General features: G+C 45.4%; 42 protein-coding genes, 3 pseudogenes and 1 riboswitch (1 of these 46 only partly in view). Of the genes and pseudogenes, 24 read left to right on the plus strand and 21 right to left on the minus strand.

Annotation, left to right across the window (positions count from 1 at the left end; translation table 11 throughout):
- Window positions 1–67 precede the first annotated feature (67 nt).
- The 3 genes from AB6E54_RS08635 (at window position 68) to dnaJ (ending at window position 4,838) form a co-directional block, all read left to right on the plus strand.
- On the plus strand, window positions 68–1,105 hold the full coding sequence (locus AB6E54_RS08635) for a polysaccharide lyase family 7 protein (protein ID WP_372135091.1): 1,038 nt from the start codon (window positions 68–70) through the stop codon (window positions 1,103–1,105).
- Between the two features lie 386 nt (window positions 1,106–1,491).
- Entirely contained in the window at window positions 1,492–3,405 is a 1,914-nt protein-coding gene (dnaK, locus tag AB6E54_RS08640) for a molecular chaperone DnaK (protein ID WP_017067645.1), read from the plus strand.
- Between the two features lie 284 nt (window positions 3,406–3,689).
- Window positions 3,690–4,838 (plus strand): molecular chaperone DnaJ, encoded by a 1,149-nt coding sequence (gene dnaJ, locus AB6E54_RS08645; protein WP_102428275.1) that lies wholly within the window; start codon window positions 3,690–3,692, stop codon window positions 4,836–4,838.
- Between the two features lie 186 nt (window positions 4,839–5,024).
- Here dnaJ and AB6E54_RS08650 read toward each other — a convergent pair whose 3' ends face one another.
- Window positions 5,025–5,456 (minus strand): type IV pilin protein, encoded by a 432-nt coding sequence (locus AB6E54_RS08650; RefSeq protein ID WP_102320238.1) that lies wholly within the window; start codon window positions 5,454–5,456, stop codon window positions 5,025–5,027.
- Window positions 5,457–5,558: 102 nt separating this feature from the next.
- Between AB6E54_RS08650 and AB6E54_RS08655 the strand changes: the two genes are divergently transcribed.
- From AB6E54_RS08655 to tadA, 7 genes and pseudogenes are all read left to right on the plus strand, one after another.
- Window positions 5,559–6,065: a GspH/FimT family pseudopilin gene (locus AB6E54_RS08655; RefSeq protein WP_102333756.1), complete on the plus strand. Its 507-nt coding sequence runs from the start codon at window positions 5,559–5,561 to the stop codon at window positions 6,063–6,065.
- Window positions 6,046–6,678 (plus strand): PilW family protein, encoded by a 633-nt coding sequence (locus tag AB6E54_RS08660; RefSeq protein WP_102333757.1) that lies wholly within the window; start codon window positions 6,046–6,048, stop codon window positions 6,676–6,678. Before AB6E54_RS08655 ends, AB6E54_RS08660 begins: the two co-directional genes overlap by 20 nt.
- Window positions 6,675–7,979: a hypothetical protein gene (locus AB6E54_RS08665; RefSeq protein WP_017062784.1), complete on the plus strand. Its 1,305-nt coding sequence runs from the start codon at window positions 6,675–6,677 to the stop codon at window positions 7,977–7,979. The genes AB6E54_RS08660 and AB6E54_RS08665 overlap by 4 nt, the downstream gene beginning before the upstream one ends.
- On the plus strand, window positions 7,969–8,418 hold the full coding sequence (locus AB6E54_RS08670) for a prepilin-type N-terminal cleavage/methylation domain-containing protein (RefSeq protein ID WP_017062783.1): 450 nt from the start codon (window positions 7,969–7,971) through the stop codon (window positions 8,416–8,418). Before AB6E54_RS08665 ends, AB6E54_RS08670 begins: the two co-directional genes overlap by 11 nt.
- A gap of 298 nt (window positions 8,419–8,716) precedes the next feature.
- Complete coding sequence (locus AB6E54_RS08675) at window positions 8,717–10,279, plus strand: AbgT family transporter (RefSeq protein ID WP_017059875.1); 1,563 nt, start codon at window positions 8,717–8,719, stop codon at window positions 10,277–10,279.
- 230 nt (window positions 10,280–10,509) lie between these two features.
- Window positions 10,510–11,799: a hemolysin family protein gene (locus AB6E54_RS08680; protein ID WP_372105920.1), complete on the plus strand. Its 1,290-nt coding sequence runs from the start codon at window positions 10,510–10,512 to the stop codon at window positions 11,797–11,799.
- Between the two features lie 86 nt (window positions 11,800–11,885).
- Window positions 11,886–12,490: pseudogene (gene tadA / locus AB6E54_RS08685) on the plus strand (tRNA adenosine(34) deaminase TadA).
- Window positions 12,491–12,551: 61 nt separating this feature from the next.
- Here the strand turns inward: tadA and AB6E54_RS08690 are convergent.
- Both AB6E54_RS08690 and mltF read right to left on the minus strand, forming a co-directional pair.
- Entirely contained in the window at window positions 12,552–12,683 is a 132-nt protein-coding gene (locus tag AB6E54_RS08690) for a hypothetical protein (RefSeq protein WP_017059878.1), read from the minus strand.
- Between the two features lie 316 nt (window positions 12,684–12,999).
- On the minus strand, window positions 13,000–14,568 hold the full coding sequence (gene mltF, locus AB6E54_RS08695; protein WP_372105918.1) for a membrane-bound lytic murein transglycosylase MltF: 1,569 nt from the start codon (window positions 14,566–14,568) through the stop codon (window positions 13,000–13,002).
- A 329-nt stretch (window positions 14,569–14,897) separates the two neighbouring features.
- On the opposite strand from mltF, the gene purL reads away from it, so the two are divergent.
- Window positions 14,898–18,806, plus strand: coding sequence for a phosphoribosylformylglycinamidine synthase (purL, locus tag AB6E54_RS08700; protein WP_372105916.1), 3,909 nt, complete (start codon window positions 14,898–14,900; stop codon window positions 18,804–18,806).
- A gap of 372 nt (window positions 18,807–19,178) precedes the next feature.
- Here purL and AB6E54_RS08705 read toward each other — a convergent pair whose 3' ends face one another.
- The 9 genes and pseudogenes from AB6E54_RS08705 to AB6E54_RS08745 form a co-directional block, all read right to left on the minus strand.
- A complete protein-coding gene (locus AB6E54_RS08705) occupies window positions 19,179–22,283 on the minus strand; it encodes an efflux RND transporter permease subunit (RefSeq protein ID WP_372168853.1) in 3,105 nt (1,034 codons plus the stop codon).
- Window positions 22,280–23,602 carry an efflux RND transporter periplasmic adaptor subunit gene (locus tag AB6E54_RS08710; RefSeq protein WP_032545691.1) on the minus strand — a complete coding sequence of 441 codons (1,323 nt, stop codon included), beginning with the start codon at window positions 23,600–23,602 and terminating at the stop codon, window positions 22,280–22,282. The genes AB6E54_RS08705 and AB6E54_RS08710 overlap by 4 nt, the downstream gene beginning before the upstream one ends.
- 123 nt (window positions 23,603–23,725) lie before the next feature.
- Window positions 23,726–24,076: an EF-hand domain-containing protein gene (locus AB6E54_RS08715; protein WP_372105913.1), complete on the minus strand. Its 351-nt coding sequence runs from the start codon at window positions 24,074–24,076 to the stop codon at window positions 23,726–23,728.
- A 524-nt stretch (window positions 24,077–24,600) separates the two neighbouring features.
- Window positions 24,601–25,632 carry a 2,3,4,5-tetrahydropyridine-2,6-dicarboxylate N-succinyltransferase gene (gene dapD / locus AB6E54_RS08720; protein WP_017059885.1) on the minus strand — a complete coding sequence of 344 codons (1,032 nt, stop codon included), beginning with the start codon at window positions 25,630–25,632 and terminating at the stop codon, window positions 24,601–24,603.
- A 258-nt stretch (window positions 25,633–25,890) separates the two neighbouring features.
- Window positions 25,891–26,523: pseudogene (locus tag AB6E54_RS08725) on the minus strand (MarC family protein).
- Window positions 26,524–26,751: 228 nt separating this feature from the next.
- Entirely contained in the window at window positions 26,752–27,741 is a 990-nt protein-coding gene (locus AB6E54_RS08730; protein ID WP_065584394.1) for a GGGtGRT protein, read from the minus strand.
- Between the two features lie 25 nt (window positions 27,742–27,766).
- Window positions 27,767–28,459 carry an iron-sulfur cluster assembly scaffold protein gene (locus tag AB6E54_RS08735; protein WP_017068533.1) on the minus strand — a complete coding sequence of 231 codons (693 nt, stop codon included), beginning with the start codon at window positions 28,457–28,459 and terminating at the stop codon, window positions 27,767–27,769.
- 194 nt (window positions 28,460–28,653) lie between these two features.
- Window positions 28,654–28,738, minus strand: a riboswitch (Fluoride riboswitch).
- Window positions 28,739–28,893: 155 nt separating this feature from the next.
- The gene (locus tag AB6E54_RS08740; protein ID WP_008223840.1) at window positions 28,894–29,187 is read right to left on the minus strand and encodes a YebG family protein; all 294 of its coding nucleotides are present in this window, start codon (window positions 29,185–29,187) and stop codon (window positions 28,894–28,896) included.
- An 88-nt stretch (window positions 29,188–29,275) separates the two neighbouring features.
- Entirely contained in the window at window positions 29,276–30,172 is an 897-nt protein-coding gene (locus AB6E54_RS08745; RefSeq protein WP_017059889.1) for a LysR family transcriptional regulator, read from the minus strand.
- Window positions 30,173–30,380: 208 nt separating this feature from the next.
- Between AB6E54_RS08745 and AB6E54_RS08750 the strand changes: the two genes are divergently transcribed.
- From AB6E54_RS08750 to recD, 4 genes are all read left to right on the plus strand, one after another.
- Window positions 30,381–31,331 carry a TDT family transporter gene (locus tag AB6E54_RS08750; RefSeq protein WP_372105941.1) on the plus strand — a complete coding sequence of 317 codons (951 nt, stop codon included), beginning with the start codon at window positions 30,381–30,383 and terminating at the stop codon, window positions 31,329–31,331.
- 127 nt (window positions 31,332–31,458) lie between these two features.
- On the plus strand, window positions 31,459–34,935 hold the full coding sequence (recC, locus tag AB6E54_RS08755) for an exodeoxyribonuclease V subunit gamma (RefSeq protein ID WP_372105911.1): 3,477 nt from the start codon (window positions 31,459–31,461) through the stop codon (window positions 34,933–34,935).
- A 409-nt stretch (window positions 34,936–35,344) separates the two neighbouring features.
- On the plus strand, window positions 35,345–39,019 hold the full coding sequence (gene recB, locus AB6E54_RS08760) for an exodeoxyribonuclease V subunit beta (RefSeq protein ID WP_372105909.1): 3,675 nt from the start codon (window positions 35,345–35,347) through the stop codon (window positions 39,017–39,019).
- The gene (gene recD / locus AB6E54_RS08765; protein WP_372105907.1) at window positions 39,019–41,229 is read left to right on the plus strand and encodes an exodeoxyribonuclease V subunit alpha; all 2,211 of its coding nucleotides are present in this window, start codon (window positions 39,019–39,021) and stop codon (window positions 41,227–41,229) included. The genes recB and recD overlap by 1 nt, the downstream gene beginning before the upstream one ends.
- Before the next feature lie 81 nt (window positions 41,230–41,310).
- Here recD and AB6E54_RS08770 read toward each other — a convergent pair whose 3' ends face one another.
- Together AB6E54_RS08770 and argA are read right to left on the minus strand one after the other, a co-directional pair.
- Window positions 41,311–41,502 carry a hypothetical protein gene (locus AB6E54_RS08770; protein WP_046224581.1) on the minus strand — a complete coding sequence of 64 codons (192 nt, stop codon included), beginning with the start codon at window positions 41,500–41,502 and terminating at the stop codon, window positions 41,311–41,313.
- A 283-nt stretch (window positions 41,503–41,785) separates the two neighbouring features.
- A complete protein-coding gene (argA, locus tag AB6E54_RS08775; protein ID WP_017064194.1) occupies window positions 41,786–43,123 on the minus strand; it encodes an amino-acid N-acetyltransferase in 1,338 nt (445 codons plus the stop codon).
- 161 nt (window positions 43,124–43,284) lie between these two features.
- Between argA and AB6E54_RS08780 the strand changes: the two genes are divergently transcribed.
- From AB6E54_RS08780 to csdE, 4 genes are all read left to right on the plus strand, one after another.
- Window positions 43,285–43,758 carry a DUF2850 domain-containing protein gene (locus tag AB6E54_RS08780; protein ID WP_372105939.1) on the plus strand — a complete coding sequence of 158 codons (474 nt, stop codon included), beginning with the start codon at window positions 43,285–43,287 and terminating at the stop codon, window positions 43,756–43,758.
- Window positions 43,759–43,839: 81 nt separating this feature from the next.
- Window positions 43,840–44,952: a murein transglycosylase A gene (mltA, locus tag AB6E54_RS08785; protein ID WP_017064192.1), complete on the plus strand. Its 1,113-nt coding sequence runs from the start codon at window positions 43,840–43,842 to the stop codon at window positions 44,950–44,952.
- Window positions 44,953–45,065: 113 nt separating this feature from the next.
- Window positions 45,066–45,875: a tRNA cyclic N6-threonylcarbamoyladenosine(37) synthase TcdA gene (gene tcdA / locus AB6E54_RS08790; protein WP_016768337.1), complete on the plus strand. Its 810-nt coding sequence runs from the start codon at window positions 45,066–45,068 to the stop codon at window positions 45,873–45,875.
- A gap of 41 nt (window positions 45,876–45,916) precedes the next feature.
- Window positions 45,917–46,345 carry a cysteine desulfurase sulfur acceptor subunit CsdE gene (gene csdE, locus AB6E54_RS08795; protein WP_229647796.1) on the plus strand — a complete coding sequence of 143 codons (429 nt, stop codon included), beginning with the start codon at window positions 45,917–45,919 and terminating at the stop codon, window positions 46,343–46,345.
- 69 nt (window positions 46,346–46,414) lie between these two features.
- Here csdE and csdA read toward each other — a convergent pair whose 3' ends face one another.
- The 3 genes from csdA to AB6E54_RS08810 all read right to left on the minus strand — a co-directional run bounded on the left by csdA (window position 46,415) and on the right by AB6E54_RS08810 (window position 49,500).
- Window positions 46,415–47,626: a cysteine desulfurase CsdA gene (gene csdA, locus AB6E54_RS08800; protein WP_372105905.1), complete on the minus strand. Its 1,212-nt coding sequence runs from the start codon at window positions 47,624–47,626 to the stop codon at window positions 46,415–46,417.
- 87 nt (window positions 47,627–47,713) lie between these two features.
- Complete coding sequence (gene panE, locus AB6E54_RS08805; protein ID WP_229647798.1) at window positions 47,714–48,607, minus strand: 2-dehydropantoate 2-reductase; 894 nt, start codon at window positions 48,605–48,607, stop codon at window positions 47,714–47,716.
- A gap of 110 nt (window positions 48,608–48,717) precedes the next feature.
- Entirely contained in the window at window positions 48,718–49,500 is a 783-nt protein-coding gene (locus tag AB6E54_RS08810; RefSeq protein WP_017059903.1) for an outer membrane protein OmpK, read from the minus strand.
- A 373-nt stretch (window positions 49,501–49,873) separates the two neighbouring features.
- On the opposite strand from AB6E54_RS08810, the pseudogene AB6E54_RS08815 reads away from it, so the two are divergent.
- Window positions 49,874–50,135, plus strand: a pseudogene (locus AB6E54_RS08815) (2-dehydropantoate 2-reductase); the annotation flags it as partial.
- Between the two features lie 66 nt (window positions 50,136–50,201).
- Here the strand turns inward: AB6E54_RS08815 and AB6E54_RS08820 are convergent.
- The 4 genes from AB6E54_RS08820 to AB6E54_RS08835 all read right to left on the minus strand — a co-directional run bounded on the left by AB6E54_RS08820 (window position 50,202) and on the right by AB6E54_RS08835 (window position 53,949).
- Complete coding sequence (locus AB6E54_RS08820; protein ID WP_372105903.1) at window positions 50,202–51,560, minus strand: AmpG family muropeptide MFS transporter; 1,359 nt, start codon at window positions 51,558–51,560, stop codon at window positions 50,202–50,204.
- Window positions 51,561–51,613: 53 nt separating this feature from the next.
- Window positions 51,614–52,162 carry a peptidylprolyl isomerase gene (locus tag AB6E54_RS08825; RefSeq protein WP_017059906.1) on the minus strand — a complete coding sequence of 183 codons (549 nt, stop codon included), beginning with the start codon at window positions 52,160–52,162 and terminating at the stop codon, window positions 51,614–51,616.
- Window positions 52,162–52,731: a YajG family lipoprotein gene (locus AB6E54_RS08830; protein WP_017059907.1), complete on the minus strand. Its 570-nt coding sequence runs from the start codon at window positions 52,729–52,731 to the stop codon at window positions 52,162–52,164. The genes AB6E54_RS08825 and AB6E54_RS08830 overlap by 1 nt, the downstream gene beginning before the upstream one ends.
- 66 nt (window positions 52,732–52,797) lie before the next feature.
- Window positions 52,798–53,949: a methyltransferase gene (locus AB6E54_RS08835; RefSeq protein ID WP_017059908.1), complete on the minus strand. Its 1,152-nt coding sequence runs from the start codon at window positions 53,947–53,949 to the stop codon at window positions 52,798–52,800.
- Between the two features lie 174 nt (window positions 53,950–54,123).
- Between AB6E54_RS08835 and bolA the strand changes: the two genes are divergently transcribed.
- The 4 genes from bolA to AB6E54_RS08855 form a co-directional block, all read left to right on the plus strand.
- A complete protein-coding gene (bolA, locus tag AB6E54_RS08840) occupies window positions 54,124–54,432 on the plus strand; it encodes a transcriptional regulator BolA (protein ID WP_017059909.1) in 309 nt (102 codons plus the stop codon).
- 519 nt (window positions 54,433–54,951) lie between these two features.
- Window positions 54,952–56,292 carry a Na(+)-translocating NADH-quinone reductase subunit A gene (locus AB6E54_RS08845; protein WP_032547482.1) on the plus strand — a complete coding sequence of 447 codons (1,341 nt, stop codon included), beginning with the start codon at window positions 54,952–54,954 and terminating at the stop codon, window positions 56,290–56,292.
- A gap of 5 nt (window positions 56,293–56,297) precedes the next feature.
- Entirely contained in the window at window positions 56,298–57,542 is a 1,245-nt protein-coding gene (locus AB6E54_RS08850; protein ID WP_017067139.1) for an NADH:ubiquinone reductase (Na(+)-transporting) subunit B, read from the plus strand.
- A protein-coding gene (locus tag AB6E54_RS08855) for a Na(+)-translocating NADH-quinone reductase subunit C (RefSeq protein WP_017059911.1) crosses the window boundary here: on the plus strand, window positions 57,532–57,671 show its beginning. 628 nt of this gene lie beyond the right edge of the window; only the first 140 of its 768 coding nucleotides appear in the window; it begins with the start codon at window positions 57,532–57,534; the stop codon falls past the right edge of the window. The genes AB6E54_RS08850 and AB6E54_RS08855 overlap by 11 nt, the downstream gene beginning before the upstream one ends.

The raw sequence follows: 57,671 nt of genomic DNA on the forward strand, positions 1-57,671 counted from the left end.
ATAATAATACAATATTATTTTATTGTTCTGACAACCTACATTATGACGACATAAAGGAAACCCAATAATGAAGCTGTCTTACCTTAGCCTACTGACTGCCAGCCTTTTAGCCGCTCCCGCTCTTGCTTCTAATCACGATATTGGTCAACAGTTCAATCTTGACCCTGCAAAAGCGCCTGCACAAAACTTCGATTTATCTAAATGGAAAATTAACCTACCGGAGCTAACGACAGAAGGCTCTAGAAAAGGCAAAACATTGGAGATCGGTAAGCAAGAGTTGTCGAATGTAGACACACCTTACGTTCATCCTAAATGGTTCTACACTGATGCCGAATCTGGCGCGATGGTGTTTGTGGCTCCGAATACAGCACCAACGACACCAAACAGTAAGAATACGCGCAGTGAGCTAAGAGCGATGCTGGCAGACAGCTACTCGGCGCCGAGCAACAACTTCGCGATTTCAAGCCATAAGAACGCGGAAGAGTTTGGCTCTATCGGTGGCCAGATGACGGCAACACTTTCTGTTGATCAGGTGAGTACCAGTGGTAACTACAATAAAACAGGCGCATTTTCAGTCGTCATCGGGCAAATTCACGGCTCGGACAATGAACCTCTTAAAATTGTTTACCGTAAACTACCAGAGCATGAGCATGGTTCATTAACATGGAACTACGAGCTCAACCCGCCGAAAGAATTGAAAAACGCGAAAGATGAAAATGGAAAGAAACTTCGTAAAGACATTCGCCATGATGTATTTGGTCAATACAATCTGAAAAAAGGCAGCTCGGACCCTGCTGATGGCATCAAGCTAGGTGAAGTGTTCTCATACGATGTGAATATCAAAGATAACATCATGCACTTAACCTTTACTAAGAATCCAAACTCAGCCGATCCTATTGTGAAGACGTATGATGTTGATTTGGCCAAGGGTAAGTATCAGGGGCATGATATCGACCTTGGTTATGGACAGGACTGGATGTACTTCAAGGCGGGCGCATACAATCAATGCAACACTAAGAAGTCGAGCTCAGCCTGTGAATGGCGTGGTATGGAAGCGGGTGATTACACTCAAGCGAGCTTCTACCAGTTAGTGCTCAACCAATAATATGGCTGAATCAGTCACCATTTGAACAATATTTAACTGATTAATATCTATTTGAAAAAGACCTTCCACATGAAGGTCTTTTTTTATGGCATCTGGAATAGGGTTGAGGTTTCAATGTGGCGACAAATGCGAGAGTTTCTCAACATTGGAGCCTTAATTGGCAAGGGATCGGTCACTTTTTACCTTTATGTAAAAAGATACGGGAAAAAATAGATTTTTTTTACTTATTCCCTTGAAAACCAGTTTGCAGCCCTTATCTATGGTGCATACGAAAGCAAATTACATTTGCACTTTAATTTTGTGTATTAGGGTTGATTCCCTGATTACCACCCCCACATATGTGGGTATAGCAAAAACTTAATAGAAAATATTTCGGAGATGGCCTGATGGGTAAAATCATTGGTATTGATTTAGGTACTACTAACTCTTGTGTTGCTGTTCTTGACGGCGACAAACCACGCGTAATTGAAAATGCTGAAGGCGAACGCACAACAGCATCAGTAATCGCATACACAGAAGGCGAAACGCTAGTTGGTCAACCTGCAAAACGTCAAGCTGTTACTAACCCTCAAAACACACTGTTCGCTATCAAGCGTCTAATCGGTCGTCGTTTTGAAGATGAAGAAGTTCAACGCGATATCGAAATCATGCCTTTCAACATTGTTAAGGCTGACAACGGTGATGCATGGGTTGAAGCGCAAGGCCAAAAAATGGCTGCTCCTCAAGTATCTGCTGAAGTTCTTAAGAAAATGAAGAAAACAGCTGAAGACTTCCTAGGCGAAGAAGTAACTGGCGCAGTAGTAACTGTTCCTGCTTACTTCAACGATGCTCAACGTCAAGCAACGAAAGATGCTGGCCGTATCGCTGGTCTAGATGTTAAACGTATCATCAACGAACCAACTGCTGCTGCTCTAGCTTACGGCCTAGACAAGCAAGGTGGTGATCGCACTATCGCTGTATACGACCTTGGTGGTGGTACATTCGATATCTCTATCATCGAAATCGATGAAGTAGAAGGCGAGAAGACTTTCGAAGTTCTTTCAACTAACGGTGACACTCACCTTGGTGGTGAAGATTTCGATAACCGCATGATCAACTACCTAGTAGATGAGTTCAAGAAAGAGCAAGGTATCGACCTTAAAGCTGATCCACTAGCAATGCAGCGTGTTAAAGAAGCAGCAGAAAAAGCGAAAATCGAGCTTTCTTCTACTACTCAAACTGACGTAAACCTACCTTACGTTACTGCTGATGCGACTGGTCCTAAGCACATGAACATCAAAGTGACTCGTGCGAAGCTTGAGTCTCTAGTTGAAGACCTAGTTCAACGTTCTCTTGAGCCACTAAAAGTTGCTCTAGCGGATGCTGACCTATCTGTAGGCGAAATCACTGACGTTATCCTAGTTGGTGGTCAAACTCGTATGCCTATGGTTCAAGCTAAAGTAACTGAATTCTTCGGTAAAGAGCCACGTAAAGACGTGAACCCTGACGAAGCTGTTGCAATGGGTGCTGCTGTTCAAGGTGGTGTACTAGCGGGTGACGTTAAAGACGTTCTACTACTAGACGTTACTCCTCTATCTTTCGGTATCGAAACGATGGGCGGCGTGATGACTAAGCTTATCGAGAAAAACACAACTATCCCTACTAAAGCGGATCAAGTGTTCTCTACAGCTGAAGACAACCAAAACGCAGTAACTATCCACGTTCTTCAAGGTGAGCGTAAGCAAGCGACTTACAACAAGTCTCTTGGTCAGTTCAACCTAGAAGGTATCCAACCAGCACCACGTGGCATGCCACAAATCGAAGTAACATTCGACCTAGATGCTGATGGTATCCTGAACGTATCTGCTAAAGATAAAGCAACAGGTAAAGAGCAGAAGATCACTATCCAAGCATCAGGCGGCCTGTCTGAGGAAGAGATCGAAGCAATGGTACAAGAAGCAGAAGCTAACAAAGAAGCGGACAAAAAGTTCGAAGAGCTAGTAACTGCACGTAACCAAGCTGACCAAATGATTCACGGCACTAAGAAGCAAGTAGAAGAAGCTGGTGAAGCTTTACCTGCAGACGAGAAAGCTAAAATCGAAGCGGCTATCACTGCACTAGAAGAAGTTAAGTCTGGTAACGATAAAGAAGCTATCGACGCTAAAGTTCAAGAACTTATGCAAGCAGCTCAAAAGCTAATGGAAATTGCTCAACAGAAAGCTCAAGCTGAACAAGCTGGTGCTGACGCTGGTGAACAACCTAAGCAAGACGACGATGTTGTAGACGCTGAGTTTGAAGAAGTTAAAGAAGACAAAAAATAATTTCGTCGCAGAGTAGCCTGATTTCGTTATCGGAAGTGTCCACCTACTAACGTAGGCTCCGCGCTTCCACTTAGGACTCAAGCTATCTGCTTAGAAATTTGTCTCAAAGACTTATTATTGCGGGCGTCAGAGGTAACTCTCACGCCCGTAAATTTGTATTTAGACTTGTCGATCTAGATAATAGCTTTATTCGGCATTTCAGCCGGCAGAACTTTTATCTAGATTGATACACAGACTACTGAAGTGATCATTCGGTAGTAGCAATTATTTTGGTGACCTAGAACATGTCAAAACGTGATTTTTACGAAGTATTAGGCGTAAGCCGCGATGCATCAGAGCGCGATATTAAAAAAGCGTACAAACGCTTAGCGATGAAATTCCACCCGGACCGTAACCAGGGTGATGAGACCGCAGCAGATAAGTTTAAAGAAGTAAAAGTAGCGTACGAGATCCTAACCGATTCTCAAAAGAAAGCAGCTTACGACCAATACGGTCATGCAGCCTTTGAACAAGGTGGCATGGGCGGCGGCGGTGGTTTCGGCGGCGGTGGCCAAGGTGACTTCGGCGATATCTTCGGTGACGTATTTGGCGACATCTTCGGCGGCGGTCGTCGTGGTGGCGGTCAACAGCGTGCACAACGTGGTTCAGATCTACGTTACAACATGGAACTTTCTCTAGAAGAAGCGGTTCGTGGTGTTTCTAAAGAAATCGAAGTACCAACACTTGTAGAGTGTGATACGTGTGACGGCAGCGGCGCGAAAGCGGGTTCTTCTGCACAAACGTGTGGTACTTGTCATGGCCACGGCCAGGTACAAATGCGCCAAGGTTTCTTTGCGGTTCAACAGACTTGTCCTACTTGTAACGGTAAAGGCAAGATCATCAAAGACCCATGTAACTCATGTCATGGTCAAGGTCGCAAACAGAAGACGAAAACGCTTAACGTTAAGATCCCAGCAGGTGTTGATACTGGTGATCGCATTCGTCTATCTGGCGAAGGCGAAGCAGGGGAGCACGGCGCTCCAGCTGGCGACTTGTACGTACAAGTACACGTAAAAGAGCACAATATCTTTGAGCGTGACGGCAACAACCTTTACTGTGAAGTGCCAGTAAGCTTCTCTATGGCTGCTTTAGGCGGTGAAGTTGAAGTTCCAACACTGGATGGTCGTGTAAACCTTAAAGTGCCAGAAGAAACACAAACGGGCCGTATGTTCCGTATGCGTGGCAAAGGCGTGAAAGGCGTTCGTGGCGGCGGTGTGGGTGATCTAATCGTTAAGCTAGTGGTTGAGACTCCAGTTAAGCTAAGCGCTCGCCAGAAAGAATTACTGCGTGAATTCGAAGAAACCTGTTGTGGTGAAGCGGCAAGCAAGCATAAGCCAAAGTCTGAAGGTTTCTTTAGCGGCGTTAAAAACTTCTTCGATGACCTAACTAAGTAATCAATTTATTGATGTCTTAGGTTATTGATGCCTTGAGTTTTTAATGATTTAAGTTATTGATAAAGTTGGAAAAGCCTGCTCGTTTAGCAGGCTTTTTTGTATCTGTAGATCAGGGGAAAAGAAGCTCGAGAAGAAAGAGTCGAGATTTATCAGATAAATTCTAGAGCCCTTTGGTGGTTGCTCTTGTTACTTCCAACACGTTTCTGGCTCCGAAATGCCCGAGTGGTGCAATTCCAACTTATCGGTATTCGAGTCAAAACATTCATCATTTACTTGCTGCGAAAGCGGTTCCGCTTGAATTGAATAGGTGGTGCTACTCGCAGAGATCGCTAGCGTGTATCGGCTAGTATCGGTATCGCAAAACAAGCATGTCCCTCCTGAAATAATATTCTCCGCTGCCGACGCATAGTTCCCTGTGTATAGAGTTTCTATCTCCAGTTGCATCTTGGTTAAGTCGGCCATCGCTGTAACTCGATGTGCCTTGATAACATGGTTGGTATAACTTGGATACGCAATGGCGCCGAGTATCCCCACGATGGCGACAGCGATCAATAATTCGATCAATGTCATTCCTCTAATGCTTAAGTTGTTGTTGTTGCATATATTTCTTCGAATCATCGCGAGTAGTTTCCTTTCATATCTCTGTCCATTTTTCTCTGGTGGTAGCATCGGTGCAAGATTAAATGCAGTTGCGCATTGAGTTACATAGGAATTTGGGAAATGACTCGCGGGTTTACTTTATTAGAGCTGTTAGTAACGGTATCGGTACTGTCGATACTGATAGCGACGGCTGCCCCGAGTTTTAGTTCGGTTACTGAAACCGTCAAGATGCAGCGACTCGCCGGAGAGTTGAATGGTTTTCTCATTCAGGCCAAGTCTGAATCGGTCAAAAGGAATCAAGATCTGTGGGTACATTTCTCTATGGATAAAAATGAGGTGCAATCAACCGGAGAGTGGACTGTAAGGTTAAAGCCTACTGAAGACCTTTCTGGTGAAACGTTACTGATGTTGTCAGGCGAACCGTTTCGAGATGTCTCGTTTTCCCATAATTACACAGGTGCAAGAATCAGTTTTGAGAGTGTAAGGGGAAGGCCAGCCAGAGGGACGATTTATCTTTCTCCAAACACAGCGTCCACAGACAGATTGTTGGTTAAATTATCCAGCCCTCCTGGGCGAATTAAGGTGTGCGGTGAGTCGAGTGCGCAATATGGCTATGATGCGTGTTAGACCGATTGTGGTAGCGCCTACTAAACAGCAAGGCACATCATTAATTGAGTTAATGGTGGCGTCTGTGATTGGTGTGTTTGCGATTTCGATTATTGGCAGTGTCTTTATAACAGGGCAGAGAATTGCCAAAGACAAAGGCATTGAATTATTGCTGCTACAAAATCTAACCAGCACCATGCAGGTCATGAAAGAGGATATCCAACGAGCGGGTTACGATGGTTCAAACGGTTACTCAATCAAGTTGTCTGGCGCGAGTAACACCATCCAAGTGAGTGGCGGTGTGGCGGTGGGTTTTGTTTACTTCCGAGAGGGCTCAAGCGCAAGTAAAGAACATCGAAATATCGTTTACAGAAAAAATGGAACCAAACTGCAAATATGTGAGAAGGGCACCACTGTATCGGAGGCAATTCCTACATTTCATGAGGTTACTGGATGTTACTCACTGTTCGATGACAACCTCATTGATGTTGATGAGTTCAGCATTAATTCCCAAGTATTGGAGCAGAATTCTATCAAGAGCACGCTCACTGATATCAGTATTACAGCGTCAATCCCAACCGCAGGTGTTTCCAAATCTGTTTCGGTTTCCGTTAAGCAGAGGAACTGGCAATGATGATATTTAAAAAGCAGCGTGGTGTGGTGACGTTATTGATTACGTCAGTGCTTTTAATTGGTGCTTTAGTGGTGACATTAGGCACGTATCGCAGTGTATTCCATCAAATTAAAGTCGCACAGAATGAAGTGCAGGGCAGACAAGAACACTGGCGATCGGAAGGAGGCTTGGAGTGTGGCTTCACTTACATCGCTGAAAATGATCTGACAGCTATTCCCAATGATTTAATGGATTATTGTCAGCAGTCGAAAGTCGTTACGTTGGGATCAGAAGCACTCACGCCAAATATATTGGTGTCGAGTTCTGAGTCTTTATCGCTGAACAAAGAGATTAGTTTTGTAGACGCTTCGGGATTAGGAGTAATGCAAACCAATTCGAGTTTAGAATTTATTTCTGATCACAATATCGATATTAATCCTGATATTGCTCTTACTGCTGTTGATGGTATTAACGAGTGTGTATCGGTTCGATTTTTAGATAGTGTTATCTATAAGCAAAAGGGAGGAGGACGTTTGAAGACCATTACTCCAGAGTCACCTCCTTTTTCTACGTTTGAGTCTTGCCAACAAACCACCAATATTAGCAATGATGCAACCATCGACTCCGTTGGGGCGCTGCCTTCAAACTCTTTTCAATCAGATTTCAAATTCGATCCGGATATCGATACGTTCTCTAATTATTTTGGCGTGCCAAAGACGTCAGAGAACATTGACCAAATTAAGCTTGATTATCATGTTATAGACCTTATTGATCGGACAGTTGTCCCCCCTAAGCATATTGACTTGGTTGATGGTGAATATGAAGGAAATAAGTGTAGCAAAGCCATTAATGATGCCTTTTCAAGTGGGGAGAATAAGGTATGGGTTATAGGTGATTGCGTCGTTTATTCACCTGCGATTAATGTAGTTGAACCTATCCCAGGGGTTATTACGCCTCGCTCTTTAGTGATTCAGGACGGCATCGTTGCGAATGGTAACGCGAGCGTATTTGACGGGGCTTTTTATCATCTAAATGATATGACCGTATTCGATAACACTAACTCTCCCGATACTGATACCGACCTACTGAGTGGTTTGTGGGCTAAAGTTCCAGATACAATTCCTATTACTGATTTAGTACAGAGTAATTCGGTTTATATTGGATTTGCTTCTTTTTTCCCTAAAGGAGGGATGTTCTTTGATTCCGTTGGTGGGTTATCGACAATTCAGGGTTCAATCAATTTGGATTATACCGGTGAATACAACCCTCATAGCACTCCTTTAAAAGCGAAGTGGAAGCGAGGATCATGGAATGATTTCTAAGAACTCAGGTTTTAGCTTGATAGAGGTTCTTATCTCTTTTCTGTTGATTGGCGTTGCCTCACTAGGGCTGGTTAAATTACAGGTCTACGCTGAACAAAAATCGGATTTTGCGCTCCACAGCGTAGAGGCGCTGCATTTTGCTGAAAGGCAGATGGAGTATTATCGAACTCGGGCGTCTAATGCGAGTGGGGCGGTAGGTTTAATTCCTTTTTCAGAACTAAATCAGGCGAGTCATTGTCTCAACACAGCAAGTTCAGATCCTTTATCCGGTTTGTCGGGGTCTGCCTATGCCATGACTTGTGAAGTGACTAATGCAAACGGTGCTCTGTCTAGCGCATTAAAAAGCATTACTGTCACAATTGCATGGCAAGATCGTATGAACCACGCACAAAGTATTTACCTCGAAACTATGCTCTCCAAATACAGTGAATTTGATTGATCTATTAAGCAAACGTTTACTGCATGCCAAGGCCTACGCATCCCCTTTACTGATAGTTTTCACTCCTCGGACATTGTTTACGTGCCAGTTAAAACTCTGTATATGGAATGGTGTTTTTTGTGTTTTTATATTGTTGCTGTTGTACAGTATTTTTGCAAAATATGTCTCCATTTATGGAAAATGATGTGGAACCTTGTGCTTTTTAACAGCGACTTTAATAGAATATGTGCTGTACCAATAGGCCGTGGTCAAAACTTATATTAGGCCTAAACAAAACAACATCACATATGGAGTTACAATGAGTAACCAAGCCGTAAAAAAAGCACCATCGACTGAGAAGATCAGTGGTATGGACCGCTTTCTAAACTTCATTGAACGCGCCGGCAACAAAATTCCAGATCCAGCAATCCTGTTCTTCTGGGCTCTAGTTATTGTATGGGTAGCATCTGCACTTTTATCGAATCTTTCATTCGACTTAATCAACCCTCAAACGGGTGCTGCTCTTGAAGTAAACAACCTACTAACTGGTGAAGCGCTTGCTAGCTTCCTAGCGAATATGGTTACCACATTCACAGGCTTCGCACCTCTAGGCATCGTACTTGTTGCTATGCTAGGTGTTGGCGTTGCAGACTCTTCAGGCTTCATTACGACTGGCCTTAAGAAGATGCTTAACTTCACGCCAGCTAAGCTACTAACGCCGATGCTAATCTTGGTTGCTATCGTGTCTCACACAGCAGCTGATGCAGGTTACGTTCTAGTAATCCCTCTTGGCGGTATCATCTTCCACGCTGCGGGTCGTCACCCTCTAGCGGGTATTGCAGCAGCGTTTGCTGGTGTATCAGGTGGTTTCTCAGCGAACTTTATCCCTTCAGGTATTGATCCGCTACTAGCTGGTTTCACTCAAACAGCGGCAAACGTTCTTGACCCTGCATATGTGATCAACCCTCTAGCGAACATCTTCTTTACTGGTTTGTCTTCAATTCTAATTGTGGCAATTGGTTGGTACGTTACAGAGAAAATTATCGAGCCTCGTCTTGCTAATACGCCTGTAGATGAAGATGCAGAACAAGCACCTGATCTAGGTACGTTCACAGCCATTGAATCTAAAGCATTCAAATTCGCTGGTTGGGCAATGGTTGCCGGTATTGGTCTGCTTATCGCGGCTCTAATGCCTGAAAACTCAGCACTTCGTTCACCTGAAGGCGAATTAACGGCGTTCTCAGCACCAGTAATGAAGTCTATCGTTCCTCTGATCTTCATCCTGTTTATTATTCCGGGTATCGTCTACGGCCGTGTAGCGGGTACATTCAAGAATAGTAATGATGTTATCAAAGCAATGTCTGAGACGATGGCAACGATGGGCGCATACATTGTAATGTCGTTCTTCTGTGCTCAGTTCCTATCTGCATTCGCTCAATCAAACATCGGTACTATGCTGGCACTTTACGGTGCTGAAGGCTTGAAAGCGATGGACCTTCCAGGTGAAGCAACGGTTGTTGGTATGATTCTACTAACGGCTGCAGTTAACCTTCTTGTTGGTTCTGCTTCAGCTAAGTGGGCACTGATTGGTCCTATCCTAGTTCCAATGCTAATGGTTGTGGGTATCTCTCCTGAGCTATCTCAAGCGGCTTACCGTGTAGGTGACTCAGTGTCTAACATCATCTCTCCACTAATGGTGTTCTTCCCACTGGTTGTTGTTTACTGTCAGCGCTACGTTAAGTCGACAGGTATCGGTACTCTAGCTTCTCTAATGATGCCATTCTCGATTGCGATGTTAATCGGTTGGTCTATCTTCTTGCTAGCTTACTGGGCTCTTGGTATCCCACTAGGTATCCAAGCACCTTACACTTACACAATGTAAGATTGAACTAAGCAAAACTAAGCTTTATTCATTGCTAAGCCCGCACCGAAATGTGCGGGCTTTTTTTCGCTATTTTTTCCGTTTTTTATATCCAAGGTTTTTATATCCAAAACTTTCTATATCCAAAACTTTTTATATTCAAAACTTTCTATATCCCAAATAAACGCACTCAGCTTATACTCCGGATTACGGCTAATTGTTGGCCGGTAAATTTAGGAAATCCAAGCCACATGAAAATTCTGCTTTTAGTAGGGTTAATTGTTTTAAATGGTCTGTTTGCCATGTCTGAGATTGCATTGGTAGCAGCAAAAAATAGTCGGCTGAAACGCTTAGCCGAAAAACACCGCTCCGCTCAGGTTGCTCTTGATCTCAAAGAAAACCCAACCCGCTTCCTCTCTACAATCCAAATCGGTATCACGGTAATCGGCCTACTCAGCGGGATTGTGGGTGAGGCGACGCTATCGGCTCCACTAGCCGTTCAACTTGAACTGTGGGGACTAGACCCAACACAAGCGAACATCTTGTCTACTGCGGTTGTGGTGGTAGGTATTACTTATTTCGCTATCGTTGTCGGTGAGTTGGTACCAAAGCGTTTTGCTCAGTCTCAAGCTGAAAACATTGCTGTGTTAGTCGCGCTGCCAATCTTCTGGTTATCTAAAATCGCGACGCCGTTTGTGTTTGCGTTGTCGGCTTCAACGGAAGGTATTCTTAAGTTGATGGGCCGAGGCGGTGAAGAAGATAGCGTTACCGAAGATGATATCCATGCACTTGTGAAAGAGGGCTCAGAATCGGGTGTGATTGAACGCGGCGAACAAGAGATGATTCGTAATATCTTGCAGCTTGATGATCGTCTTGTGAGCTCATTGATGACTCCGCGTCGAGACATCGACTTTCTGGATGTCGACCAACCCGTTGAGCAGATATTAAAGAAACTGCGTTCATCAAAACACAGTGTGTTTCCATTGTGCCAAGATCACCTCAATAAAGTGGTGGGTACAGTGTCAGCCAAAGCCTTGCTGAATCAGGCGGGCAATCTAAGCATTCAAGTGATCATGGGGCTGTCTCGCTCGCCGATCTATGTTCCAGAATCGATGGAAGCTCTGCGTCTACTTGGCTACTTTAAAGAGTCGGGCACCGAGATGGCATTCATTGTCGACGAGTATGGCGATGTTCAAGGTCTTGTGACTCATTACGATATTCTTGAGGCGATTGCTGGCGAGCTATCGAATAATCCGAACGATCTTTGGACCGAGCAAGTGGAAGACGGTTTGTTGGTGGATGGATTGATTCCTATCAGTGAACTGAAAAACCGTTTAGAGCTATCGGATTTTGAGGGCGAAAGCGAGAGCTTCCAAACGCTGAATGGCCTTGTGACATGGTTAATAGGGCGCTTACCGGATGCAGGCGAAGTTGTTCAATACCAGCAGTGGCAGTTTGAAATTATCTCTGTTGAGAACAATCGCATTGTGAGTATCAAAGCGACGCCAATAGCCGATGACATAGAAGACGCTAATAGCTAACAGTTCGACCAACCAGCAAGCGGCAATGGTTCATTGTCTGTTGTTGTCTATTACCTCTTTATTGTTCATTATCTCTAAGATTAGGTATGCTTCACCGCATACCTATTTTCGTTTTTATCCTTTGTTTCTGGAGTTCCCTTTGTCAGACCATCAATTCACCCCTCAAGATGAAATCTTCATGCGACGCGCCATTGAGGTAGCTAAGCAAGCAGAGAGCGAGGGAGAGGTTCCTGTTGGTGCAGTATTAGTAAAAGGTGGGGAGATTATCTCTGAAGGATGGAACCGTTCGATTGGCAGCCACGATGCTACGGCACACGCAGAAATTGAAACCTTGCGTAAAGCCGGTCAAACCTTAGAAAACTATCGGCTACTCGATACCACTTTATACGTTACGCTAGAGCCTTGCCCAATGTGCGCAGGTGCCTTGCTACACAGCCGAGTAAAGCGCATTGTGTTTGGTGCTCCAGACTTAAAAGCAGGCGCTGCAGGTACAGTGTTGAATTTGTTTGAAAGCCAAGCCTCATACCACTATGCCGACGTTGAACATGGTTTGTTAGAGGAAGAGTGCCGTGAGCAATTACAAGCGTTTTTCAAGCGTCGTAGAAAAGAGATAAAAGAGAAGCGAAAGCAAGAACGTCTGTTGGAAGAGCAGCGTTTAGAAGCAGAGATGAAGGCTGGCAATAAGAAATAGCAGCGTACTTTCGGCACTCTCTATCGCAAGAGTGCCAAGCAAACTGACTGAGTAACTACATTTACTCAGCAATCATCTGCATGAAAGCGCGATTGCGCCAAATGATCTTCTTCTTATTATTTGAAAGCATACGCTTACGACGGTTTGCAGCAACGGTCTTATCAAGGCGTTTCGATTTCAGTTTCTTCATCATTTCAATGATTTCCTATTTGTCGTCTGACTTTTTAGTTTGGACTAACGATTTAATTATAGTGTTATTCGTTTGTTTGGCCTGTCGCACGCTTGGCTTAAATAGAAGAGCAGTTCTAGTCTAAAGCCAGCATTGCAGTGCAACAGAGCATAATCTTGATTGTGGTGTGCCGTTATAAGATTCGATTGTTACTGCAATATGACACTCTAGATCTCATCATCATTTTCTTGCCTGCTTCCCTTATCCCTTAGTGACGAAAGAAGAGTCGAAAAAAGACAATAAAAAAGAGCAATGCTAGATGGCATTGCTCTTTTAGTTTCTATTGCGAAGATTCTGAACTGCTTACTGTCGATTCAGCAGCGCTAATGCTTGATTCAGCACTAGAAGTCTCTAAAGGTGGGATGACAATCAAACCCTCAAGACTCTCTTCTTGTTCTTTATTACGCTTATTTACATGGCCGATGATGCTTTGGTAATAACGGCGAATGTTCTCAACGTAATTTCTAGCTTCATCACCACGCGCATAGCCGTAGCGAGTTTGGCTGTAGTACTTCTTCTGTCTTAACAGAGGCAGTCTGTCTTTCACATCGCCCCAAGCATCGGGATCGCCACCTTGTGCCTTCGTGAGGCGACGCGCGTCCATCATGTGCCCGTAACCGACATTGTATGAAGCAAGTGCAAACCAGATCTTTTCGTGTTGAGTGATTGAATCTGGTACTCGGTTCACGATACGACGCAGGTACTCAACACCGCCTTGTACCGACTGGTTCGGGTCGAGACGGTTGGTTACCCCAACACTCTTCGCGGTGGGCAGTGTCAACATCATCATGCCACGAACACCCGTTGGTGAGCGCGCAACAGGGTTCCAGTGTGATTCTTGGTAGGCCAAAGCGGCAATCAAGCGCCAATCAAATTCTTGAGAGTACCTTTGAAATAGCGGCGACCATTTTGGCAACTTGCTGTCCAGTGCGCGGATAAAGGCACGAGTATCAACGTAGTCAAAAGTGCCGATGTGGCCGATGTATTTCTCTTCTAGTGAAGCCAGTTCACCAGACTGTTTTAGGTTACCGAAGAACTCAATCAACAGAGCATAAAGGCTTTCATCTTCAGACTTCTGCAAATACCAAGAGATAGGTTGGTCTTCTGTCAGTTCAAAAGCCAAAGCTACGTCTGGGTATAAACGTTGTGCCAGTGACAGCTCAATTGAGTCCGCAACCGTAAATAAGCGCTCGCCAGTCGATACTTCTTTGAGCAGGTCATTGATATCAGCATTGCCGACCGCATCATAGATAAAGTCATCGTGTGTTTTCTGCAGCTGCTTTAGTGTTGGCTCAAAGTGCGAGTCTTTCACCACAACCAAAGAGGGCGTCAGCGTCTCGCTTGATACCGCAGCTTCTGATTCAGCTTGTGCTTTTACAAACTCAGCCTGACGCTCATTCTCAAAATTGATCAATTGCTCAAGGTTTCTTGGGCGCCATTGGCCCTTTTTGTACACGACCTGTTGGCTTACATAGTAATAAGCAGGTGCGGCGCGATAAGCTCGTGTCAGTTTGTTGTTTTGCGTTAAGCCGGTCGCGATAAGATCGATTTCGCCTTTCTGCAGTGCAGGGAACAAGCCAGACAAACGGTAAGCGGGTTTAACCTCAAGCTTTACACCAAGCTCCTGCGCAAATTCACGAGCTAATTCGTAATCCAAGCCAGCAGGACCATCAGGACCGATGTAATAAGAGAGTTGGTTATTTAGGGTGCCGACACGAAGAACACCGCGATCTCGTATTTGCTCAAGGACACTTTTAGGTTCAGATTCAATCTGGCATCCCGCGAGCCCAACCAGAGCGATAACGAGCAGAATGAATTTAGACGAAAAGATGAGCGTAAATTTAGGCATCAAAATGAAATCTCGAAAAGTGGAAGCCCCTTTATACCAAACCCCGCAAGGCTGGCAAAGCAGGTTTAATTAAACAGTTGTAAAAGTGGTGATAAATGCAGCAAAAGTACCATTTACGCAGAAAGATAAAAAAAATCACGCAAACGGTTGCTTTTGGTGTTACGTCACAAAAAGAAATGCTTTATAATGCGCTCGCATTGAAGAGGTGGGATCGGCATAGGTTTTTAAACCTTCGGGAATAGCTTCGAAGAAAACAGTTAGGTTTTTCCTTTAACCCACTGAATTTATTCCAATACTACCTTAATCAACTGCATAAGAGACGTAAGCACATGAGAATTTTGCGTGGCTCCCCAGCTCTATCTGAGTTTCGTGTTAACAAGCTTTTAGAGCTTTGTCGTGAATTAAGCTTACCTGTAACAGGTATTTACGCTGAGTTTGCCCACTTTGCTGATCTAACGGCAGACCTAGATGAGTCTGAAGTTGAGAAGCTAGAAAAGCTACTGACTTACGGTCCAACGATTGAAGAGCATGAACCTGAAGGTTTACTGCTGCTTGCAACGCCACGCCCAGGCACTATCTCGCCTTGGTCTTCAAAATCAACAGATATCGCACACAACTGCGGACTGGCTAAAGTGTCACGTCTAGAGCGCGGTACTGCTTTCTACATTGAAACCTCTGCTGAACTTTCTGAACTTCAACTTGTTGAGCTGAAAGCAATCCTGCACGACCGTATGATGGAAGTGGTTTTCACTGACTTCGAATCAGCGGCGGCACTATTTACCGTTGCTGAGCCTGCTCCTTATGCGGAAGTTGACCTACTAACTGGTGGACGTAAAGCGCTTGAAAAAGCAAACGTTACCCTAGGTCTTGCACTTGCAGAAGATGAGATTGATTACCTTCTTGAAAGCTTCACTGAGAAGCTAGGTCGTAACCCGACGGACATCGAGCTAATGATGTTTGCACAAGCGAACTCAGAGCACTGTCGTCATAAGATTTTTAACGCTGATTGGACTATCGATGGCGTTAAGCAAGAAAAATCATTGTTCAAGATGATTAAGAACACCTTTGAAACGACACCAGAACATGTTCTGTCTGCTTATAAAGATAACGCAGCGGTAATGACAGGTTCTGAAGTTGGTCGTTTCTTCCCAGATCCAGAAACTCGCCAGTACAGCTACCACCAAGAAAAAACACACATCTTGATGAAAGTTGAAACGCACAACCACCCAACGGCAATCTCACCGTGGCCAGGCGCATCGACAGGTTCAGGCGGTGAAATCCGTGATGAAGGCGCAACCGGTATTGGTGGTAAGCCAAAAGCGGGTCTTGTTGCTTTCTCTGTATCTAACCTTAAGATCCCGAATTTCGTTCAACCTTGGGAAACTGACTTTGGTAAGCCAAGCCGTATCGTTACTGCTCTGGATATCATGCTTGAAGGTCCTCTTGGTGGCGCGGCATTCAACAACGAATTTGGTCGTCCAAACCTACTTGGCTACTTCCGTACTTACGAAGAGAAAGTAAACTCTCACGCAGGTGAAGAAGTGCGTGGTTACCACAAACCAATCATGCTAGCTGGTGGTCTTGGCAACATCCGTGATGAGCACGTTCAGAAGAAAGAGATCCCGGTAGGTGCAAGCCTAATCGTTCTAGGTGGTCCTGCGATGAACATCGGCCTTGGCGGCGGTGCGGCATCTTCAATGGATTCTGGTTCTTCTTCTGAAGATCTTGATTTCGCTTCTGTACAACGTGAAAACCCAGAGATGGAGCGTCGTTGTCAGGAAGTTATCGACCGTTGTTGGCAGCTTGGTGATGCGAACCCAATCGCATTTATCCACGATGTGGGCGCGGGCGGTATCTCGAATGCTCTTCCTGAGCTAGTCGACGATGGCGAGCGTGGCGGTATCTTTAATCTACGTGACGTGCCAAACGATGAGCCGGGCATGAGCCCACTTGAGATCTGGTGTAACGAATCTCAAGAGCGTTATGTAATGGCGGTTGCTGATAAAGACATGGCAACGTTCGATGCGATTTGTAAGCGTGAACGTGCACCGTACGCAGTGGTTGGTAAAGCAACCGAAGAACGTGATCTGAAATTAGAAGATTCACACTTCGACAACACGCCAATCGACATGCCAATGGACATCCTATTAGGTAAAACACCTAAGATGCACCGTGACGCGAAAACGCTAAAAGCTAACAACCCTGCGATTGACCGTTCTGGCATCGAGATGAACGAAGCGGTTGACCGTGTTCTTCGCTTGCCAACAGTCGCTGAGAAAACATTCCTTATCACCATCGGTGACCGCTCGGTAACAGGCCTTGTAGCTCGTGACCAAATGGTTGGTCCATGGCAGGTTCCTGTTGCTAACTGCGCAGTAACAGCGGCAAGCTACGACTCTTACCACGGTGAGGCTATGTCTCTTGGTGAGCGTACGCCAGTGGCACTTCTAGACTTCGGCGCATCGGCTCGTCTAGCGGTTGGTGAAGCAATTACTAACATCGCAGCGACCAACATCGGCGATATCAAACACATTAAACTGTCGGCTAACTGGATGTCTCCAGCAGGTCACCCAGGTGAAGATGCAGGTCTTTACGAAGCGGTTAAAGCGGTTGGTGAAGAACTATGTCCAGCTCTGGGTCTAACTATCCCAGTGGGTAAAGACTCAATGTCGATGAAGACTAAGTGGGAAGAGAATGGCGAGCAGAAAGAAGTAACGTCTCCGCTATCTCTTGTTATCACTGCGTTTGCACGTGTTGAAGATGTTCGTAAGACGATTACTCCTCAGCTTCGCACTGACAAAGGTAATACAAGCCTAGTTCTTATCGACCTAGGTAACGGCAAAAACCGTATGGGTGCAACAGCACTTGCACAGGTTTACAAGCAGCTTGGTGACAAGCCAGCAGACGTAGACAACGCAGCGCAACTAAAAGGTTTCTACGAAGGCGTTCAAGCACTTGTAGCGAACGACCAAGTTGTCGCTTACCACGATAAAGGCGATGGTGGTCTATTCGTAACGCTAGCAGAAATGGCATTCGCAGGTCACTGTGGTGTTAATGCAAACATTGAAGCGTTAGGTGAAGACACGCTAGCAGCACTGTTCAACGAAGAGCTAGGTGCAGTAATCCAAGTCCGTAACGACGACCTAGACGCAGTACTTTCTACTCTTGCAGCTAACGGTCTAGAAGCATGTTCTCATGTGATTGGCAGCGTTGTTGGTGAAGGGGAAGCATCAGATGAACTAGTGATTAAGTCTGGCGAGTCTGTAGTGATTGAACGTAACCGTACTGAACTACGTACTATCTGGGCTGAGACAACGCACAAGATGCAAGGTCTGCGTGATAACCCAGTATGTGCTGACCAAGAACATGAAGCGAAGAAAGACAACTCGGACCCAGGTCTGAACGTGAAACTGAGCTTTGACGTAGACGAAGACATCGCAGCACCGTTCATCAACACAGGTGCTAAGCCTAAGATGGCGATTCTACGTGAGCAGGGTGTTAACTCTCACGTTGAAATGGCAGCAGCATTCGACCGTGCAGGCTTCGAAGCAACTGATATTCACATGAGCGACATCCTAACAGGTCAAGCGGTACTAGAAGAATACAACGGCCTTGTGGCATGTGGTGGCTTCTCTTACGGTGATGTACTAGGTGCTGGTGAAGGTTGGGCGAAGTCGGTTTTGTTTAATGACTCTACTCGTGACCAGTTTGAAAACTTCTTCAAGCGTGAAGATACCTTCTCTCTAGGTGTGTGTAACGGTTGTCAGATGCTGTCGAATCTACGTGAACTTATCCCTGGTGCAGAGTACTGGCCACGTTTCGTTCGCAACGAATCTGAGCGCTTTGAAGCACGTTTCAGCCTAGTAGAAGTTCAGAAGTCAGATTCTGTATTCTTCAACGGCATGGAAGGTTCTCGTATGCCAATCGCTGTTTCTCACGGTGAAGGCCGCGTAGAAGTACGTGATAACGACCACCTAAACGCGATTGAAAACTCAGGTACGGTTGCTCTACGTTACGTTGATAACAACGGTAACCAAACGCAGCAATACCCGAATAACCCGAATGGTTCGCCAAACGCTATCACAGGTTTAACAACGACTGACGGCCGCGTGACAATTATGATGCCTCACCCAGAGCGTGTATTCCGTACGGTTGCAAACTCTTGGTCTCCGGAAGGTTGGGGCGAGAATGGCGCTTGGATGCGTATGTTCCAAAACGCACGTAAGAACGTGGGTTAATTGAAAACGATTTAAACAGTGTTATCGGGACAATAACCACAAGCGCAGATCGAAAGGTCTGCGCTTTTTTTGGTGGTGAGTGTGGTGTAGGGATCACCGTATAGTGGATGTGTGTATAACAAACTTTTGGACAGAAATGAGTTTTGGAAAATCAAACATTAGCAAATGACTAATAACTTCAGGTATGACAAATAACTAAACCTGATAGAAAAACTGCCACCAAAGAGCAAAAGACAAGACCTGACCCTATTGTTTTTTGTACGCAAAAAAACAGCAGTCAGTGATAGGGTTTAATCGCCAAATAAATTCTACGCAAACTACCATTTTCATGCCGGGCTAAATGACATGGTTCAGCATGCACTCCCAAGGGCCTCAAAGGGAAGATTGAGCACCTTCTGCCCATTTGGTCAGCTTTAAATCGTCCAAAATAAGCAGCACGCAAGGCACAACAATTGACGCTAGTAACGTAGCCGAGACTAAGCCAAACGCAATACTGGCAATTAACGGGATCAGAAATTGCGCTTGCGTACTGGTTTTGGTTAACAGTGGAAGCAATCCTGCAAATGTGGTTAACGAGGTGATAAATATCGCTCTAAATCGGTCACGTACCGCCTCTCGACAAGCGTCTATCAAGCGCTCGCCTTGGGCGATATTCTTCTTAATAAAATTGACCAACAGAATGTTATCGTTAACGACGATACCCGCTAAGGTAGCAAAGCCAACCAAGCTTGGAATAGTCAAATCGAACCCCATGCCCAAGTGCCCCCATACCACACCAATCCAGCCCATAGGGATTGCCAGCAGCACAGCAATCGGTTGAGTGTAGCTTTGTAACAGGAACACTAAAATAAGATAAATCCCCACCACGCCAAGAGCAAAGAAGGTCGCCAGCGAGGAGCCCGTATCTGAGCTTTCTTTATCCTGACCTTGCGAGGTGAAGGTGATGTCTGGGAATTTGTGTTGAGTTTGCGAGACAAATTCGCTATTGAACTGCAGCATGATTTCACGCGCATTGGCAACCCGCGTATCGATATTGCCTTGCACAACCACAGTGTTCATCCCATTAATGCGGTGAATTCGCGAGAAGGCTTGTTTTCTGTCAAACGTCGCAACACTTGATAATGGAACTAGGGTTCCATTGCCTGCCGTCACCATCAAGTTATTCAACTCATACAGGCTAGCTTGGTGCGTAAACTCATCCAGTCTCACACTAATATCCACCAGCTCGCCTTGTTGGAAAACCGTCAGATCAGTACTGCCTTTTACCGCGCTGCGCAGCGTTTGAGCAATGTTGGAAGCATTAACTCCCATCACGCCAGCTTCATCTTTAAGGTTAACGTGAAATTCGGTTCTGCCCTCACGCAGATCGGTGGAGAGGTTATAGACACCGTCAAATCCCTTCAACCATTTCACCAGCGAGCGGCTGACTTGATTGAGCTCTTGTAACGACTCACCCTGAACCCGAATATCAATGCCATTGCCAGCAATGCCCCGTTCTTTATCGGTAAACTTGAGTGAAACCACATCCGCCGTAGGGCCTACTTTTTGTTTCCAATCTTGGATCAGATCTTTAATGCTCTGCTGCCTAAATTGCGCTGGCAATAGATCGGCACTGACGGTTGCCATATGCGGCCCCGACTCATTAGCATCAGCATTTGAGTTGAACATGATCGTGGTGCTCGCGACCAAAGGTTTTGAGCTTGGGTATTTCTCTGCGTATTCTTGGTTGAGTTCATCAAGCGCGTTTGAAACCTTCTCCACCACCGCCTCTGTCTGGCTCAGTAAACTGCCTTGAGGGAGCAAGATACGCGCCTGCAGCACATCACTTTCCAAGGCAGGCATGGCTTTGAATTTCAGCCAACCTGACGAAATGGAAGCGGTTGAAATCATCACCACCATCACCAATATCCCTACTGAAAGATAAGGTGCATTCATCGCCTTGACACTCACTGGCACAAAGAATCTGTCTCTGATGTTTTCAAAACCGGCAATGAACTTGTCCCGTATAGGATTAGAGCGAGATTCAGTATGGCTATGTGCCAAATGAGACGGCAAGATCAAGAAAGCTTCTATCAGACTAACAAGCAAGGTAATCAATAACACGATGGGAATATAGCGTAGTACTTCGCCCATCTTGCCTGTGAGAAACATCAGCGGCCCTATCACCATGATGGTGGTAGCAAACGATGCAATCACACCTGGGAAGACTTGTTTGGTACCTTCAACTGCAGCGTCAAACGCGGGTAGCCCTTGTTGCCTCTTGGCAGCGATGTTTTCTGCAATGATCAACGAGTCGTCCATTAGCAGACCAATCGCGACAATCAGCCCGACCAGCGTCATCATATTCAGGGTATAACCGAGAAGTTGTATCGCAAAAATGGCGCCAAGGAATGAAACCGGCAGCCCCATGGTGACCCAAAAGCTAAAGCGAATATTAAAAAACGCCCACAACATCAAAAATGCCAGTGCTAATCCCTGTGCGCCATTGCTGGTGAGGATTCTCAGACGCTCAATAATATTGGTGCTGGAATCTTGGGTGATGGTTAAAGCGACGCCTTCAGGGGCTCTCGCCTGTTCTTTTTCAACGATGCTGACGATCGCATCTTTGACCGTTAAGGTATCTTGAAATTGCGTTTTGGACACCTGAAGCAAAGCGGCACGCTGACCATTGAACAGGATTTGATTTTCATCGCTAGTGAACTTCTGCTGAATAACGGCAACATCACCGAGGCGAACCTGAGTCCCCGTCTCACTGGATTTAATCACGATATTTTCGAAGTCTCTGACGTTGCTGCCTAAGTGGTCGAAGCGGACGCTGATCTCTTCCAAGTCATTACTAAATACGCCAGCAGGAGTGCTGATACTTTGCTGTTGTACTAGATTGGACAAGTCGGACACACTCAGGCCGTACTGCTGCAACTTCCACTGCGATACGCGAATTTCTATTTCTTGATCCGCAAAACCGCTCACGGTCACCTGAGCGATCAATGGGCTCTCTTTTAACTTGTGCTTAATTTGTTGGGCATAGAGATATAAGTCCCTATCTGACATATTGCCGGTAATCGCGACACTGGCCACCGTTGCCACTCGGTCCAGTTTCGACACCGTGATCTGCTCAACTCGATCCGGAAAATCACTGATGGCGTTAACCTGCTGTTGAATATCGCTGGTTAAAGTGTCAATGTCTTCATCATCGCCGATTTCCACATTGGCGATGACCAAACTCTCTCGGGCATCACAGCTTAACTCTTTAATTCCACTCAGCTTATCGAGAGAATCTTCCAACGGGTAACACACTTCTTCCATCATCTCAAAAGGTGACGCGCCCGGATAAACGATCCGAACCTCAATATTTTTGGTCGGCGTCAACGGAAAAGTGTCTTTCTGCAGTTTGGGCAAGGCAAAAGCCCCTAACAGCAGTACCGCCATCATCAGGACATTGGCGCCAGTGGTGTGCCGAGCAAAAAAAGCGATCATAATTTGCCCTCTTTCTGAATCGCGTTTAGGGCTTTAAATCCGCTCTGCGTATCCAACCAAAGGCCGATTTTTTCATCCGGTTGCGGTTGTAAAGCCATCCCCTCAACGGCGGGTGAAAGTTTACTTAGCACAACCACATCACCGAATTCCACGCCAGATTTGATCACCGCAACCTGCCCTTGGACGAAATCTATCCTGACAGGTTTGCTTTTCAGTTTACCTTCAGAGACAGTGTAAACTTTACCATCATGGATGGCGTTTATCGGTAGCAAGACTTGTTGCTCCATCATTGGTGCTTTAATCGTGACTTTAACGAAAGTCCCACGAATAAGTGGTGGCTTCTCCCCGGGAATGGCTTGCTGATAGGGCTGATTTACTTGTGCAACCAGGCTTTGGCTTTGAGTCTGAGCATCGATTTCACCGCCGGAGCGGCTGATCTCGGCAGGCCAAGTAATTACTTTATCGCCTGCTTGGAGCTCGACTGTCGCGCTCAAGTTGCTATGAACATCTTCGTCAAGCGAGTCAAAGCGATTGGAATTTCTTAGCGGACGCATTTTACCAAGCGGAAACTGCGCGCGAACCTCAACGGCATCGATGTCATCCGCTTTGAGCAGCAATTCCCCCTTGTTGACATACTCGGCGAGTCCAACCAAGGTTTCGACAATGCGAATATCAAATGGGGCTTTAATTACGGTTTGTTCGAGATCTCGGTTTGCAAGTGCTAGTTCCGTTTGCAAAACCTTTTGCTGCGCTTGATTAATTGCCAGTTGGTTTTTCTGTGTCTGGAGCTGTTGCTGGCTGCTGAGCAAGTCTTTGGTCGCGCGGTCTTTCTCTGTTTTGGAGATATGCCCGGTTTCACTCAATTTGATTGAGCGGGCATATTCTGACTGTTGTACCTCAAACTCTTTCTCTGCAATCTTGAGCGAATCGATAATGGTCTGATTCGTTAGCATTAGCACTTCAAGCTCAGCTTGCAAACGGGCAATAGTAAGTTGATAAGCGGTGGGGTCAATTCTAAGGAGTTCGCTGTCTTTGCGGATAATAGCGCCCGTTTTGTATTGCTCAGAAACCCACACAACCGCGCCGTCAAGTTCAGACTGTGCCTGCCAGTCTTGAACAGACTCGGTATGTCCATATCCGATGGCAGAAGGTTGGATATTTCGCGGCTCGACTTTCAACACCCGAACCACCTTTTTAGCAGCCGTATTACTCGCATTAGGCGGTTCAGCCTTCATCCCTGGTGCGATCACCAATAACGCGATGCCCAACAAAACAGGAGGAACAAACAGAGCCCTTTGTAACCAGCTATACCTAGTCATAGCGATTCCCTTACTATATATTAGCTTTTCCTTAAGCAAAGGTAGCACACCAACATAAGCGGATTTGCTTCCTTGATCTCAAAATAAGTCAGGCCTCACAAATGGAGGCCTGATTGAATTGAGCTACTGATTGTTTTTGCCTTTGCCCATGGTATTTTTGGGGTTCACCATGCCTTGATGAGCATTAAACTCTTGTTGAGAGATAGCGCGATCCGCGTTGCTATCTAACGAAGCAAAACTGTGGCTTTGATTGATATTTTTCAACGTACGTCCCTCTTCTGCTCGCTGGGCAATACGTTCTGAGCGTGCTTGATTGAACTCGGCTTCGGTTATCTTGCCATCACCATCGAGATCAAACTGTGAAAATACTGGGCGTGACATATTGTTATTCATGCCTTTATTCATTCCACCAGCAATTGCTCCGAAGGCAATAACGATACCGAGTAACGCGATTATCGTGCTTTTGATTTTCATGACGTTTTCCTTCTCTTTGTTTCACTACTTAAGAATATACTAATGTAAGTAAGATAACGTCATGTGATGTAAAGGTATGTAAAGATGGCTAAGTAGATATCGATTTATGTTCTTATCGGTTTGTAAGCGCAGCGCAACAGAAATTATGAAACTTTTGCCGCTAGTACTCTGGTAAGAGTACAGGCATAGCTATGTCCAAATGGTTTTCAAATTATCCCAAACTTTCAGCCACCGAAACCGAAAAGCCAATGATATAAAATCCCTAGTTTCGAAAAATATGGCGATTTTTAGACATTCAGAGTGTTTTCGAACTTTTGCCCAGCAGTTTGCCTTGCAAATATCCAACAGACAAGGGATTACTTTTAGTAGGGTAAATACATGTTAACATTCTGTTAACTCTGACTGGTAATGGGGCAATAATGATTCCCAGAACATACAAAAAAGCCGCTGGATTGAACCCCAGCGGCTTATTATTTTCTAGCATCTAGCATCTAGCATCTAGCATCTAGCATCTAGCGCTTAGATTAGTTGTTGCTGTGTAGTTCGCTGTTTAGCTCAACAGCAGACTTGTTCGCAAGACATTCAATTTGGCCTGTGATTGAGTTGCGACGGAACAGAAGATCAGACACGCCAGCAAGATCGCGAGCTTTAATGATTTCTACTTCATTGCCTTCTTTATCTAGCATGCGAACCTTAGTACCCGCAGTCACGTAAAGACCAGACTCAACTGTACAACGGTCACCCATAGGGAAGCCAAGACCCGCGTTTGCGCCTAGTAGGCAGTTTTCGCCGATAGAGATAACCATCGTACCGCCACCAGACAGAGTACCCATGATAGAAGCGCCGCCGCCGATGTCTGAACCGTTACCTACAACAACACCCGCAGAGATACGACCTTCAACCATGCTCACGCCAGTTGTACCAGCATTGAAGTTGATGAAACCTTCGTGCATTACTGTTGTGCCTTCGCCTACGTGTGCGCCAAGACGAACACGAGAAGTGTCAGCAATACGAATACCTGTTGGTACTACGTAGTCCACCATTTTAGGGAACTTGTCTACGCAATCTACAGACAGAGCACGACCTGCAAGGCGAGCTTCGATTTGACGCTCAGCCAGCTCAGGTAGGTCGATAGGGCCTTCGTTTGTCCATGCGATGTTGTGCAGTAGACCGAAGATGCCGTCCAGTACCGTACCGTGTGGTTGTACTAGGCGGTTAGAGATAAGTTGTAGCTTTAGGAAGCCTTCAGCAACTGATGCTGGCTTCTCGTCAGTAGCAAGAACAACAAGAACAAGTGGCTGTTCAGACGCTGCCGCTTTTTCTGCGAAAGATGCGTTAGCTGCATCATCGTTTGCTGCGAATGCTTTCGCCAGTTCTGCGCTTTGTGCAGCAGAGATTTCGATAGCTTGGTTGCCTTCAGCGTAACCTGACACTTCAGCTACAGCTGCTACAAGAGCGTCGCTTGGGTTTAGAAGCGGGTTAGGGAAGAACGCTTCAATGATTTTATTGTCGCGATTTTTGGTTGCCGTACCGAAGGCTAGTGAAAAATAAGCCATGTTGAATCTCCATGTGTTGAGTCTTGATTTTGCTATTCCAAAACAACGGCTCGAATAACAAGCGCTGCCGTTAGCAAAGTTAATTTAATTGCGTTCATCATAAAGAGAGCGCCCTCGTTATGAAAGGGCGTATCGGGATAAAGTCTGTAAAATGATATTGCTTGTCTTTTGAGAGATAGTTTTCTGCAATGAGAAAACACTGCAGATCAACACAAATTGATTGGTGCGTTAATCAACATTCTCCTGTGAATCCCCTCTTTAGATAAACAGCGCCTTATGAGCTTGTTCAATACCTTCAATCAGCATCTGCATACCAATAACGGCGAGTATCAAACCCATCATTCGGGTAATTACATTCAATGCACTTGGTCCAACGGCTTTAACGAAGCGCTCGCCAAATACAAACAATACGTAGGTTAAGGCGCATAGTAGGCCAAAGGCGACGATGGTTTCGTAGATGCCTTCGGTGCTGGCAAAGTTCATCGCGGTGGCAATGGTGCCCGGTCCGGCTAATATTGGCATTGCCAGTGGCGAGACGGCGATACTGAGCGCCGCATCTTGTTGAGCGTCTGAGTTGACCTTCTCTTTTGCTTTAGAGTGTGTTGAGTCACCTTGCAGCATATGAAAGCCAATCAAGAACACGAGGATCCCGCCGGTGATACGAAGCGCGTAAAGCGTGATACCAAAGAGGTCGAAGATGAGTTTACCCGAGACAGCAAAGGTGCTGACGATGATGAAGGCGATGAACACTGAGCGGAAAGCGATAGACTTGACCGTTTCCCTATCATTATCACCTGTTAATCAAAGAAAGATCGGTGTGTTGGCGATAGGGTTCATGATGGCAAAAAAGCCCATGAACACGGTAATGGTATGAATGATGAGCTCTTTCATATTATTCCTTTGAAAATATGTAGTTAAATACGACAGCAGAATGTATTTAATCTTAGATACAAATAATTATTAGAAATAGATAGTAGAGCAAGTGTGAATAAAAAACAGCCAGCATAAGGCTGGCTGTTTGGTTTTAGTGATAGGTGTAGAGTTTTAGTCGTCCGTTATTGCTTGATTCTCAACTAACAGACTCTACATAACAGGCAGATTGTGGGACTCACTTTGTCGTTATGCGTGTTGAGATTCACTCACTGCCACAGCCAATGCAACCGTCGCTCCGACCATTGGGTTGTTGCCCATGCCGATGAAGCCCATCATCGCCACGTGAGCAGGAACTGAAGAGCTACCTGCGAACTGAGCATCAGCGTGCATTCTGCCCATGGTATCGGTCATGCCGTAAGACGCTGGGCCTGCTGCTACGTTATCTGGGTGCAATGTTCGACCTGTACCGCCACCTGAAGCAACTGAGAAGTATGGCAAACCTTGGCGAGTGCGTTCTGCTTTGTAGATACCAGCAACAGGGTGTTGGAAGCGTGTTGGGTTGGTTGAGTTACCCGTGATACTCACATCCACTTCTTCTCTGTGCATGATCGCTACACCTTCACGTACATCATCAGCGCCGTAACACAAGATCTCGCCACGAGGGCCTTGTGAGAAGCGGCGACGTTCTGTTTCAACTAGCTCACCCGTTTGGTAATCAAATTGAGTGCGAACATAAGTAAAGCCATTGATGCGAGAGATTAGGTAAGCGGCATCTTTACCTAGACCGTTCAAGATAACTTTCAATGGTGTTTTGCGTGATTTGTTCACGTTCAGTGCAATCTTGATCGCACCTTCTGCAGCAGCAAAAGATTCGTGACCCGCAAGGAAAGCAAAGCAGTGGCTCTCTTCATTGAGAAGGCGAGCAGCCAGTGCGCCATGGCCGATACCGACTTGGCGTTGCTCCGCAACACTGCCGGGTTTTGTGAATGCTTGAAGGCCTTCACCAATGATATTCGCTGCTTGTTCTGCGTTGTTCGCTTTACGGAACAGAGCCAATGCTGCACCAAGAGTGTAAGCGTCAGCTGCGCTTTCAAATGCGATAGGTTGAGTGTCCATCACTAATGCTTTTGGATCGACATTGTGTGATAAACAGTATTGGTTTGCTTGCTCTAAAGAGTCGAAGTTCATTTCTGCCAATACGCGAGTTACTGATTCATTAAATTGAGTGTTCATCATATCTTTCCTCTTTTATTGGCAAAAATTATTGTTGGCGTGGGTTAATGGTGGTCACGGCTTCGTCGAAGCGACCATAAGTCCCTGTCGCAAGGTCAGCAGCTTCATTCGCTGGTACACCTTGGTTAATCGCCTTCATCATTTTGCCGAGGTTGAGATATTCATAGCCAATCACTTCGCTGTGATCATCAAGTGCAAGCTTAGTTACGTAACCTTCTGCAAGTTCTAGGTAACGAACGCCTTTCGCTGAGGTTGAATAACTGGTGCCGACTTGGCTACGCTGTGTTTGACCTAAGTCTTCCAATGCTGCGCCGATTTCTAGGCCACCTTCAGAGAAAGCAGACTGAGTTCGACCGTAAACAAACTGCAGGAAGATTTCGCGCATCGCTACGTTAATCGCGTCACATACTAAGTCAGTATTCAGCGCTTCTAGAATGGTTTTTCCGGTGAGGATTTCCGCAGCCATCGCGGCAGATTGAGTCATACCTGAACAACCAATCGTTTCGATTAATGCTTCTTCGATGATGCCGTTTTTTACGTTAAGAGTCAGTTTTGCAGCACCTTGTTGTGGTGCACAAGTGCCAACACCGTGGCTTAAGCCAGAAATAGCGATGACATCTTTTGGGCTAACCATTGCGCCTTCAACTGGAATTGGAGCTGAATTGTGAAGATCACCCCTTTGAATAGGGCACATTGATTGAATTTCTGAAGAGTAGTGCATAATGTTTTCTCACTTATAGAGCCATTTAAGGCCTAGGGCGTTGAGAAAACAGGACGTGTTGGAAGAGGTGCGGCTAATTCACTACAGATCTTGAGTATCGATAATCCAAAGGTGTCATGGAACTTGGTCTTAATAGACTAAGTCCATTTCAAAATGGAGGAATAGCGATACGTCCAACAGTATTACCTGTTTTCGATTCTGTAGGAGTCATTAGCACTGTTCGGAAAGAACGGGCGGTTGAAGCAAAAGCTTAGGTGGAACCCCATCACCTGATGGCTATAGATTAGATCTTCCTCACACTTTCATGCAAGCGAATGTTTAGAGCGATTTCGACTATAAACAAGCTTCATTATATTTCGATAAGTATAAAAAAACGCCAATAACGAACTCTGATTAGAGGCGTCATTGACGTTTTTTAGAAAGGTATCAGCTAGTTAAGCTGCATCTTCTTCTGCGTCTTCAACAGCTTCAAGCTTCTTAGCTTTTTTCGGAGCTGGCTTACGCTTAGCACCTAATGCGTAAAGAACTTCTTCTTTGTTCTTCGCTAGGTACATTGCAAGTTCTTCTTGCTTGCCTTCATCTTCAACTAAATCGCTTTTGCCTAACAGTTCAAAAAGCTCATCAGCCATATCCAGCATTTTGTCGTATGCGTCAGCTTCGGCTTTAGAGGTAAAAGTCATTTTCTCTTCTCCGTTGCGTTCCACCACGTACTTGACGATAACAGCCATGGTTAATCCTCTAAGTTTGATAAATTTTACTGGCTTTTTATACAGTTTCTGATGTTAAAAGTCCAGTTGGAGCCCGTACTATGCGGCCTCAATCTTGATGTGCCGCCCAGTCTTCACAATAACTCATGAAAGATTTCAGCAGTGGGCTTTGATATTTGTCTTTATGGACCAGCATCCAGAATCGGCGTTTCATATCAAGTGGCACATTAAGCGCTTTTACTCGGCCTGAATCGATCGCTCGCTGAGCAGCTAAACGAGACAAACAGGCAAAGCCAAGACCGGCAGAAACAGAGTTGATGATTGCTTCTGTGGTGTTGAGTTCAAAAGATTCATACCAATGTTCGATGCGCGGTGCGACGGCACGAAGGAAAAACTCGCGAGTCCCTGAGCCTGATTCACGTAAAATCCAATGGCTGTCTTCTAAATCGCTTAAAATCACTTTTTCTTTGGCAACGAGAGGATGTTGATTACTAACAATAATGCACATTTCATCGCTGCTAAACTGACTCGAAATGAGTTCAGGGTGTAATGTTTTTCCTTCAATTAGCGCGATATCAAGTTCATAATCCACCAACTTTTGGCAGATCAGTGCACTGTTTGAAATGAACAAGCTTTGATCCTGATGTTGAGTTCGTTCGCGAAAGCCTGACAAAATAAACGGTGCGACCTGATTACCAATCGTGTCACTCGCGCCGACCTTTAGATTGCCACTTAAAGGCTGATCATCACGGAACAAAACATCAATACCAGCAGCACGATGTAATATTTCATCCGCCAATGGAAGTAACTTATGTCCCTCTTGGTTGAGAATTAATCGGTTGTTGACCCGGTCAAATAGAGAGTGGCCGAGTTGTTTCTCCATTTCGCCTAGTGCCATGCTGACCGCAGCTTTAGACAGAAACAGAGCCTCAGAGGCAGCAGTCAATGTCGAGTGCTGAGTAATAGTGACGAACACTTTGAGCTGTTTTATTGAAATATTAGCCATCAGATTCCTAGTTTTACTCTGCTGGTGAAAATGGATTCTGTTCAGTATTGATGAACACTTGTTATATATAATTGGATATTGTTTAACGAAGCGCAAGCGTATTATGGCTTCAACAAGCTGATGAGTTCACAAGCTTAGTGAATTAGGTTTAAGAGAGGCTGACATGATTCAACGTATTAAATATAGATTAACAGGAGCTCCAACACCCATGGCAGGGTTAGCACTCGCAATTGCAAGCTTAGGCTGGTGTTGGGATGGTGTTCTAGTCGCACAAGGTATCTTACACACACCGGGTTTGGTGCAGTGGATCAGTGCTGGCATTGCGGCGGTATTACTTCTTGTTTTAGCTGTGAAATTTTTGATTCATGGTCATCTATTGCGTGAAGATCTTGCTCACCCTGTTGTCGGCAGTGTGGTACCAACATTTGCAATGGGGTGCATTGTGGTGTCAGCGTCTTTGGCGCCAATCTCTCAATTCTTACAAGAAGCTATGTGGTTGGCTTCTGTGGCTTTGCATGTTGTGTTTCTAACGAGCTTTTTGTACCACAGAGCTAAAAACTTTGAGATTCACCACATGGTGCCAAGCTGGTTTGTGCCACCGATCGGTATTATCGTCGCTGACGTCTCTTTCTCAGGTAATCCAGTTTTAGAGCCAGTAGCTAACGCGACTTTGGTATTCGGCTTATTGGTTTACGCAGTAATGCTACCAATCATGGTTTACCGTTTGATCTTCTCTCACGAAGTGCCAGATGCTGCAAAACCAACGATTGCGATTATGGCAGCACCGGCAAGCCTATCTTTGGCGGGTTACTTAACCGTTACTGCTAACCCTTCACCTGTGATCATTGGCTTACTATTTGGTATTGCAGTGTTGATGACGTTCATTATCTATATGGCGTTTTTCAAACTACTTCGTCTTCCATTTAGCCCTGGTTATGCAGCGTTTACCTTCCCAATCGTGATTGGTGCAACAGCCTTGTTCAAACTGGCTGCGTGGATGCAAGCACAAGGTATTGAAGCGCATTACATCAATCAAGTGTTTGGCCTAGCGTATCTAGAATTGATTGTGGCAACGTTTGTAGTGGGTTATGTGGCGGTTCGTTATTACATGAATTACAAACCTCACCGTGTTCTAAGCGCGGTAGGCAGTAGATTGTAAGAAGCAATAGTTCAAAAGATAAACGGAGCTTAAGTTTTCAGTATTTCATAAGCTTATATTCCTAATCCAAACTCGGCACTTATGCTAATCTGGCTTTATATTGTGGCAAGATTAGCGTGAGTGCACTTTGTTTACTGTTTACCATTCCAATAAAGTCGATACTTTAAAAATCCTTCTCGTTCATTTAATCAAAAGTGATCCTTTAGCCAACCCTTTCGAAAAAGAGCAGATCTTGGTTCAGAGCCCAGGTATGTCTCAATGGCTTAAGATGGAACTCGCCAAAGAGTTTGGTGTAGCAGCAAATATAGACTTTCCTCTTCCAGCAACCTTCATTTGGGATATGTTTACCCAAGTGCTTCCTGATGTACCTAAACGCAGTGCTTTTAACAAGGAAGCGATGACATGGAAGCTGATGAGTTTGTTACCCGCTAAGCTTGACCACCCTGATTTTTTACCTCTACAACGCTACCTTGAAAACGACGAAGATGATTCGAAGTTGTACCAATTGGCAGAGAAAATTGCCGACATCTTCGATGGTTACTTGGTGTATCGACCGGAGTGGATGGCGATGTGGGAAGCGGGAGAGCCCGTTGCCGAGTTAATTGATGATGGGGGGCAACAAGAACATCCTTGGCAGCCAATTTTGTGGAAGACACTCTATGAGCAAACCCTGTCTCAAGGCCAATCGAAGTATCACCGTGGTAACTTGTATCACGACTTTATTGAAGCGTTAGCCAATCAACAAGGTCAGCTACAACACTTACCTAAGCGTCTGTTTGTGTTTGGTATTTCGTCACTGCCTCCTCGTTATATGGACGCATTGAAAGCGCTTGGCGAGCAGATTGATGTCCACCTGATGTTTACCAACCCTTGCCAACATTACTGGGGCGATATTCGTGACCGTAAATACTTGGCGAGAGTGGAAGCGCAGCGTCGTAAGCAGTTTGCTTTGGTTGATGGTTTACCTCAGCTAGAAGGCGAAGTCTCACCATTAAAAGATGGCATTGAAGCCAATATTGAAGACGAACTGCATACCAGCCAAGCGGTCAGTAATAGCTTACTGGCGTCTATGGGTAAACTGGGCAGAGATAACCTGTTCTTGCTGTCTCAATCAGACAGCGAAGAGCATGAGTTCTTTATTGATGTCGAGAGAGACAGCCTGCTGCATCAACTGCAAGCCGATATTCTTGAGTTAGAAGAGCACCAAGACGATCACATCTTAGACTCCAGCAACCACAAACAAGTGGTTGAGCTGGGCGATCGTTCGTTGACGGTACACGCTTGTCACAGCCCAATGCGCGAGGTGGAGGTTCTCCATGACCAGTTGTTAGCGATGTTTGATGCTGATCCAAGCTTAAAACCACGCGATATCATTGTGATGGTGGCAGACATCAATGCTTACAGCCCTGCTATTCAGGCGGTATTTGGTAATGCTCCGGGTGAGCGTTATATCCCTTACTCGATCTCGGATAGAACGGCAGACCAAGAGAGCCCAATTCTGACCGCGTTCATGCAGTTGGTCGCGTTACCGAACACGCGTTGTCTAGCTTCTGAACTTCTAGAGCTATTAGAAATCCCAGCGATGATGGCACGCTTCGGTATTGATGAATTTCAATTTGAACAAGCTAAGCAGTGGGTTGAAGAAGCGGGTATCCGCTGGGGCGTCGATTCTTCTACGGCAACAGAGTTTGATTTGCCTGCCACCGAGCAAAATACTTGGCTATTTGGTATCCAGCGTATGTTACTGGGTTATGCGATGTCGGATTCCGCAGGTTTGTTTGAAACTGGACACTCTCCAATTGCAGCTTATAACGAAGTTCAGGGCATTAACGCCGAACTTGCTGGTAAGTTAGCGCACTTTATTGATCGTATTGCCCATTACCGTCAACGCCTTGCTGAGACGCAATCCATCGATATGTGGCGTGAAACCTTGCTGCAAATGATTGATGATTTCTTCGCCGTTGAGCTAGAAGGCGAGGTGGTGCTTAAGTCGATTCGTGATGCACTTTCTCAACTGAATGAACAGCTTGATGATGCCTTGTACGAACAAGAACTATCGCTAAGCATTATCTATCAGTACTTAAACAATAAACTGTCGGGTGCGCGTATCAGTCAGCGTTTCTTAGCGGGGCAAGTGAACTTTTGTACCCTGATGCCGATGCGTTCTATCCCGTTCAAAACTGTTTGTCTATTAGGCATGAATGACGGTGTTTACCCACGCTCAATGCCGCCGGAAGGTTTTGATTTGATGAACGGACGCACTCGTCCGGGAGATCGTTCTCGTCGTGATGATGACCGTTACCTATTCTTAGAAGCGATGTTGTCGGCGCAAGAGTGTTTATACATCAGTTATGTCGGCCGCTCGATTCAAGATAATACTGAGCGAGTACCGTCGGTATTGGTTTCTGAGTTGATTGAGTACTGCCACCAGAACTACTGCCTAAGTGAAGACCAATCATTACCAAGTGATGATTCTGGTATCAAACTGACTCAAGCAATCAGCTTTGAACACACCATGACACCATTTAGCCCAGCAGCCTTTACGCAAGGTGATGCAGGTCATGTATTGAGCTACGCCAAAGAATGGCTTCCTGCGGCAAATCGTTCTGGTGAGCGCAGTGGTGAATTCAATCGCGCTTTGGATGACTATTTGCTTGGTGCGAGCTATCCGTTAGAACTCGATTTGGTTGAGCTACAGCGTTTCTGGCGTTTGCCGGTGCAATACTTCTTTAATCGCCGTCTAAAAGTCGTGTTTGAGCCACCGCTTCCGGTAATGGAAGACGACGAGCCGTTCGTGCTTAATGGCTTAGAAAGCTTCCAGCTTAAAGATGCGCTGCTGCAAGTGTTGCTGGACCACCCAGAAGGCGCAGACGAAGCGGTGCGACTGTTTGTCTCTGAGCAAAAAGCCCAAGGTCGATTACCGGTCGGCGCCTTTGGTGACATCGAATTTGAAACCAATCGTGTTCAAGCGGAAGACTTAGCCAAAGAGATTAGATTTGTGAGCGGATCACCGCAGCAAGATCTCGAAGTGAATATCGAGTTTGACGTGTTAGGCGAAGGCAAGCCTGTTCGCTTGATGGGGTGGTTAACTCAAAACTATCAATCAGGTCTAGTGCGTTTCCGTAGCGGCAAAATACGCTCTCAAGATTACTTGGCTGCGTGGATTGATCATCTATCCTGCGCTGTTATGGGACACGGAAAAACGACCCATATTATTGGCTATGACAGAAAAGAGGGCGTGGTTCACCAAACGCTACAACCTATCGGCGATGCGCAGCAAGCGAAGAGTATATTAGCTGAGTTAGTACGATTGTTTTATCAAGGTATGACTGCACCATTGCCATACTTCCCGAAAACGGCATTAGCTGGTGTTGAAGCGGGCTTTAGCCGTGGTAAGTGGGTCGATGATGAAGAAAAGTCACTCAAGAAAATGGCCGATACCTTTAATGACAGCTTCGCCTTCACGGGCGAGGGTAGAGATACCTACATCTCACGAATCTGGTCTAAATGGGACGATGAATTGGCTACTGAGTCGCGTATGTATTCAACGCTTGTGCTACAGGCGGCAAGGTTGGCTACTGCCGATCTGGAAGATCAGGAGTAGGTGGCTGTGATCGACAAGATCAATAGCGAGTGCGCTGAATTAATGAAAGACAAAAGAGAGTCGCTGGTAAGCGTTTGGTACGCTTGCTTTCAAGATGAAGGGAATCAAGGTGAATAGAAGCAAGGTACAGGAAATAAAGTGGCCGCCAGTAAATCATTATTAGTGTAGGGCGTTCGCTGTACGGCCACAGGTCAGAGGGACCATTATTCTGTGGTTCAAAGTAACGCCGTAAAGTACAAAACTCGTACGCGCTCCTGAAGTCGTGGGCGCATAGTAGCGAGGCGATCCGAATTGATCCGTGAGAGAGATCGCACTAACTATTAACAAATCAGCGTAGGACGTAAATTGAATGACGTTTTCCACGCTAGGTCACATTTGTAACAACATATTTATCAGAAGGCAGTAAGGCATGACGACCACAAGCAGTGTTCAGGTAATTGCTCCACAGACACTCAATACCATGACGTTTCCACTTCATGGCGCGCGTTTAATTGAAGCATCGGCGGGTACTGGTAAAACATTTACTATCGCTGGCTTGTACTTACGCTTACTGCTCGGACACGGCACGGCAGCACCAACAGGAGAGCTTACAGAAGCTACCCGACATCATGAGCCACTTACCGTAGATCAAATTCTGGTCGTGACTTTTACCGAAGCGGCAACCGCAGAGCTGCGAGATCGTATCCGTGCACGAATCCATGATGCACGCATTGCGTTTGCTCGCGGGCAAAGTGATGACCCAGTGATTGCGCCTCTGTTGCAAGAGATCGAAGACCACGCAGGCGCTGCGAAAACACTGCTCAATGCCGAAAGGCAAATGGATGAAGCGGCGGTCTACACCATTCACGGCTTCTGTCAGCGTATGTTGACTCAAAATGCCTTCGAGTCTGGAAGCCGCTTTGATAATGAATTTGTGACCGATGAAAGTCACCTAAAAGCGCAAGTGGTTGCTGACTACTGGCGTAAGCAGTTTTACCCGCTGCCGACTCAACTGGCTGGTGAGGTTCGTAATATTTGGGGTTCACCGGCTGCGTTATTAGCAGACGTAAATCGTTATCTGACAGGGTCTCCGCTGAAATTGACGGTAGATGCGATGTCGGGCGACCTGCAAACTCTGCACAACCAAAACCTAGATAAAGTGAAGCAACTTAAAGCGCTATGGTGTGAATCCGAAGCGGACTTTTTGGCTTTGATCTCTGCTTCGGATGTGAACAAACGTAGCTACACCAAGAAGTCTCTGCCGACATGGTTAGAAGCGGTGACAGCATGGGCGCAGAGCGACACTCATGATTATAAATATCCAGATAAGTTAGAGAAGTTCTCGCAAGCCACTCTCATTGAAAAAACACCGAAAGGCACTGCACCTCAGCATGCAGTTTTCGGAGCGATTGAGGATTTCTTAAATCACCCAGCTGATTTGAAAGCTCCGTTATTGGCGCATGCGATTACTCATTGTCGAACTATGCTCGCCAAGGCGAAACAGCAAAAGCAGTGGTTGTCGTTTGATGACCTACTGACCCAGTTATCTGCGTCGATCGATGTCGATGAGCAGTCACTGCTGGTGGAAAGGATTCGCACGCTCTACCCGGTGGCGATGATCGATGAATTTCAGGATACCGACCCACTGCAATACAGTATTTTTAGCCGAATCTATCTTGATAATCCGCAGTGCGGCTTGTTTATGATCGGTGACCCAAAGCAGGCGATTTATGGCTTCCGTGGCGCAGATATCTTTACCTATATCAAGGCGAGAAACCAAGTTAGTGCTCACTACACCTTAGGCACTAACTGGCGCTCAAGTGCCGATATGGTCAGTGCAGTAAACCAAGTGTTTATGAACTCGGATAGCCCGTTTATCTACGATCAAGACATTCCATTCTTGCCCGTTGCTGCCAGTCCATCGGCCGACAAACGCCAATGGGTGATGAACGGAGAAACTCAGCACGCACTCACCTTTTGGCTGCAAGAGGCTGAAGACAAGCCGTTACCAAAGGGCGAATATCACAAGGCAATGGCAGAGGCGACGGCGAGTCAAATTCAAACCATTCTGACCGCTTCTCAAAACCAGCAAGCCTATTTTGATAACGGCAAAAAACAACATGCCGTGAATGCGGGTGATATTGCTGTTTTGGTTCGAACCGGTAGTGAAGGTCGTCTGATTAAGAACGCGTTGTCGGAACAAGGCATTGCGAGCGTGTATTTATCCAACCGAGACAGTGTGTTCACCAGCTTGGTCGCACAAGATATTCAACGTTTGTTGCAGGCGGTGCTGACACCTGAAAATGACCGAGCATTACGCGCCAGTTTAGCGTCGGAGTTGTTTGCTCTGGATGCCGCATCATTGGATGAACTCAACAACGATGAAGTGGTGTGGGAAAACGTCGTTAACGAGTTTAGAGAATATCGTAAGTTGTGGCTTCAGCGCGGCGTGTTGCCAATGCTTCGCAGCGTGATCAGTAAACGACATCTCGCGGAACGCTTACTGGAAGAAGAAAATGGTGAGCGCTCACTCACTGATTTAATGCACATTGGCGAATTGTTGCAACAAGCAAGACAAGAACTCGATAGTGATTACGGTTTGTTGCGTTGGTTAGCAGAAGCGATTTCCGATGCTCAAAATGGTTTAGGTGGCAGTGACGACGACATTCAACGCCTTGAATCAGAAAGAAACTTGGTTCAAATCGTTACCATTCATAAATCGAAAGGCTTGGAATATGACCTTGTATTCCTCCCATTTGTCGCGAGTTACCGAGAAGCGAGCGAAGGCAAGTTCTACGACCATGACTCAGATACCACGGTACTTGATATTACGGGTAGCGATAGTGCCTTAGCGCAAGCCGACAAAGAGCGATTGGCGGAAGACTTACGTTTGATTTACGTGGCGCTGACTCGTGCTGTTTATGGATGTTTTATTGGCATGGCACCGCTACGTAAAGGGCGTTCAACCAAAGAACCGACAGGCGTGCATTTGAGTGCGATGGGCTACTTGGTTCAAAACGGACAAGAGCAGGGTATTACCGAATTGCATCAAGCTCTATCGGCTATTGAGGGTAAGAATTCCAGTGTGCTGTTAGCCGAAACACCTACCGCTCACGAACAAATTTTTGTGCAAACAGAGCAAGTGAGTGACGACTTACAGGCCAGTGAACTTAAGGCTTCAATTGACCGAGCTTGGCGCATCACCAGTTACTCGGGGCTTGTCAAACAGGGCAGTCACGGTGCGAGTCATGACGCGACCATTGAGGTGTCTGGTTTTGATATTGACTCGGCTGATGAGCAGGATGAGTCTGAGTTGATTGAGCCTGAACGCTCTATCTTTACGTTCCCTCGTGGTGCTCGCCCAGGTACTTTCTTACACACCTTGTTTGAGGAGGTTGAATTTACCGAGCCAGCAACCAGTGAACATAACATGCAAGTAATCACTCACTTATTAGAATCAGAGCAATATGAATTAGAGTGGCTACCTGTGCTTCAGCAACTGGTCGATACAGTGCTGAACACCGCATTAGACGGCAAGAACTTAAAGCTAAGCGAGAAAGACTCGACGCAACGTTTAGTTGAGATGGAATTCTTACTGCCGATCGAAGTATTGGCTGCATCTGAACTGAATCAAACCATTCAATATCACGATCCATTGTCAGCCAAAGCGGGCGATCTAGGTTTCCAAACCGTGCAAGGTATGTTGAAAGGCTTCATCGATTTGGTGTTTGAGCACCAAGGTAAATACTATGTACTCGACTGGAAATCGAATCACTTAGGAGATGATGTTGCTGTCTACCATGGCGAGGCATTGAAATCGGCGATGGCCGACCATCGCTATGATTTGCAATATCAAATCTATGCATTGGCGTTGCACCGTTTCTTACGCAGCCGAGTTGCCAATTACAGCTACGAACAACATTTTGGTGGCGTGTACTACTTGTTCTTACGAGGAATGGACGGCCAATCTCAGCAAGGTATTTTCTCGGCGAAACCAACACTGGCTTTACTTGATGAAATGGATCAATTGATTGACGGTAAAGTGATAGACAGACGTTCGGCACAATTGAATGACGATGAAACTGGACAGATGGGGCTTTTATAATGACAACAACGACCACTAATACCGGCATAGATACTGCGAACACAGCAAAGCCAGTTTCACTTATTCCTGAGCAACTGATGGATGTACTCCAGTTTCTTGCGGATAAGGGTTCTATTCGTCAGTTGGATTATCAATTTGCCCGTTTTCTTGCTCAGCAAGCCACGAGCTACCCTCAAGAGATCGGCTTTCTCGCGGGGGTAGTGAGCCATGAATTAGGCAAAGGACACATTTGTACTCAGCTTATACAGCAGCATACGACAGGCCCTGAACTAGCGGCAGATCTTGCTCAGTTACTTGGGTTATACGGTGAAACTGCACTGCAATTGAACCAAAAACTGTTGGGTATTGATTGGGTGGCTGTGCTTCAATCATCAAACTTAGTGGGAACGACCAACGATTGTGTTAAGCCTCTAATGTTCGATGGGCAGCGTGTCTATTTACAGCGTTATTGGAACTACGAAGTTGTGTTGGCTGAGACCTTAAACCGTTTAAGTAAGCCGGTAGAGTTCAATACTGAGCAGAAAAAAGCGCTGACTGAAACGCTCAATCTGCTTTTTGCACGTAGCTATCATTTTCTGTTTAACGCCTTAGCCAGGGCTGAAGCAAATCAGCAGACGTCTCAGGTATTACGCCAACAATTGGTGTGTGACCATCTTGATATTGTGAATGAGCAGGCTTTAGATTGGGGATCAATCGACCAAGCGATTGTACAAGCTAAGCAGGTGACGGACTTAGATGTGTTGGACGACTTGGTGCCGTTATCGGCATGTTTGAACTGGCAAAAAGTCGCGGCAGCGGTGGCGCTGAGTCGTCGTTTTGCGGTGATTTCTGGTGGGCCGGGTACTGGTAAAACGACCACAGTAACCAAATTACTGTCGGCGATGATCGAGCAATCGCTCAGCCAAGGTAAAACGCCAACGATTAAGCTGGTGGCACCGACAGGTAAAGCGGCGGCGCGTTTAACCGAGTCGATTGGTAAAGCGATTGAGCAGCTGCCATTAGCGCCTGAAGTGAAGGCCAACATACCAACTGAATCGAGCACGTTACATCGATTACTCGGCGCGATTCCTAACCGTGCTGAGTTTAGACATAACCGACGCAATCCACTCCACCTTGATATCTTGGTAGTGGATGAAGCTTCAATGGTTGATCTGTCGATGATGTATAAGCTGGTGGATGCACTTCCTGAGCACGCAAGGCTCATCTTATTGGGTGATAAAGACCAACTCGCTTCAGTAGAGGCAGGTGCTGTGCTCGGTGATATCTGTTCATTCAACTCTGCAGGGTACAGCACAGCGCAAGGCAATTTGATTGCAGAGATGACAGGTTTTGATGCGATAGCTAAACCAAGACAAGACAAAGCTGGAGCGGTGAATCCGCCTGCGATTGCGGATAGCTTGTGTATGCTGCAGAAGAGTTATCGTTTCGATGCGCGCTCCGGTATCGGTCAGCTGGCAAAAGCAATCAATAATGGTTCTGCGAATCAAGTAGACCAAGTGTTTGCCAAAGGTTTTGGCGATATCGAAAACCACCCTCTGTCGAGTGACAGCTATAACCTGATGCTGCGTACTTTGGTTAACGAGTATGGTGCGTACCTCAATAGAATGAATGTGCCGTTGGAAGAGTTAGAAACTCAAGAAGCGAGAGCGAAATCGGTACTCGATTTGTTCAGCCAATGCCGACTGTTGTGTTCCATTCGTGAAGGGGATTTTGGTGTTAAAGGCCTCAACCACAGAATTGAAAGAGCACTGGCCGCAAGGCGTTTGGTGAGCCCTCATAATGATGAGCTGTGGTATCACGGACGTCCTGTTATGGTGACGCGAAATGATCATGGCTTGGGTTTGTACAATGGTGATATTGGTATCTGTATGCTTGAGGCGGGTTCTAGTCAACCTGACTTAACCCCTCGTTTGAAGGTCTATTTTGAGTTGCCCGATGGCAGCGTAAAAGCTGTGCTACCAAGCCGAGTGCCCGATCATGAAACGGCTTATGCAATGACAATACACAAATCTCAGGGTAGTGAATTTGATCTGACCTTAATGATCTTGCCGCCAGATTTCAGCCCTATTTTAACGCGGGAGCTTATCTATACAGGTATTACACGTGCGAAGAAACGACTGATGATGTTCAGCGATACAAATGTGTTGAAGCGTGGGATTAAGGTGAAAACAGAGCGAGTGAGTGGTTTAGGCAGTCGCTTAACGAATTAGTCGTTATGGACGGCTAGAGAAGGTTTTGAACTTAGGGCTAGACAAACACAAAGCAACCATCCTTGGTTGCTTTGAGCGTTATTAGGAATCAGAGCCTAAAAACGCTCGAGTAAACGATATGTGGTTTATCTTGTACTTTGCTTGGCAATTCAAAATAAACTCTTTTAGATTCTCGCTAACAGGGAACACGCAGTGTACGTCTAGCCCTTCTAAGAATTGGTTATCAGCCATATCCCAAAAACTTTGCAGCGAGTTACAAACAATGGTTCTCATATCAATGTTGCTCTTTTTGCTGTTTATATTAACGAGCAGAGCTAATGTTAGCGTGCTGGCCGTCAACGGGTATAGCAATCCGTGCAGTGACCACCTCAATGAGTTCGACATGACTATCGAGATGGCAATTCCAATAAAAACATTTGTTAAGATTATTAAAGCGTCTAAATTCTATACAATTATACGTGTGAGTGAAAGTGCATAGTTAATAAATCTCATATAGAAAACGATTACATTTGCAATTATTTTTCCTTTGAAGTGAGATTTTAGTCCAAAACTTTATTTACACATTTAACGCTAAGATTTTTGAGTTACGTTGATAGTTGTACAGCCCCTGTTTTTCCATCGGTAGCTCATCAACTCCGATCTCGTAAAACCCTTGTTCACGGAACCAATGCAGGCTATGTGTGGTTAAAACGAAAATTTGGTCGATATCACGAGACTTCGATTGATGACGCATGTAGTCCAGTAATATTTGCCCGCGGTTGCCATCACGATAATCAGGATGAATAGCCACGCACGCCATCTCCGCCATATGATCTTCCGGGTATGCGTAAAGCGCTGCGCAACCGATAATCAGCCCGTCTTTTTCAATAATGGTAAATCGGTGGATTTCTTGCTCTAGCTGTTCTCGAGAGCGGCGCACTAAGATGCCTTGTTCTTCAAGAGGGCGAATAAGGTCAAAGATGCCGCCAATATCGTCGATCTGAGCTTGTCTTACTTGCTCGGCACTAGCCATGACCACTTGGGTTCCAATACCGTCAAAAGAGAACAACTCTTGGATTAATGCGCCATCTACCTTGTAGCTGATTAGATGACAACGAGGCACACCAGCTCGACAAGCGGAGATCGCTCCTTTCAAGAAGCGCAGTGTTCCTGTGCTCATGTCTTCGGCAGGATTTTGAGATTCCGTTAATCGTTCTAGAATTTGCTTGGCATCTTTAGGGAAGAGTTCGGCGAGCACGTTACCGCGTTCATCTGTTACCCCTTGTTCGGAGCAGAAGCCAATCAGCTTGTCGGCCTTTAGACGAATAGCAACTTGGGTAGCGACCTCTTCAGAAAGTAGGTTAAAGCTTTCGCCTGTCACGGAGCTGGCAATAGGGCCAAGCAGTACAATTGAACCTTGGTCAAGCGTGCGATTGATCCCTTCGATATCGATTCGACGAATACGCCCGCTGTGGCAATAATCCGTACCGTCATCCACGCCAAGCGGTTGAGCCGTAATGAAGTTACCACTCATAACATTGAGTTGAGTGCCTGCCATCGGCGTGTTGTTTAAGCTCATTGAGAGGCGTGCGGTGATGGCAAGTTGAAGCTGTCCAGCAGCCTGCATAGCAACGCCCAAAGAATATTCATCAGTGACCCTAATATTCTTGTGATAAGGCGTATGGCAATCTTGCTTGGCGAGCAATTGGTTGATCTGCGGTCTTGCCCCGTGAACGAGAACAATCTTTACTCCAAGGCTGTGGAGCAAGGCTATATCACTAATAATGTTACCAAAGTTCCTGTCGGCAACGGCTTCGCCTCCCAGCATAATGACCATGGTTTTGCCACGGTGAGCATTTACGTAAGGGGTTGATTGTCTGAAACCTTTTACTAGCGCTGTACTTCTTAATTTCACAGAACAAGTCCATTTTGTTTATTTATTCGATAATTTAGCATTTAAATTCAAATGTAAACAACACCTTTTTGGAATAAAGCGCAAACTATTCTTATCTAGGCTTCTATATATAAACTGTCTCAGTGTAGAATGCGCATAGCATCCTTATGAGTAGTCACCGAATGCAACAAGCTCCAGCAACAAAGAACAAAATCGATGAGATAACCAAAGGTCTCTACAGCGAAGCTGAACAGCGCAATCAATCTAAGTTGAAGCGTAAGATCATTGAACGCTGTTTAATGGTTCTAGCCTTAGTGGGTTCGTTTGCGGTGGTTTCTTTGTTCGGCGATGTGCTTTCCCGAGTGCAAAATGCGGCGACGCCCGACAATCTGATATACGGCACTTGGATAGAGCAAGATGTTGCACATTATGCGACCGATGAGTTTGTTCTGAATGCTAATGGTGTGTCAGTTCGTGGGTCTGTTGTTTCGACGAGCTTTGACTTTGATGGAAACTACTTTGAATACAAGGCGGGTGATAAAACCTATCGCTTCCGCATGACCAATTCTGACAATACAGAAATGGTGCTCGATTCTGACAGTCACTACAATCCCATCTTCCGCCTTAAGGGCCATATCGATAACTCCGTCCGATAGGTTATCTTCTTGTAAACTCTTACAATCTAAGATTGTGTTATCTGACTGTTTTTGTCATCCTCGATGCATAGAATTTTTAGGATGACTCTTGTGATTAAAAAATGGCTTCCCCTTGTCGCTGCCTCTTTGTTATTTGGCTGTGCTCAACCCACTGATCTTGCTCAGCAACACCTTGATGACGAATTTCCTCGCACCTTGAATAAGGTCGATCAGGTTGAATCCAATAAACCAAGAGACTACACCGCATTTGCAGAACAAGCTGAGATGGTGGTTTCTAAATCCCCTTCGATGGCTAAAATCTATGAGCCGCTTTATCAACAACTCAATGAGTGGGCGATGCTGAGTGGAGATCCAAGCGAGCTAGCGAATTTTGGCGTTCAAACCGCTCAACTAGGTGGTGGTGATAAACAAGGCAATGTTTTGTTCACGGGCTACTTTTCTCCTGTGATGGAGCTGCGCCACGAAGCGAATGAAGAATATCGTTACCCTGTTTACGGGCTTCCTGAGTGTGGTAAAGAGTGTCCAACACGCCAAGAGATTTACAACGGCGCACTAGAAGGTCAGGGCCTTGAGTTAGGTTACTCAGCAAACCGTATCGACCCATTTATGATGGAAGTACAGGGCAGTGGATTTGTACACTTCGGTGATGATGACACGCTGCAGTATTTCGCCTACGCGGGTAAGAACAATAAAGCTTATGTGAGCATTGGCCGTGTTCTGATTGAACGAGGCTTAGTTCCACGCGAAAAAATGTCGCTAAAAGCAATCAAAGAGTGGGTATTGGCAAACGATCCTGAAGTGGTCAAAGAGCTGCTTGAGCAAAACCCATCTTTCGTGTTTTTTGAAGCGAGAGACGACCTATCTGTGATGGGTAGCGCGGGCATTCCTCTATTACCTATGGCGGCGGTTGCGGGCGATCGCTCTATCTTGCCTATGGGGACGCCGATTCTTGCTGAGGTTCCATTATTGAATGCTGATGGTACTTGGAGCGGCGCTCATCAACTAAGACTGCTATTGGTTTTGGATACGGGCGGCGCGGTTAAGCAAAACCATTTGGACCTTTACCACGGCATGGGCCCTCGAGCGGGTACAGAAGCGGGCCATTACAAGCATTTTGGTCGTGTGTGGAAGCTCGGTTTAGATGGCAGCGCAACTGAAGCGCCTTGGGCTTTGCCTCCTGAAAAGGTTGAGTAAGCTACAATAAAATAGGGCATTGAAAGCGAATCGCTAATCCCCTAGACTTTTTATTCAAGAGTGCGTATAAAACGCACTCTTTTCTTTTTCTCAGAAATAAATTGGCGGCAACAATGCGTGAATTGACCACTCCAGCTTCAGAAAACTATGACCAACGATTTGGTGGCACCCGTCGCCTATATGGCAATAGTGAAGTCGACATACTTAGAGCAGCACACGTGTGTGTGATCGGTATTGGCGGTGTAGGTTCATGGGCGGTTGAAGCGCTTGCTCGTACTGGTTTAGGTGAGCTGACTTTGATCGATATGGATGATGTGTGTGTGACCAACATCAACCGTCAGATCCACGCAATGTCGGGTACGGTTGGCAAGAGCAAAATCGAAGTGATGGCTGAGCGCGTTAAGTTGATTAACCCTGAGTGTAAAGTGAACCTGATTGATGACTTTATTGGTCCTGACAATCAGGCTGAGTATTTGTCGAAAGAGTTCGATTTTGTTCTCGATGCGATTGATAGCATGAAAGCTAAGGCTTCGCTGTTGGCGTATTGTCGTAGTAACAAAATCAAAGTGATCACCACGGGTGGTGCGGGTGGCCAAGTCGACCCAACTCAAATCAAAGTGGCTGATCTGACTAAGACGATTCAAGACCCGTTAGCGAAGAAATTGAAAGACACATTACGTCGTCATCACAATTTCCCTAAGAACCCAGCACGTAAGTTTGGCATCGATTGTGTGTTCTCGACTGAGCAACTTAAATATCCTCAAGCTGACGGCAGTGTATGTGCTGCGAAAGCGACCGCAGAAGGGCCAAAACGAATGGATTGTGCGACAGGTTTTGGCGCAGCAACGGTGGTAACGGCTACGTTTGGTTTTGTGGCGGTTTCACGTATCGTAGAAAAGATCGTTCAAAAGCATACTAAGTAACTCGTTACTTTGAGCTTACTAAGAATTTACTGGATATAAAAATGACGTCATTTCCAAGTTCTCCATTCGGCCAAGAAATTACCAGTGATGATATTGTCGCAAAGATGCAGACTTTCAGCGGTTGGGAAGACCGTTATCGTCAAGTGATTCAATGGGGCAAGAAACTGCCAACGATGCCTGATGAACTGAAAAGTGAGCAGGTGGTTGTCTCTGGCTGTGAAAGCCAAGTGTGGTTGGTTTCTCAGAATATCGACGGTGTTTGGCACTTTTGTGCTGATTCTGATGCGCGTATCGTTCGCGGTCTGATTGCATTAGTAATGGCTGCGTATGATGGAAAAACATCAGAGCAGGTTCAAGCGTTCGATATTGATGGTTACTTTGAACAAATCGGTCTAATTACCCACCTTAGCCCATCTCGCGGTAATGGATTAAAAGCGATTGTTGCTCAAATCCAAGAGCTAAGTGCTTAATATCTCCTTGATACACAGAAGCAAAAAGGGTTGACGTTAAACGCCAACCCTAAGTAATTTCGCTACTCCCTAAAGCATATCAACGGCTTTTTCTATCGCCGCTACGAGCTTTTCAACATCATCCATGTTGTTGTAAATACCAAATGAAATTCGAACCGTTCCTTTCACATTAAGTGCATCCATTAATGGGTGAGCACAATGATGTCCTGCACGTACTGCGATACCTTGCTGATCCAGTAGAGTCGCTATATCTTGATGGTGAACACCATCCATCACAAAAGTAATCACACTTGAATTGGGTTTGTAGCCAAGAACCTGGATATCATCCAATTGGTTGAGTGCTTGGTAGGTTTTCTGTTGTAGCTGGTGGATGTGAGTTTCCACATCGTGCTGCTCAAACTGATGTAACCATTCTATCGCTGTACTTAATGCGATGGCTCCCGCCACGTTTGGCGTGCCAGCTTCAAATTTACCAGGCAGTTCAGAAAATGTGGTGCCAGAGAAAGAGACGCGCTCGACCATTTTGCCACCACCATGCCAAGGTGGCATTACTTCGAGCAATTCAAGTTTGCCATAAAGGACACCGATACCTGCAGGGGCATAGAGCTTGTGCCCTGAGAAAACATAGAAATCCGCATCTAAAGAAGAAACATCAACTGGCTCATGAACGATGCCTTGTGCGCCATCGACCACAACAATCGCATTCTTCATGTGGGCTTTTTCTATGACAGCTTTAATCGGCTGACGAGAACCGGTAACGTTGGTTATCTGAGCTAATGCAACAATTTTGGTCTTATCATTAAGCAGATGATCAAAAGCTTGTAGATCAAATTCACAATCTGATGTCATCGGTACTTTAACGACTCTAGCGCCGGTTTGTTCTGCCACAATTTGCCAAGGTACAATGTTGGCGTGATGCTCCATTTCGCTAACCAAGATCTCATCGCCGGGCTGAAGCGTGCTTCTTGCGTAGGTTTGAGCAATTAGGTTGAGCGCCTCGGTGGCACCACGAGTCCAGATGATCTCTTTTGAAGAGCTTGCACCGATAAACTGAGCGACCTTATCTCTGGCTGCTTCAAACTGACTGGTCGCGTTCGCTGTTAAACTATGGCTACCGCGGTGAACATTGGCATTTTGCTTGGAGTAATACTGGCTAATGGCATCAATAACTACCTGAGGTTTTTGTGTCGTTGCCGCGCTGTCTAAGTAAATCAATGGTTGTTGATTGATGGTTTGTGATAGCGCAGGGAACTGCTCTCGGATGTGATTGATATCAAGCATCTATTCTTACCTAAAATCTTGGAAATTGGTGCCAGCGTTATGCTTAGCGGTATTGTTATTTTATCGCGACTTGTTGACCGTTGCTGACTAATCTTGATGATTCCAGCTATTTTCTTGCTCTTTGACCTGATCGAACAGTTTTTGGTTAACGGGAACTTCTATCTGATGCTTAAGCGCTGTTTTTATTAGGTGTCCAGTGATGAAGTCGATCTCTGTCTTACGTTGGTAAAACATATCCTGCTTCATGGATGAGTTGTTTTGAGCCGTAGCGTGGATAACCTTGTTGACACTTGCTTCTAATCCGTCGAATGAACAAGCTATCTCTTCGGCCTGCATAACTTGTGTGAGCTCTTCAACGATAGAACTTAAAATACCCTCAAACCTTTGGTCTGCAAGTTCACCATTCTTGATTTGTTCCAACCCAGTAAGTGGGTTGATAGCACAATTTATGGCGAGTTTAGTCCAAAGCGCGGTTTTTATTTGTGGGTTCCAACTCACAGCGGGGAGAGCATGATCCAACACATCAACTAAAAACGTGCACTGCTGACCCGTTTGGTTAAAAGCACCTAACTGGGTTTGCCCTATTCCTGTGTGAGATACACTATTACGATCAGGTTTGAATGCTGCTTGGGTCGTGGTTGCCAATACTATCGGGTGAGTATCAATTTGAGTGGCGATGTTGTCGACCGCCCCCATTCCGTTATGCATGAATATGAGAATGGTGTCGGGATCGAGATGTTGAAGCAGTGGAGTGGTTGCTTCTGCTATTTGCCAAGCTTTGACCGTGAAAATAACCAAGTCACTCGCTGATAGCTTTTCGATATTGTTGTTACTGAAGGAAAGGGAAGCTTGTCCATCAAGTGATAAGTCAATTGAGTTATCAGTGGAACGACTCCACAAAGACACATTATGACCAGCTTGAAGTAGTTTTATTGCCCATAAAGAGCCGATGGCCCCTGGCCCAACAATAGTGATGTTCACAGCAATACCGAGATAAGAAAGTGATGCTGCAAGGATAGCGAGGCATTAAATGAAAGCAATAAAAAATGGCACCCGAGGGTGCCATTTAGGAAACTTTCTTAGAAGTTCGATTAGAACTTGTAAGTTACTGCAACGTAGTGACCGAAGCCTGTTGATTTGAATCCATCAGTATCTTTAATACCGTAGATGTCTTTGTAACCTTTTAGGCCGTAACCAACAGCAAAACGATCTGAGTGCCAGTAGATACCATTGTACATTGCACCACCGTTACTTGCAGAAGAGTACTTGTCTTCCAGACCAAATTGGTAATCGATGTAACCTTGGTAAGAGACGAATGAACCGTTCTCGAAGAAGTAGAAAGGTTTAAACCAGTTTGCAGAAACTTGGTAACCGTTCCAATCTTTGTTGTTTGAATCGTATGTACCGTAAAGGTTTAGGCCAATTTTGCCTAACCACGGAACCATTACGTCAGAACCTAAACCAACTTTTTGAGTGTTAACGCCAGAGTTACCACCCCATTCCATAAGTGTAGATACGTAAAGCTCTTGAACTGGACCGAAAGAAAGATCTTTACCTGTAAGTCCGTCTAGAGACATACGAGGAGCGAACTTCATGAACATCTTTTCAGCACCAGCTTTATCGCTGCCTGGATCAGACGTTAGGTTGAATACGTCAACATAGCCATAAAGGTCGAAGATTCCCGAGCGGCCACCGAATTCCATCTCTAGGTAATCATGTGAAGACTCACCTGGAAGTTCGTCAATTGCAGCCATAAGGTTGAATTGCATCCATTTGTAATCGTTCTTATGGATGTCGCCGTCAGAATAATCAGCCGCCATTACTGGAGCAGATGCTGCTGCAAGTAGGCCAAGAGTTAAAAGTGATTTACGCATAATGGAACTCTCTATGTTTGAAATAAGTAACCCGCTAATCCGTGCGTGTTTATGATGTCCGAATGCCGAGCATAATAGCGATTTTGTTCTCAAATAAAAGTGAGACGGAGTGAAAATTACAATTATTAAGGTGAAGTTGATCACACTAATGATCTAAATGATGGAACTTTAATGTGGCAATGCATCTTGATGCACCTCTAATTCTATTGATTTTGTGAAACTCGATTATTTTGTGGATAAATAGGTGAAATACTGTGCTAAGCAAACGATTCTACTAATTAGAGTGACATGCATATCAAAATCAACAGTATTCATTTCTAAGCGTTTTCTCTTTGAAAATGCCCCATTCAACCCGTCTTACAATCCAGTCTTTGATCTATTTTTGACCGAAAACGGTGGGTGTTGTTGGTAGCACTCCGGCGCTAAGTGATGTGAAATTCAGAGATTATGCGAATGGCATTTATGTTGCGGCGGGGTCTTACTTTGTGACGATTACTGTAGCGGGTCAGCCGTCAGTTGTGGCTATCGACTCTGCGCCCGCAACCTTAGCTGATGGTGTGGTGTATCAAGTCGTGGCGATTGATGATTCGATGGGTACGGGTTTTAACCTAATTGTCAGTGAAACAACAGACTAGATCTGAAGACAGAACGTAGAAGAGGGTAGATCAATGCTACCCTCTTCTTATTTGTTTTCTTTGACTCTATTCTTGGTTAGTTTTGGCTTTCTCTAATAAATCCGTGAAAAAGTGGCGTAACGAGTAGAGCATGATCAAACTTGGAATCACCATAAGTGCGGTCAGTATAAAGAAGGTTGACCAATCATTGAGGTAATCGACCAATTCACCACTAAATGAAGCCAGTGTTGTTCGACCGAAGTTACCCAAGGATGCGAGTAATGCATATTGGGTTGCAGAGAAGGCCTGCCCAGTTAATAACGTTAAGAAAGAGACAAAAGCTACTGTTGAAAAGGCGGTCGTGAAGTTATCGACAATAATCGTTGCCAAGAACAAGGTTTCACTCGGGCCAGTGTGAGCGATCCACGCAAACATTAGATTACTGGCCGCCATTGCCACACCGCCGATCATCAGTCCGCGTACAATACCGAATTTCACATTGAAGACACTGCCTACCAAAGTGAAGAATATCGTCGCGCCCCAGCCAATTAACTTGGAGTAATGACCGATCTGTTCATTACTGAAACCTATCTCTTTATAGAAGGTGATCGACATGCGACCTAGGAAGGCTTCACCTATCTTAAATAGGAATACGAACAGCAGTAGGGTGATGGCAACTTGAACTCCGTTTCGTTTGAAGAAGTCATAAAACGGTTCTAACACGGTAACACTGAACCAAGCCACGACTTTCGAACCGACAACCTTATTGTGGCGTTGCTGAGCCTGTTCTTGCAGGGCTTCGCGTTGTGTATTTGGCTCTCCGACAAAAAGAGTAAACAGCATTAGTACGACAACGACGCCTGCCATTCCGTAATACACGCCATTCCAACCGATTGAGTCTGCGTTAATAAAGGCAAGGTAGCCTGGTAGAGAATACCCCGTCCACCAACCAATTACGGCCATTGCAGAAGCTTGCGGCAGTTTTGATGCTTCGGATTTTGGGAAGGTATCAATACGAAATGCATCAATCGCGATGTCTTGCGTGGCTGAGGCAATGGCAATAGCGAGCGCCAACATTGAAGTAAACGCCAAGTTCTCTGCGGGATTGACGCCTGCGACGAATAAGGTACCGATTAAAACAATGGATTGGCAGAAAAAGATCCAACTGCGTCGCTGGCCGAGTATTGCGTGAAGCACCGGCAGTTTTACTCGGTCTACCAATGGTGCCCATAGAAAGTTAATCGCATACACGGCAAACACACTGCCAAAGTAGCCGATGGCAGCACGCGTTAAACCTGCATCTTTTAGCCAACCAGACATATTGGATCCAATAAGAACCCATGGGAAGCCACTCGAACAGCCGAGCATAAACACCCAAAGTAGGCGTTTATCTAGGTAGCTGCGGAAAGTCTGCATCCAAGAAAGAGAGGGAGTGCCTGATGACATAGGGCGTCCTTGTGTAGAAAAACGCCCTTAAGAAATAAGGGCGTTAGATTGGATTACTTAAGAAGGGTCACTTTAGTGATGACGATTGGGTCAACTGGTATGTCTGACATGCGGCCCATTCGCTTGGTTGGAATCGTTGCCATCTTTTGAACAACATCAAAACCTTCAGTTACTTTGCCGAATACAGCGTAGCCTGGGTTGCTACCTTTTGCGTTCAAGAAGTCATTATCAGAGAAGTTAATGAAGAACTGACGAGTTGCAGAATCTGGCGCATTAGTACGAGCCATCGCGATTGTTGCTGTATCGTTCTTCAAGCCATTGCTGCCTTCATTCTTGATAGGAGCGTAAGTTGCTTGTTGATTCATCTCTTGATCGAAGCCGCCACCTTGAGCCATAAAGCCAGGAATAACACGGTGGAAGATAGTGCCTTCGTAGCTGCCGTCAGCAACGTATTTTAGGAAGTTCTCCGCACTAACCGGTGCTTGTTCTTGGTTAAGCTCAATAGTGAAGTCGCCTAATGTTGTTTCCACGTTTACTTTAGGACCAGCCCAAACGCTCACGCTCACTAGCATTAATGCGATAGAAGATAAAATACGACCCATTAGAAACGTTCCTTCATGTAAGTTTGTAGCTCTTGGTCGTTAGCGATCTCAGTAAGAACCAAGTTGATCACGTCATTAAGAACCATAGAGATGTCGTCGTTAGATGCACTCAATGCACCAGTGCGTGTTGCAGTGCCGTTGAATGTTTTAACTAGTTTGCCTTCAGGTGTTTCAGCGGTAACTTCAAGCGTTACTTTACCGTCCATTTTGTTTTCCATAATGGTGTGCTCTACGGTAACGAGTGCTTCTTGAATCTCTAAAACAATCGAGTTTTCACTGTTTACGCTCGCACGAAAACCTTGAGACTCTAACTGCTGTGCAACAGCATTTTCTAGAGAAATACGCATGTTTTGCTTAGCGTGAATTGGCTGAATGTTTGAACGGCCACTATCAACCAATGCAACATATTGAGCGGCACGAACATCTTTACTGGTTAGTGTGTATGTTTTGCCTTGTACAAGGTTGCTTGAGCTTAGTGAAGCTTCTGGCATTACATTGATCTGTTCTTGCTGAGGGGCTGAACATGCTGTCAAAGCCATAATAGAAGCAGCCAAAATCAGTTTTTTCATTCCTTTATCCTTTCTAAATTCACACCAGAAGCTCGGTATCTTAAATTCTTGTGAAGTCGTTTCTGCTTATTTATTAAAATTCGCAGGCTCTCTTGTTGCTTGTAATATCTCAAATTTTTGGTTTAGTTCAAGCGTTTCAACGTTAGCTTCACCAAATAGTCTCGCTAGTTTGACATCGTATCCGAGGTGTCGGTTGCCAATAACAATTAATTTGCCTCCATTGCTAAGAACATGCTTTGCATCACAGAACATTTGCCATGCAATGTGATCAGTAATCGCTTGTTGCTGATGGAATGGAGGATTACACATCACTAAGTAGGTGCTGTTTTTCTTAAAGCCATCTAAACAGTTGTTGGCGATGAACTGGAAGTTGCCGTCTTCACCAAGGTTATCCTTGACGTTTTGGCGTGCTGACTCCACAGCCATAAAGCTTTCATCCACACAGGTGATACGAGCTTGTGGGTTCAATTGCCCTGCTTTTACACTCAATACACCGTTGCCACAGCCTAGATCGATGATATGACGTAGCTCAGGATCTTGTGGGATGTGCTCTAGCATATAGCGAGCGCCTTGATCGAGTGCTTCCCCTGAGTAAACATTTGGTAAATTTTTCAGACGGATATCTTCACCGTCCACATCCCATTCAACAAAAGGCTCTACCGTTTGAATTGGCTGGCAGTTTGGAGATGAGAAGACTAAGCGGTGTTTTTTCTTCGCTAGTGATGTTTTGGTTTCGCCTAGGTATTTTTCGAACAGGTTAAGCGTAGAGGTGTGAATCTCTTTTACCTTGTTGACGCCAATCACTTGGCAGCCTACAGGCAATGCTTGGCGTAGCTGGCTCAGTTGCCAGATTAGGTGACGATTTGTTTTTGGCAGCTGCATGATCACAAGGTCGATACCGTGTGGGATATCATCCATCGTGTTCAAGAAGTTCACTCGGTTACTTTGATTGCGCTGCAAGTTTTTCAGGGCGCCACGGTGAGAGATAAATGAGTCGCTCATCATAGTGACATCATGATCTTTCGAGAACCAAGTCGATAGGGCACCGAAGCTGTCGTTCATGATCAGGATGTGTTTACCAGGTTCAAGGTTCATCTCTTCAACATGGCTAATAATGTATTCGTCGCCCGCATCCCAAGCTTGAAGGGTTTCATTTGAACGTTTCGGGAAACGATGTAAGGTCAAAGTTCTGTCGTGAAGGGTAAGTTCGGTTTTCATTGCTTGAGATACTTATGTAAGAAATAACAAAGATATTGTCTCAAATGCAGGCTGAACAAGATAGAAAAAACTCAACCAAACCTATGCCATTTGCTATGAAATACTCAGACACTCGACCTGTTAGGGTTTATACTCAGCCCACGGATAATGCCAATACGTTATTAAGGAATCACAATGATCCAAGAAGTTATCGAAACAAAATTGCACAATGAGTTTTCACCAAGTCATTTAAACGTGGTCAATGAGAGCTATATGCACAATGTTCCGGCTGGTTCTGAGAGTCATTTCAAAGTGATTGTTGTCAGCGATGTGTTTGAAGGTTTGCGTCTTATTGCTCGTCATCGAGCGGTAAATAAGGCACTTTCAGAAGAGTTAGCCAATAATATCCACGCACTGTCTATTCACACTTATACAAAAGATGAATGGATGAAGCAGCTAGATAGCGTGCCAGACAGTCCAATGTGTATGGGTGGCGGAAAGTAAGAAGGCCTATATACAGAGAAAAGCGCCATGGCGCTTTTTTTGTCGTCAAACGTATGTATTTTTCGTTCTTATATCACCCAAACTGATGTCAAATTGAACGAGCTCAAATACCTACAATGAGTAATGTTTTTATTAACAGTGTTTCAACATAACTAGTAAAATATTAGTTTGTGACAGAGTATTAATCTCTTGTTTAAAACACGATTCAAAAGCCATTTTATCTGTGCGGCTCGTCAAATTTATACATATTTGAGAGGCCATATGCTTCAAATCTCACCAAATAAAGGCTGTATTCAAGTTATTGGTCATGGCATCGAGTTGTCAAAAAATGCTAGAATATCGCACCTGATAAATCTCACATGATTCGTGTGGTGATTTTATTATGAAAATGTTGCGATTTTGGTATCTCAAATTTACCAAAACCGGACACTGTAATGTCGTGTCTAAGGGCGAGTTTAAAACGTCCTGAATTTACGCAATTAAAAGAATCTTTTTCCCGATAAAGTAGTGCAAGTGCGTATGATTACAATAAATAAGGGTTTGGATCTTCCTATCGCAGGAACTCCATCCCAGGTGATTAATGATGGTAAGTCCATCACTAAAGTCGCCTTGCTTGGCGAAGAGTACGTTGGTATGCGTCCTACGATGCATGCTCGCGTTGGTGATGAAGTGAAGAAAGGCCAAGTTCTTTTTGCAGATAAAAAGAACCCAGGTGTTGTATTTACTTCTCCAGCAAGCGGTAAAGTTATTGAAGTGAACCGTGGTGCTAAGCGTGTTCTTCAATCAGTAGTGATTGAAGTAGCAGGCAATGAGCAAATCACGTTCAATAGCTATGAAGCTAACCAACTAGTAGGCCTTGACCGTGAAACGGTTAAAGCTCAGTTAGTTGAGTCTGGCGCATGGACCGCTTTGCGAACTCGTCCGTTCAGCAAGGTTCCAGCAGTTGATTCTGAAACTCAGGCTATTTTCGTTACTGCTATGGATACTAATCCGCTAGCAGCTGAGCCAGAATTAATCATTAACGAGCAGTCTGATGCTTTCGTTGCTGGTTTAGATCTTCTTTCAACTCTGACTAACGGTAAAGTGTACGTTTGTAAAAAAGGTACTAGCTTACCTCGTTCAGCTCAGTCTAACGTTGAAGAGCATGTTTTTGATGGCCCACACCCTGCAGGTCTTGCAGGCACGCATATGCATTACCTATATCCGGTAAATGCACAAAATGTAGCGTGGAGCATTAACTACCAAGATGTTATCGCATTCGGTAAGCTTTTCCTTACTGGTGAGATTTACTCTGAGCGTGTTGTTTCTCTGGCTGGTCCAGTGGTGAACAACCCACGTCTAGTTCGTACTCAAATTGGTGCTAGCCTTGAAGAGTTGACAGACAGCGAGTTAATGCCAGGCGAAGTTCGTGTGATTTCTGGTTCTGTACTTACGGGTACTGAAGCAACAGGTCCACATGCTTTCCTTGGTCGTTACCATCAGCAAGTTTCTGTTCTACGTGAAGGTCGTGATAAAGAGCTATTCGGCTGGGCTATGCCTGGTAAGAACAAGTTCTCTGTTACTCGTTCATTCCTTGGTCACCTGTTTAAAGGTCAGTTGTTCAACATGACAACGACAACAAACGGTAGTGACCGCTCAATGGTTCCAATTGGTAACTACGAGCGCGTAATGCCTCTAGATATGGAACCTACATTGCTGCTTCGTGATCTATGTGCAGGCGACATTGATAGTGCTCAAGCACTAGGTGCGCTAGAGCTAGACGAAGAAGATGTAGCATTGTGTACCTTTGTATGTCCAGGTAAGTACGAGTACGGTCAACTACTTCGTGAATGCCTAGATACGATTGAGAAGGAAGGGTAATTTTCATGGGCCTTAAAAAGTTTCTTGAAGACATCGAGCATCATTTTGAGCCAGGTGGTAAACACGAGAAGTGGTTTGCGCTTTACGAAGCAGCAGCGACAGTGTTCTACACGCCAGGTCTTATTACAAAGAAAAGCTCGCACGTTCGTGATAGCGTTGATTTAAAACGTATCATGATCATGGTTTGGTTCGCGGTATTCCCAGCAATGTTCTGGGGTATGTACAACGCGGGTGGCCAAGCTATCGCAGCACTTAACCATATGTATGCAGGTGCTGAACTAGCATCTGTTATCAGTGGTAACTGGCACTACTGGCTAACCGAAATGCTTGGAGCCTCCTTAGGAGCCGATGCAGGTGTTGGCAGCAAGATGCTACTTGGTGCGACTTACTTCCTACCTATCTACGCAACGGTATTCATCGTTGGTGGTTTCTGGGAAGTTCTGTTCTGTATGGTGCGTAAGCACGAAGTAAACGAAGGTTTCTTTGTTACTTCTATCTTATTCGCGCTTATCGTTCCGCCAACACTTCCTCTATGGCAAGCAGCACTAGGTATTACCTTCGGTGTTGTAGTCGCTAAAGAGATCTTCGGTGGTACGGGTCGTAACTTCCTGAACCCTGCACTTGCTGGCCGTGCGTTCCTATTCTTTGCATACCCTGCACAGATTTCAGGTGACGTAGTTTGGACTGCTGCAGATGGTTTCTCTGGTGCAACTGCTCTTAGCCAATGGGCTCAAGGCGGCGGTAGCGCACTAATGAACGTAACATCTGGTGAAGCAATCACTTGGATGGACGCATTCATTGGTAACATCCCAGGTTCTATCGGTGAAGTATCGACTCTAGCACTTATGATCGGTGCTGCGATGATCGTTTACATGCGTATCGCTTCATGGCGAATCATTGCTGGTGTAATGATCGGTATGATTGCTGTGTCTACGCTGTTTAACGTGATCGGTTCTGATACTAACGCAATGTTCAGCATGCCTTGGCACTGGCACCTAGTTCTAGGTGGCTTCGCATTCGGTATGTTCTTCATGGCGACTGACCCAGTATCAGCTTCATTTACCAACAAAGGTAAGTGGTGGTACGGCATCCTAATCGGCGCAATGTGTGTAATGATTCGTGTAGTTAACCCTGCATACCCAGAAGGCATGATGCTTGCGATTCTATTCGCAAACCTATTTGCTCCTCTGTTTGACCACGTTGTAATCGAGAAGAACATTAAGCGGAGACTAGCGCGCTATGGCAAGTAATAACGATAGCATTAAAAAGACGCTGTTTGTTGTTATCGCATTGAGCTTAGTGTGCTCAATCATCGTTTCAACAGCTGCAGTTGTTCTTAAACCTAAGCAACAAGCTAACGCGGTTCTAGATCAGCAAAC

It is taken from the genome of Vibrio sp. 10N.247.311.49 (assembly GCF_041467655.1).
Lineage (GTDB): Bacteria > Pseudomonadota > Gammaproteobacteria > Enterobacterales > Vibrionaceae > Vibrio > Vibrio crassostreae_C.

Bases quoted from the DNA above. Each gene is read 5' to 3' on its own strand.
- AB6E54_RS08635 (WP_372135091.1), top strand. From the start codon at position 68: ATGAAGCTGTCTTACCTTAGCCTACTGACTGCCAGCCTTTTAGCCGCT.
- dnaK (WP_017067645.1), top strand. From the start codon at position 1,492: ATGGGTAAAATCATTGGTATTGATTTAGGTACTACTAACTCTTGTGTT.
- dnaJ (WP_102428275.1), top strand. From the start codon at position 3,690: ATGTCAAAACGTGATTTTTACGAAGTATTAGGCGTAAGCCGCGATGCA.
- AB6E54_RS08650 (WP_102320238.1), bottom strand. From the start codon at position 5,456: ATGATTCGAAGAAATATATGCAACAACAACAACTTAAGCATTAGAGGA.
- AB6E54_RS08655 (WP_102333756.1), top strand. From the start codon at position 5,559: ATGACTCGCGGGTTTACTTTATTAGAGCTGTTAGTAACGGTATCGGTA.
- AB6E54_RS08660 (WP_102333757.1), top strand. From the start codon at position 6,046: ATGGCTATGATGCGTGTTAGACCGATTGTGGTAGCGCCTACTAAACAG.
- AB6E54_RS08665 (WP_017062784.1), top strand. From the start codon at position 6,675: ATGATGATATTTAAAAAGCAGCGTGGTGTGGTGACGTTATTGATTACG.
- AB6E54_RS08670 (WP_017062783.1), top strand. From the start codon at position 7,969: ATGATTTCTAAGAACTCAGGTTTTAGCTTGATAGAGGTTCTTATCTCT.
- AB6E54_RS08675 (WP_017059875.1), top strand. From the start codon at position 8,717: ATGAGTAACCAAGCCGTAAAAAAAGCACCATCGACTGAGAAGATCAGT.
- AB6E54_RS08680 (WP_372105920.1), top strand. From the start codon at position 10,510: ATGAAAATTCTGCTTTTAGTAGGGTTAATTGTTTTAAATGGTCTGTTT.
- AB6E54_RS08690 (WP_017059878.1), bottom strand. From the start codon at position 12,683: ATGATGAAGAAACTGAAATCGAAACGCCTTGATAAGACCGTTGCTGCA.
- mltF (WP_372105918.1), bottom strand. From the start codon at position 14,568: ATGCCTAAATTTACGCTCATCTTTTCGTCTAAATTCATTCTGCTCGTT.
- purL (WP_372105916.1), top strand. From the start codon at position 14,898: ATGAGAATTTTGCGTGGCTCCCCAGCTCTATCTGAGTTTCGTGTTAAC.
- AB6E54_RS08705 (WP_372168853.1), bottom strand. From the start codon at position 22,283: ATGATCGCTTTTTTTGCTCGGCACACCACTGGCGCCAATGTCCTGATG.
- AB6E54_RS08710 (WP_032545691.1), bottom strand. From the start codon at position 23,602: ATGACTAGGTATAGCTGGTTACAAAGGGCTCTGTTTGTTCCTCCTGTT.
- AB6E54_RS08715 (WP_372105913.1), bottom strand. From the start codon at position 24,076: ATGAAAATCAAAAGCACGATAATCGCGTTACTCGGTATCGTTATTGCC.
- dapD (WP_017059885.1), bottom strand. From the start codon at position 25,632: ATGGCTTATTTTTCACTAGCCTTCGGTACGGCAACCAAAAATCGCGAC.
- AB6E54_RS08730 (WP_065584394.1), bottom strand. From the start codon at position 27,741: ATGATGAACACTCAATTTAATGAATCAGTAACTCGCGTATTGGCAGAA.
- AB6E54_RS08735 (WP_017068533.1), bottom strand. From the start codon at position 28,459: ATGCACTACTCTTCAGAAATTCAATCAATGTGCCCTATTCAAAGGGGT.
- AB6E54_RS08740 (WP_008223840.1), bottom strand. From the start codon at position 29,187: ATGGCTGTTATCGTCAAGTACGTGGTGGAACGCAACGGAGAAGAGAAA.
- AB6E54_RS08745 (WP_017059889.1), bottom strand. From the start codon at position 30,172: ATGGCTAATATTTCAATAAAACAGCTCAAAGTGTTCGTCACTATTACT.
- AB6E54_RS08750 (WP_372105941.1), top strand. From the start codon at position 30,381: ATGGCAGGGTTAGCACTCGCAATTGCAAGCTTAGGCTGGTGTTGGGAT.
- recB (WP_372105909.1), top strand. From the start codon at position 35,345: ATGACGACCACAAGCAGTGTTCAGGTAATTGCTCCACAGACACTCAAT.
- recD (WP_372105907.1), top strand. From the start codon at position 39,019: ATGACAACAACGACCACTAATACCGGCATAGATACTGCGAACACAGCA.
- AB6E54_RS08770 (WP_046224581.1), bottom strand. From the start codon at position 41,502: ATGAGAACCATTGTTTGTAACTCGCTGCAAAGTTTTTGGGATATGGCT.
- AB6E54_RS08780 (WP_372105939.1), top strand. From the start codon at position 43,285: ATGCAACAAGCTCCAGCAACAAAGAACAAAATCGATGAGATAACCAAA.
- mltA (WP_017064192.1), top strand. From the start codon at position 43,840: ATGACTCTTGTGATTAAAAAATGGCTTCCCCTTGTCGCTGCCTCTTTG.
- tcdA (WP_016768337.1), top strand. From the start codon at position 45,066: ATGCGTGAATTGACCACTCCAGCTTCAGAAAACTATGACCAACGATTT.
- csdE (WP_229647796.1), top strand. From the start codon at position 45,917: ATGACGTCATTTCCAAGTTCTCCATTCGGCCAAGAAATTACCAGTGAT.
- csdA (WP_372105905.1), bottom strand. From the start codon at position 47,626: ATGCTTGATATCAATCACATCCGAGAGCAGTTCCCTGCGCTATCACAA.
- AB6E54_RS08810 (WP_017059903.1), bottom strand. From the start codon at position 49,500: ATGCGTAAATCACTTTTAACTCTTGGCCTACTTGCAGCAGCATCTGCT.
- AB6E54_RS08820 (WP_372105903.1), bottom strand. From the start codon at position 51,560: ATGTCATCAGGCACTCCCTCTCTTTCTTGGATGCAGACTTTCCGCAGC.
- AB6E54_RS08825 (WP_017059906.1), bottom strand. From the start codon at position 52,162: ATGGGTCGTATTTTATCTTCTATCGCATTAATGCTAGTGAGCGTGAGC.
- AB6E54_RS08830 (WP_017059907.1), bottom strand. From the start codon at position 52,731: ATGAAAAAACTGATTTTGGCTGCTTCTATTATGGCTTTGACAGCATGT.
- AB6E54_RS08835 (WP_017059908.1), bottom strand. From the start codon at position 53,949: ATGAAAACCGAACTTACCCTTCACGACAGAACTTTGACCTTACATCGT.
- bolA (WP_017059909.1), top strand. From the start codon at position 54,124: ATGATCCAAGAAGTTATCGAAACAAAATTGCACAATGAGTTTTCACCA.
- AB6E54_RS08845 (WP_032547482.1), top strand. From the start codon at position 54,952: ATGATTACAATAAATAAGGGTTTGGATCTTCCTATCGCAGGAACTCCA.
- AB6E54_RS08850 (WP_017067139.1), top strand. From the start codon at position 56,298: ATGGGCCTTAAAAAGTTTCTTGAAGACATCGAGCATCATTTTGAGCCA.